Source organism: Bradyrhizobium sp. JYMT SZCCT0428 (assembly GCF_018131075.1).
Lineage (GTDB): Bacteria > Pseudomonadota > Alphaproteobacteria > Rhizobiales > Xanthobacteraceae > Bradyrhizobium.
Map to the genome: position 1 here is coordinate 57498 of NZ_JAFCLS010000028.1, position 56443 is coordinate 113940.

Genomic DNA, 56443 nt, shown 5'->3' on the forward strand with positions numbered 1-56443 from the left:
CGAGCTGGCGCACCGATTTCAAGTCGAGATGTTCGACGATCTGCTTGTCGAACTGGCGGCGGAGCTGCTCGTAGCCCTTGCGGCCGACGCAGAAGAACTTGACCTCTTTGCCCTGGGCGATCAGCGACAGCGCGCGTTCGCGCGCCAGACGCACGATCGACGAGTTGAAGGCGCCCGACAGACCGCGCTCGCCGGTGCAAACCAGCAGCAGGTGAACCTGATCGTTACCAGTACCGGCCAACAGCGCCGGCGCGCCGGGTGAACCCGCGGCTGCGGTTGCGATGTTCGAGATCACAGCGTCCATTTTTTCCGCGTAGGGCCGCGCCGCTTCGGCGGCGGTCTGCGCGCGGCGCAGCTTGGAGGCTGCGACCATCTGCATGGCCTTGGTGATCTTCTGCGTCGCCTTGGTCGAGGCGATGCGGACCCGCATGTCTTTCAGTGAAGCCATTCTTAGTTCACCCTTGCGGCCTGCTTTTCAACCAGGCCGCGAACCCCTCGTTGGTCATGCCCGGCCTTGTGCCGGGCATCCACGTCTTGTTTTTTCTCCACGCCAAAAGACGTGGATGGCCGGGACGAGCCCGGCCATGACGGATTATGCAAGCGTCTTGGAGAAACCTTCGACAACCGCCTTCAGCTTGCCCGCGGTGTCGTCGCTGAGATCGCGGCTTTCGCGGATGCTGTTGAGGATTTCGACGTTCTTGCCGCGCAGCAGCGACAGCAGGCCGTCTTCGAAAGGACGCACCTTGTTGAGCGGAAGCGCATCGAGATAGCCGTTGGTGCCGGCCCAGATCACGCAGACCTGTTCTTCCATCTTCAGCGGCGAGAACTGCGGCTGCTTCAGGAGCTCGGTCAGGCGCGAACCGCGGTTCAAGAGGCGCTGCGTCGAGGCGTCGAGGTCGGAACCGAACTGCGCGAATGCCGCCATTTCGCGGTACTGCGCCAGCTCACCCTTGATCTTGCCGGCGACCTTCTTCATCGCCTTGGTCTGCGCCGACGATCCGACGCGCGACACCGACAGACCGACGTTCACCGCCGGACGGATGCCCTGGAAGAACAGGTCGGTTTCCAGGAAGATCTGACCGTCGGTAATCGAAATCACGTTGGTCGGAATGTAGGCCGACACGTCGTTGGCCTGGGTTTCAATGACCGGCAGCGCGGTCAGCGAACCCGAGCCCTGGTCCTTGTTGAGCTTGGCGGCGCGCTCGAGCAGGCGGGAATGCAGATAGAACACGTCGCCGGGATAGGCTTCGCGGCCCGGCGGACGGCGCAGCAGCAGCGACATCTGACGGTAAGCGACGGCCTGCTTGGACAAATCGTCATAGATGATGACGGCGTGCATGCCGTTGTCGCGGAAATATTCGCCCATCGTGCAGCCGGTGAACGGCGCGATGTACTGCATCGGCGCCGGGTCGGACGCGGTAGCGGCGACCACGATCGAATATTCCAGCGCACCCTGCTCTTCGAGCACCTTCACGAACTGGGCGACGGTGGAGCGCTTCTGGCCGATCGCGACATAGACGCAATACAGCTTGATGTTCTCGTCGGGCTGCGCGTTGAGCGGCTTCTGGTTCAGAATGGTGTCGAGCGCGATCGCGGTCTTGCCGGTCTGACGGTCGCCAATGATCAGCTCGCGCTGGCCACGGCCGACCGGGATCAGCGCATCGATCGCCTTGAGGCCGGTCGCCATCGGCTCGTTGACCGACTTGCGCGGAATGATGCCGGGCGCCTTGACGTCGACGCGCTTGCGTTCGGTGGCCTGGATCGGACCCTTGCCGTCGATCGGATTGCCGAGCGCGTCGACGACGCGGCCGAGCAGGCCCTTACCGACGGGCGTATCGACGATGGCGCGGGTGCGCTTGACGGTCTGGCCTTCCTTGATCTCGCGGTCGGCGCCGAAGATCACGATACCGACGTTGTCGGTTTCGAGGTTGAGCGCCATGCCGCGGGTGCCGTTCTCGAACTCGACCATCTCACCGGCCTGGACGTTGTCGAGGCCGTAGACGCGGGCAATGCCGTCGCCGACGGACAACACCTGTCCAACTTCGGTAACCTCAGCCTCCTGGCCGAAATTCTTGATCTGGTCCTTGAGGATCGCGGAAATTTCCGCGGCGCGGATGTCCATCAGCCTGCCTCTTTCATCGCGTGCTTGATCGAATTGAGTTTGGTGCGAAGCGAACTATCCACCATGCGGCTGCCGAGCTTGACCACCAGGCCGCCGATAATGGAGGGATCGACTTTCACGTTGAGCGCGACGTCCTTGCCCGTCACTGATTTCAGTGCGGTCTTGAGAGCGTCGAGATTCTTGTCGCTGAGCGCTTCGGCGACGGTGACGTCTGCCGTAGCCTCGCCCTTGAACTTTGCCACCAGCGCGCGGAAGGCGCGGATCACGTCGCCGACGGCGAACAGCCGGCGATTGGCGGTCAGGACTTTGAGGAATTTGGCAGAAGTGCCCGAAATTCCGGCCTTGTCGAGAATCGCGGTGAGCGCCTTCGACTGCGCATCTGCCGAGAATACCGGACTGCGGACCAAGCGCTTCAAATCAGCGCTGTCGGCCAGCATGGCCTCGAACCTAGCGAGATCGGCTTTTACCGCGTCGATCGATTTCTCGTCGCGCGCCAACTCGAACAAGGCCGTTGCATAACGGCCTGACACTCCCGAAACGGACGGATCTTCAGCAGCCACAGAGTCGCTCTTTTTTGCTGTCAAACTCGCAAGGGAAAAACCGTCGCCACGAAAGCGGCGCCTAGCGATCCAAGCCCTTGGAATTCAAGCGGGACTTCGATTTTCGACCGGCACGAGAGGTGCCGGGATCGTTAAAATCGCGGCTTTGCTAACATAGCAAGCGCGCAGGTGCAACATGACGGCGCGCGCGGGCGATGCCTTGTCGCACGACTATTTTAGTTGGCCTCTAATCCAATTTTCCAGGGGCAGTTTCCGAGGCCAGTTTTTCCAGCGCCCCTCGCAGCGAAACAGCCGTCACGATTTTGCCGCACGGCCCCGCGCCGGAACGGCGCGTCAGCGACAAGCTCAATCGTTCCGCCCGTATTTGCATGGGCGCCATGTATCTCCGGAACAGTCCGAATCCGGTTCCCCGCCGTTTACTTGGCGTAACGCCACGAACACTAACGAACACTTAACTGATCAGTAATTCCAAGTATTGAAATGGTTAATAATTCGTTAAGGCAGTGTATTAATAACGAACATTCGATTAGTTGATCTGCGTAACAAGATATGTCAGCCGAAGGAAAACGAGGATTACTGCCCAATTCATGCCTCATTGGCTAATCAAACGGCGATCTCACACACGGGAACGGGGGTTCCACTTGTCACATATGTGGCAATACTGTCTGAGGGATTATTTATATGTTGAATACGATGAAGCTGCTGCCCGGATCTATCATCCGGTCGCGTACAGCGTTCGCTTTGATTGCCGCAACTCTCCTGGCCGGTGGCAGCATTACCGAAGCTTCGGCCAAATTCAGGCACCACCGTCACCACCATCATCATTCCCACCACGCCCAAAAGGCCCAGAGCAACTGGCAGGACGCCAACGCCTCGATCGGCTCAAGCTCCGGGCGCAGCTTCTCGGGCATGGCTTCCTTTTACGGCAATGAATCCGGCAGCAAGACCGCGTCCGGCCAGCGCTTCAACCAGAACGCCATGACCGCCGCCCACCGCAGCCTGCCGTTCGGCACCAAGCTCAGGGTGACCCATGGCGGTCGCAGCGTCATCGTCACCATCAACGACCGCGGCCCGTTCATTAAGGGGCGCGTGCTCGACCTTTCGACCGGCGCTGCCAGCGCCGTCGGACTGACCCGCGCCAAGGGCGTCGGCCGCGTCACCGCCGAGGTCGTCTCCTAAAAGCAAGCTGATCGAGCGCCGTTTCCGGTTCAACAGACCAGGTAAGCGTTGCGTAGCGTAACGGTCGCGGAATCTTTCGCGCACCGATAAGGGCCTGCCGTCCCAAATGACGGCAGGCTTTTTATTTGGCGGCGCCCGACTTGCTGCCCAGCCCGCACAGCGCGGAGCCGCTCTGGCCACAACGGTGGCAGGAGGATCGTGCTAGGTTTCTGCGCGCAACAGGCGCACGGCCTTCCGCAGCCCTTGAACCAGCACTGACGAGATCGATCATGAGCCAGATCAAAACCGTGGAACAACTGAGAAGTGTTCTTCCCGAACCACGGGCGACCACCAAGGCCAAGATCGCTCCCTATCTCGACGAACAGGCGATCGACTTCCTGCAAACGTGCCCGTTTGGGCTGATGGCCACGGCCGGTCGCGACGGGCCGATCGAGGTGTCCCCGAAGGGCGACGAGCCCGGCTTTGTCCGCGTCGAAGACGAACGTACGGTTCTGCTCCCGGAACGAGCGGGCAACAACCTCGCCTTCGGCCTGCAGAACATCATCGAGACCGGCCGGATCGGGATGATTTTCCTGCGGCCCCGGACCGGCGAGACGCTGCGGCTCTCGGGCCGGGCCGAGATTTTTGACGATGCCGAACTGCTGGCGACACTTGGCAAGGAAGGCCGCCCGGCGCTGCTGGCGATCCGGATCCACATCGAACGCTGCTATTTCCACTGCGCCCGCTCGGTGCTCCGGTCGAAGCTCTGGCAACCCGAGCATTGGCCGGAACCCAAGCGCATCTCGTTCGGAAAAGTCTTCGCGGCGAGGGCCGGCGCCGACGAGGATCAGGCGGCGAAAATCGATGCCTTTGTCGAGCAGGGCTACACGACCAATCTGTGGTCGAACGGTTGATGTTGATCTACCGCGACAGGCTGTCGCTCATCAATTGCGGCAAGCTTTTTCATCCGTCATTGCGAGCGAAGCGAAGCAATCCATAGCACCGCACAGGGAAAGATGGATTGCTTCGTCGTTTCGCTCCTCGCAATGACGATGAGGCGACACTTCTACGACCTTACAAAAAACTCTGCGGATCGACGTCGACCTCGAGTTTGAGATTGCCTTTTGTCTTCGGACCCGCCGCAAGCCATTCGCGCAAATAGTCCGACAGATCGACATTGCGCAGCGACTTCACCAACAGCCGAAAGCGATAGCGGCCCTTGATCACCGCCAGCGGTGCTTCGGCGGGGCCCAGCACCTGGATGCGCTCGTCGATCGGCGCGATGGCGGCCAGCTTGCGCGCAAAACCTTCGGCGGTCGGCCGGTCACCGGCGGAAATGATCAGGCTGGCGAGCCGGCCGAACGGCGGGTAGCCCGATCGCTCACGCTGATCGATTTCAGTGGCATAGAACGCCTCGCGATCGCTTGCGACCAACGCCTTCATCACGGGATGATCGGGCTGATGGGTCTGCAGGTAACCGATGCCGCGGCCCTGGTCGCGCCCGGCGCGGCCGATCACCTGGTTGAGCAATTGAAACGTCCGCTCGGCCGCGCGCGGATCGCCATTGCTCAGGCCCAAATCAGCATCGACGACACCGACCAGATTGAGCCGCGGGAAATTATGGCCCTTCGCCACCAATTGCGTGCCGATGATGATGTCGACGCGGCCCTCGGCGATTTCGTTCAGCTCGCTGCGCATGGTTTCGATCGAGGTGATCAGGTCGCTCGACAGCACCATGGTGCGCGCGTTTGGGAATAGTTGCGCGGCCTCCTCCTGCAGGCGTTCGACGCCGGGCCCGATGGCGGCGAGCGATTCCTCGGCAGCGCAATGCGGACAGATATTCGGGCGCGGCATCGAGAAGCCGCAATGGTGACAGACCAGCCGCTGGCGAAAGCGATGATCCACCAGCCAGGCGTCACAGATCGTGCAGGAGAAGCGATGCCCGCAGGCGCGGCACAATGTCAGCGGTGCGTAGCCGCGGCGATTGAGGAACAACAGCGCCTGCTCGCGCTTCTCGATCGCCTGCCCGATGTAATCGGCCAGCCGCGGCGAGACGAAGCGGCCGCGCGGCGGCGGCTCGCGGCGCAAATCGATCGCCTCGATATGCGGCATATGCTGGCCGCCGAAACGCGACGGCAATGCTATGCGCTGATAGCGCCCCTTGCGCGCGTTGACCTCGGTCTCGATCGACGGCGTGGCAGAAGCCAGGATGATCGGGATTTTGGCGATATGCGCGCGCACCACCGCCATGTCGCGGGCGTGATAATGCGCGCCGTCATCCTGCTTGTAGGCCTGGTCGTGCTCCTCATCGACGATGATCAGGCCCAAATCCGCATAGGGCAGGAACAATGCCGAGCGCGCGCCGACCACGACCGGCGCTTCGCCGGCTGCGATCGCCGCCCAGTTGCGGGCGCGGGTGCGCGGCGTCAGTTCGGAATGCCACTCCAGGGGACGCCCCCCAAAGCGCTGCGCGAAGCGATCGAGGAATTGTCCTGTCAGCGCGATCTCCGGCATCAGGATCAGGGTCTGCTTGCCGCGGCGGATGATCTCGGCGATCGCCTCGAAATAGACTTCGGTCTTGCCCGAACCTGTGACGCCATCAAGCAGCGCGACGTGAAAGCTGCCGCTAGCTGCCAGCGCCCGCATTGCATCGACGGCGGTGAGCTGCTGCCGGGAGAATTCCGGCTGGGCAAACGACGGATCGGGCGCCGGCGGCGCCAACGGCGGCGGCATCGCCTCGATCTGCAGCGTGCCCTCATCGACCAGCCCGTCGATCACGCCCGAACTGACGCCGGCCTCCCGTGCGGCTTCGGACTTGCCGTGCAGCAAGCCATCCGACAGCACGTCAATCACCCGCCGCCGCGCCGGCGTCAGGCGCCGCGGCGGCTCACCGACCAGCCGCACGCCGAGCCGCATCCGTTCGGGGCCGAGATTTTCGCCCATCCGCAAGCTCATGCGCAGCACCATGCCGCGCGCGGAGAGCGTGTAGTTGGCGACCCAATCGACGAGCGAGCGCAGTTCCTGCTTCAGTGGCGGCACGTCGAGCTTTTCGCCGACATCCTTTAGGCGGTTATGCAGGCGCGGATCGGGATTGGTGTTGTCAGCCCACACCACCGCCACCACCTCGCGCGGCCCCAGCGGCACGCAGACGACGTCGCCGGGCTTCAGCTCCATGCCGCGCGGCACGCGATACGAATAGGCCTGATTGAGCGCAACCGGCACCAGCACATCGACGACGCGTGTCGATGAGGCGGAGGAACTGGTGCTGCGCGTCGAATGGTCCATCGGGAATCAGGCTCGGGGTGGAAACGCCAAGTTAAGGGCGCGCGGCGGCGAGAACCAGAGGCAGCGGCTCATCCGGGGGCAAGTTAGCGAACGGTAAACGAAAGAGGTGCGATATAATCAGGAGAATCAGGGCGCCCATAGTCCATGACCAAGCCTGTTCCGTCACTTCAACCGATCGAGCTTGATTGCGCCGACCCGACGCTGGCGCTGGAGATGACGCGCTGGCTGTCGCATCTGCGCGCCGAACGGCGGCTGTCGCCCAAAACGCTGGAGGCTTACGCCCGCGACCTCCGCCAATGCCTTATTTTTCTTAGCGGGCACTGGGGCCGAAAAGTTACGCTCAAGGGATTTGCAGCACTGGAAGCCAGCGACATCAGGGCCTTCATGGCGATGCGCCGCGCCGACGACATCGGTGGCCGCTCGCTGATGCGGGCGCTGGCGGGGCTGCGCTCGTTCGGTCGTTTCCTGGAGCGCGAAGGCAAGGGCAAGGTCGGCGCGCTCTCGGCGATCCGTGCGCCGAAAATCGGCAAGAGCCTGCCAAAACCGATCCAGATGGCGGCCGCCAAACGTTTTGCCGATGCTGACGAACGCGCCGGCGAGGATCGCGATCCCTGGATCTGGGCGCGCGACGCCGCCGTGATGGCGCTGCTGTACGGTTCGGGCCTGCGCATCTCCGAAGCGCTGGGGTTGAAAAAGCGCGACGTGCCGCGGCCCGGCGAGGGCGACGTCATTATCGTGACCGGCAAGGGCAACAAGACCCGCATGGTGCCGGTGCTGCAGAACGTGCTGGCGCTGATCGCCGATTACACCGCGGTCTGCCCGCATCCGCTAACGCCGGAGGGACCGATTTTCGTCGGCGCGCGCGGCGGGCCGCTCAGCCCGCGAATCATCCAGCTGACCATGGAGCGGCTGCGCGGCGCACTCGGCCTGCCCGACAGCGCGACGCCGCACGCGCTACGGCATTCCTTTGCTACCCACCTGCTGTCGCGCGGCGGCGATCTGCGCGCGATCCAGGAATTGCTCGGCCACGCCTCGCTCTCGACCACGCAGATCTATACCGGCATCGACAGCGAGCGGCTGCTGGAAGTGTACAAGACGGCGCATCCGCGCGCCTAGTGCCCCGCGCCGCGCGCCGACATACTATCGTCACATCGCGGACTTCCCCTGCCCGCCCCTTGCGCTGGCCGAATGGTTCCGGCAATCGTAAGCAGGTCACCTGGCAGGAGGGAAACATGGGCGCACATGAAAGTATGGAGCACGCGGAGCACGCCGAGCACGCTTCCAGCTCCAACAAGAGAATCGCATTGCTGATCGCCGTCATTGCGCTGTTTCTTGCGCTGTCGGAGACCCTCGGCAAGGGCGCGCAGACCGAATCGATCAGCAAGAATGTCGAGGCGTCGAACCTCTGGGCGTTCTTCCAGGCCAAGAGCATCCGCCGCACCACGGTTCAGGCCACCGCGGAGCACGCCAAGCTGAGCCTCGGGGTCACCACCGATCCGGCCGCAAAGGCGGCGCTGCAGAAGCAGATCGATGACTGGACCAAGACTGCGGCGCGCTATCGCTCGGAGCCGGAGACCGGCGAAGGCTCGGAAGAGCTGATGAAGCGCGCCAAGCATGCCGAACATTTGCGCGACGAGGCGATGGCCAAGTACCATCACTACGAAGTCGCCTCGGCCGCGTTCCAGATCGGCATCGTGCTGGCATCGGCGACCATCATCACCGGCATGATCGTGCTGGCCTGGGGTTCCGCCGCACTGGCCCTGATCGGAATTGGCTTCACCTTTATCGGCCTGTTCGCGCCGCATGCCGTTCATTTGATGTAGCTTGTTTCACCTCTCCCATCGGGAGAGGTGAAGCCGATATCTGTGAGGGTGAGTTCGATTACCGCGCTTCGTGCACGCGCTTGCGAAAGCGCTGGATCAGCCTCAGCATCCGGCCCGACCAGCCCTCGCCGTCGCCGCGCAACATCTCGGCGATCCGGTGCTTGACCGGCTCGACCAATGCAGTTGCCCTGGCGCGCAGCATCATGATGAACTCATAAATCTTTTTGAACCACTGCATCTTCAGCAGCTTCGGCCGCGTCACATCGAAGATGAAGGCGGTGACACCGACGCCGACGAATTTTCCGAGAACGATGACGACGATCGCGCTGATCCAATATTCATTCGCCAGCAGCCACAGCCCGACCAGCTTGAGCGGAAACAGCGGGATCACCGGCACCACAAATACGATCAACGTCATCGCCGGCGACAGCGTCGCAACACGCGCGGACAGCCATTGCTTGAACGCGCGGAACGGAATCCACGCGATGATGCGCTCGACGATCGGCTCGAGATGATCCCACAGCCATGCTTCGATCAGGAAGACGACCGCAAGCAGAATCCATAACGGCTTAAGTAGGCGGCGCATCATCGGGTCAACTCGACCCGGCGTGTGCCGGGTATCGATCACATATGGATGGCCCGCTTGCCGACCGCAAGCGCGGCTTCCTTGATGGCCTCGGAGCGGGTCGGATGCGCGTGGCAGGTCCGTGCCAGATCCTCGGCGGAACCGCCAAATTCCATCAGAACGGCGGCTTCATGGATCATTTCGCCGGCCTCACGACCAATGATGTGCACGCCCAGCACGCGATCGGTCTTCGCATCTGCGAGAATCTTCACAAAGCCGTCCGTGGTCTGGTTGACCTTGGAGCGGCCGTTGGCAGTGAAGGGGAATTTGCCTGACGTGTATGCGACGCCGGCCTGCTTCAGCTCTTCCTCGGTCTTGCCGACCGACGAAACTTCCGGCGTGGTATACACAACGCCTGGGATGACGTCGTAATTCACATGCCCGGCTTGCCCTGCGATGATCTCGGCACACGCCACGCCTTCGTCCTCGGCCTTGTGCGCGAGCATCGGACCCGCCACCACGTCGCCGATCGCATAGACGCCCTTCACGCTGGTCGAGAAATGCGCGTCGATCTCGACGCGGCCGCGATTGTCGAGCGCGATACCGGCCTCCTTCAGCCCAAGGCCCTCGGTGTAGGGCACGCGACCGATGCAGACCAGCACCACATCGGCCTCGATGGCCTCTGCCGCACCACCGGCCGCCGGCTCGACCTTGGCCGACAGCGTTTTGCCTGACGTGTCGACGCCGGTGACCTTGGCGCCGAGCTTGAACGCGAAGCCCTGCTTTTCGAGGATGCGCTGGAATTGCTTTGCGACTTCACCGTCCATGCCGGGCAGGATGCGATCGAGGAATTCCACCACGGTGACTTTCGCACCTAACCGGTGCCATACCGAGCCGAGTTCGAGCCCGATCACGCCGGCGCCGACGATCAGCAGGTGTGAGGGCACCTTGTCGAGCGACAGCGCGCCGGTCGACGACACGATGCGCTTCTCGTCGATCTCGATGCCCTTCAGCCGTGCGATGTCGGAGCCGGTGGCGATCACGATGTTCTTGGTCTCGACCGTCTGCGCCTTGCCGTCACTGCCCGTGACTTCGACCTTGCCGGCACCAAGAACCTTGCCCGTGCCGTTGATGACGTCGATCTTGTTTTTCTTCATCAGGAACTCGACGCCCTTGACGTTGCCGTCGATGCCCTGCTGCTTGAAATTCATCATCGAAGGCAGGTCGAGTTTCGGCGCGGAAACGCTGACGCCCATTTTTGCAAAGGAGTGCCCGGCTTCCTCGAACATCTCGGATGCATGCAGCAGCGCCTTCGACGGCATGCAGCCGACGTTGAGGCAGGTGCCGCCCAGCGTCGCATTCTTCTCGACGACGGCGACCTTCATGCCGAGTTGCGCGGCGCGTACCGCGCAGACATATCCGCCCGGACCGGTGCCGATGACGACGAGATCGTAAGAAGCCATGATTGAAGTCCCGTAACTGAATTCTATGACAGGGTATTAGCGGCCGCCCGATACATCGAGGATGGCGCTGGTGACGTACGAAGCGTCGTCCGACATCAGCCAGACGATGGCATTGGCGATTTCTTCGGCGGTACCGACGCGCTTCATCGGCACCATGTGCGCAAGACGATGGGCACGATCGGGCTCGCCGCCAGCCGCATGAATTTCGGTATCGATCAGCCCGGGCCGGATCGCAGCGACGCGTATCCCCTCTCCGGCGACTTCATGGCCGAGACCGACCGTGAATGAATCCACCGCGCCCTTCGACGCCGCGTAATCGACATACGTATTCGGCGCACCGAGTCTCGCCGCCACCGAGGAAAGATTGACGATAACGCCGCCTTTGCCGCCATGCTTGGTCGACATGCGCTTCACGGCCTCGCGCGCGCACAGGATGGACCCGGTAACGTTGACCGCCATCACGCGCTGGATGCGCTCGGCCGACATCTCGTCGACACGCACGCCGCTCTGACCGACAATACCACCGTTGTTGACGAGCGCCCCTAACGTACCGAACTGATCGGCCGCCTTGAACAGCGCGAGGATGTCGCTTTCCTCGGCAACGTCACATTTCACCGCGACGGCCTTGCCGTTCTTGCGCTCGATTTCGGTAACGACTTCGTTCGCCGCCGCCTCGTTACTGGCGTAACCGACGACGACCCGAAAGCCGCGGGCCGCCGCGGCAATCGCGGTGGCGCGGCCGATACCTCGGCTACCACCGGTGATGACAACAACGCGATCCGTCACATCCGCCCCCATTCATCGACGCGCTCAATACACCGCTCAAAATACCCGCCCAAAAGCGGATATCCGAACGCCCTTGGCTCAGAGATCCAGCACCAGGCGCGCCGGATCTTCCAGGCTCTCCTTGACGCGGACCAGGAAGGTCACCGCTTCCTTGCCGTCGATGACGCGGTGATCGTAGGACAGCGCCAGATACATCATCGGGCGGATCTCGATCTTGCCGCCGATCGCCATCGGGCGCTCCTGAATCTTGTGCATGCCGAGGATGGCGGACTGCGGCGCGTTGAGGATCGGCGTCGACATCAGCGACCCGTAGATGCCGCCATTGGTAATGGTGAAGGTGCCGCCCTGCATCTCGTCGATCTTGAGCTGACCGTCGCGGGCGCGGCGGCCGAAATCGGCGATGCTCTTTTCGATGTCGGAGATCGACTTGTGATCGCAGTCGCGCACCACGGGCACGACGAGGCCCTTGTCGGTGCCGACGGCGACTCCGACATGGTAGTAATTCTTGAAGATCAGATCGGTGCCGTCGATCTCGGCGTTGACGGCCGGAATGTCCTTCAGCGCCTGCACGCAGGCCTTGGTGAAGAAGCCCATGAAGCCGAGCTTGGTACCGTGCTTCGTCTCGAACACATCCTTGTACTGCGTCCGCATCGCCATGATGTGGCTCATGTCGACCTCGTTGAAGGTCGTGAGCATCGCCGCGGTGTTCTGCACGTCCTTCAGGCGGCGCGCGATGGTCTGGCGCAGCCGAGTCATCTTCACGCGCTCTTCGCGGGCGGCATCGTCGGCGGGCGAAGGTGCTCGCACCTGCACGGCGGCGGCGGGCTGATTGACCGGCGTCGGCGCCGAAGCGGCCTTCTCGATCGCAGCCAGCATGTCGCCCTTGGTGACTCGGCCATCCTTGCCGGAGCCGGGCACGGTCGCGGCATCAATGCCGCTTTCGACGGAAAGTTTGCGCACCGACGGCGCCAGCGGCGCGTCTGCGGGTGCGGCCTTTGGCGCCGCAGCAGCTGCGGCGGCAGCGGCCGGCGGCGGCGCAGCCGGCGCAGCTGCCTTTGCGGGAGCGGCCGCCGGCTTGGCGCCTGCCGCGCCGTCATTGATCTGTCCGAGCAGCGCGCCGACGGCGACGGTTTCTCCGTCCTTGGCGGCGATCTCACCCAGCACGCCCGCTGAAGGCGCCGGGACTTCGATGGTGACCTTGTCGGTCTCGAGCTCAACCAAAGGCTCGTCCACCGCCACGGCATCGCCCGCCTTCTTGAACCAGCGGCCAATGGTAGCCTCCGTCACGGACTCGCCGAGCGTCGGAACGCGAATGTCAGTCATGTGTGTTTTCCTCTTTGCGTCATGGTCGGGCTCGTCCCGACCATCCACGCCTTAATCAGTCATCAAAAGAAAGACGTGGATGCCCGCGACTTGAGGGTGAAGACGGTGCTTCGCACCTTTCGCCCGGGCATCACCACTTTGGCAAAAGCTAGTTCAGCGCGTCATCCAACAGCGCCTTGAGCTGCGCCAGGTGCTTCGACATCAAACCGGTGGCCGTGGCAGCCGCCGCCGCGCGGCCGGCGTAACGCGGACGCTTGTTCGGCGCGTGGATCTGGTTCAGCACCCATTCGAGATAGGGCTCGATGAAGTGCCAGGCACCCATGTTGCGTGGCTCTTCCTGGCACCAGACGACTTCCGCATTCTTGAAGCGGGCGAGCTCGTGCACCAGCGCCTTCAGCGGCACCGGATAGAGTTGCTCGACGCGCATCAGGTAGATGTCATCGATGCCGCGCTTCTCGCGCTCCTCGTAGAGATCGTAATAGACCTTGCCCGAGCACAGCACGATGCGACGGATCTTGTCGTCGTCCACCAGCTTGATCTTCTCGTCCGGCAGCATCTGGGCGTCATCGTAGAGGATGCGGTGGAACGTGGCGTCCTTACCGAGTTCGTCGAGCCGTGACACCGCCCGCTTGTGGCGCAGCAGCGATTTCGGCGTCATCAGGATCAGCGGTTTACGGATTTCGCGATGCAGCTGACGCCGCAGCACGTGGAAGTAGTTCGCCGGCGTGGTGGGATAGACCACCTGCATGTTGTCTTCGGCGCACATCTGCAGGAAGCGCTCGAGACGGGCCGAGGAATGCTCCGGTCCTTGCCCTTCATAGCCATGCGGCAGCAGGCAGACGAGACCCGACATGCGCAGCCATTTACGTTCGCCCGAGGAGATGAACTGGTCGAACAGCACCTGCGCGCCGTTGGCGAAGTCGCCGAACTGGGCTTCCCACATCGCCAGCGCATTCGGCTCGGCCAGTGAATAGCCGTACTCGAAGCCTAGCACCGCCTCTTCCGAAAGCAGCGAGTTGATCACCTCGTAGTGGCCCTGATCGGGGCTAAGGTGATTGAACGGCGTGTAACGGCTCTCATCCTCCTGGTCGATCAGCACCGAATGGCGCTGCGAGAAGGTGCCGCGCTCGGAGTCCTGCCCCGACAGGCGGACGTGCCGGCCTTCCTGCATCAGCGTGCAGAATGCCAGCGCCTCGCCGGTTGCCCAGTCGATGCCAACGCCATTGTCGATCGCCTTGGCGCGATTTTCCAAAAAGCGCTGGATGGTGCGGTGAACGCGGAAGCCGTCGGGCACCTTGGTGATCTTGCGGCCGATATCCTTCAGGATAGCCGTATCGACGCCGGTAACACCGCGGCGCGCATCCTCTTCCTGATCGGCGGACTTGAAGCCGGCCCATTTGCCGTCGAGCCAGTCGGCCTTGTTGGGCTTGTAGCCCGAGCCGGCCTCGAGTTCGGCATCGAGCCGGGCACGCCAGTCGGCCTTGGCCTTTTCGACCTCGCCCTCGGTCAGCACGCCGTCAGCGATCAGCCGCTTGGAGTAAAGCTCGACCGTGCCGGGATGCGTTGCGATCTTCTTGTACATCACCGGCTGGGTGAACATCGGCTCGTCGCCTTCGTTGTGGCCATGCCTGCGGTAGCAGAACATGTCGATCACGACGGGCTTGTGGAATTTCTGCCGGAATTCGATCGCGACCTTGGCCGCGAACACCACGGCTTCCGGATCGTCGCCGTTCACATGGAAGATCGGCGCGTCGATCATCTTCGCCACGTCGGACGGATAGGGCGAGGAGCGCGAGTAGCGCGGATAGGTAGTGAAGCCGATCTGGTTGTTGACGATGAAGTGCAGCGAACCGCCGGTGCGGTAGCCCTTCAGGTCGGACAGGCCGAAGCATTCGGCGACCACGCCCTGGCCGGCGAAGGCGGCGTCGCCATGCATCAGCACCGGCAGCACCGAAATCCGCATGTCCGGCGGATCGCCATGCTGGTCCTGCTTGGCGCGCACCTTGCCGAGCACGACGGGATCGACGATTTCCAGATGCGACGGGTTGGCGGTCAACGACAGATGGATCTTGTTGTTGTCGAACTCGCGGTCCGACGAGGCGCCGAGGTGATATTTGACGTCGCCGGAGCCTTCGACCGCGTCGGGATTGGCGGAGCCGCCCTTGAATTCATGGAACAGCGCGCGGTGCGGCTTGCCCATCACTTGGGTCAGCACGTTGAGGCGGCCGCGATGCGGCATGCCGAGCACGATCTCTTTTACGCCGAGATTGCCGCCGCGCTTGATGATCTGCTCCAGCGCCGGGATCAGCGATTCGCCGCCGTCGAGGCCGAAGCGCTTGGTGCCGGTGAATTTGATGTCGCAGAACTTCTCAAAGCCCTCGGCTTCGATCAGCTTGTTCAGAATCGCGCGCCGGCCTTCCGGCGTGAAGCTGATTTCCTTGTCCGGGCCTTCGATGCGTTCCTGGATCCAGGCCTTCTGCGCCGCGTTGCTGATGTGCATGAACTCGACGCCGAGCGTCTGGCAGTAGGTGCGCTCGCAGATCGCGACGATTTCGCGAAGCGTGCCGTATTCCAGACCGAGCACGTGATCGAGGAAGATCTTGCGGTCGAAATCGGCCTCGGCAAACCCGTAGCTGCGCGGGTCGAGCTCCTCGCGGTCGCGCTGGGCCTCGATACCGAGCGGATCGAGCTTGGCGTGGAAATGACCGCGCATGCGATAGGCGCGGATCAGCATCAGGGCGCGAACCGAATCGCGCGTCGCCTGGTTGATGTCGGCCGACGCCACTTCGGCGCCCTTGGCAAAGGCCTTGTTCTCGGCCTTGGCCGCCAGCTTGGCGCCAACAGCCTTTTCGACCTGCGCCCAGTTGCCGTCCAGCGCCGAGGTCAGTTCGTCGCGCGGCGTCAACGGCCAGTTGTCGCGGCCCCAGGAGGCGCCCTCGGCGTTCTTCTGGACGTCGGCCGGGGTGTCTTTCAGGCTCTTGAAGAATTCCTGCCAGTCGGGATCGACCGAAGCCGGGTCCTGCTCGTAGCGGGCGTAGAGGTCGTCGATGTAGGTGGCGTTGGTGCCCTGCAAAAAGGAGGAGAGGGCAAATGCGGCATTCGCGTCCTGGCGAGACATGGTGGCGTCCTGGTAATTTTTGGCTTCGCGCGTGGAAAACGGCGCTTTGGCCGGTCCGGAGGCCCGGACCAGCGAGGTAAAGCACCTTTACCCTATTTAGCGCGAAACTTCCCGCCCAAAAGAACCAAGAATTGAATTAGGACTTCAATTTTTCGGCAAGGGTGTGTCCAAGCCGCGCCGGCGACGGAGAGACCGTGATTCCGGCCGATTCCATCGCTGCGGTCTTGGAACCGGCGTCGCCCTTGCCGCCGGAGATGATCGCGCCGGCATGGCCCATGCGGCGGCCGGGAGGGGCGGTGACGCCGGCGATGAAGCCGACCATCGGCTTGCTGCGGCCCCGCTTGGCCTCGTCCTTGATGAACTGGGCGGCGTCTTCCTCGGCGGAACCGCCGATTTCACCGATCATGATGATCGAAGTGGTCTTCGGATCAGCCAGGAACATTTCCAGCACGTCGATGAATTCGGTGCCCTTGACAGGGTCGCCGCCGATGCCCACGGCCGTGGTCTGGCCGAGGCCTTCCTGGGTGGTCTGGAACACGGCTTCATAGGTCAGCGTGCCCGAACGGGAGACGATGCCGACGCTGCCGGGCTTGAAGATGTTGGCCGGCATGATGCCGATCTTGCATTCGCCGGCGGTCATGACACCCGGGCAGTTCGGTCCGATCAGGCGGGACTTCGACCCCGACAGCGAACGCTTGACGCGGACCATGTCGAGCACCGGAATGCCCTCGGTGATGCAGACAATCAGCGGGATTTCCGCATCGATCGCCTCGCAGATCGCATCAGCCGCGCCCGGCGGCGGCACATAGATGACGCTCGCGTCCGCACCAGTTTTCTCGCGCGCTTCGGCGACCGTGTCGAACACCGGCAGACCCAGATGCGTCGCACCGCCTTTGCCCGGCGAGGTGCCGCCGACCATCTTGGTGCCGTACGCGATCGCGGCTTCGGAATGGAACGTGCCGTTCTTACCGGTAAAACCCTGGCAGATGACTTTGGTATTCTTGTCGATCAGAACGGACATGATGGATGTTACTTCCCTGGGTGTTCGGAGACGGGATCAGTGGATTCGCCGATACGTACCGGTGAGCACGTCGGCCCAGCCTTCCGCATCAGGTGAGAACTGGATTTTCATGGTGTAGTTGTTGTCGTCGACGACTTCGTAGACGTGACGCGCATTGCCGCGCAGCGAGCCGCGCACGAGGATCAGCGTCTTGCCGGTCCAGCCGCCGGAGGCCGGCGCCGGCGAGTAGTAGCCGAGCGAATCGTGCCAGAACAATTTGTAGTGCCGGTCCTCGCGGTCGTAGGTGAACACGCCATGGGTGGCGAAGGTTTCCTTGCCGTCGCGCATCTGGACCGCGTCCTGGATCAGGTAGAAACCGTTGAGATCCATGCGCGCCTTGACATGCGCGGTCGCCGGGCCGCCCGCGTTCCAGCGCGAGGGATAGACCATCTCTTCACCGCTCCATTCGCCGGCAAACACGGCGAGCTTGCGGTGTTCCTCCTGGGCAGTCGGTGCGGCGAGACGGTCAGCCATCGCTAGCCTCCCTTGACGGCATTCACGATTTTCTGCGCAGCATCGTCGAGATCATCGGCGGGCAGCACGTTGAGGCCGGATTCGCGGATGATCTTCTTGCCGGCGTCGACATTGGTGCCTTCGAGCCGAACCACCAGCGGCACCTTTAGGCCGACTTCCTTGACGGCCGCGACCACGCCCTCGGCGATGATGTCGCATTTCATGATACCGCCGAAGATGTTGACGAGGATGCCCTTCACGTTCGGATCGGCGGTGATGATCTTGAAGGCGGCCGCAACCTTTTCCTTGCTCGCGCCGCCGCCGACGTCGAGGAAGTTGGCGGGCTCCATGCCGTAGAGCTTGATGATATCCATCGTCGCCATCGCGAGGCCGGCGCCGTTGACCATGCAGCCGATGGTGCCGTCGAGCGTGACGTAGTTGAGATCGTATTTCGACGCCTCGATTTCCTTGGCGTCTTCCTCGGTCTCGTCGCGCAGGGCCGCGACTTCCGGATGGCGGTACATCGCGTTGTCGTCGAACGCGACTTTGGCGTCGAGCACGCGCAAATCGCCCTGCTTGGTGACGACGAGCGGATTGATTTCCAGCATCGCCATGTCCTTGGCGGTGAAGGCTTTGTAGAGCTGCGCGACCAGCTTCTCGGCCTGCTTGGCCAGATCGCCGGTCAGCTTCAGCGCCTTTGCCACCGTGCGGCCGTGATGGGCCATGATGCCGGTGGCCGGATCGACCGAGAAGGTGATGATCTTCTCAGGGGTGTTGTGCGCGACGTCCTCGATGTTGACGCCGCCTTCGGTCGAAACCACGAACGAGACTTCGGAGGTTTCGCGATCGACCAGGATCGAGAGATAAAACTCCTTGTCGATGTCGGAGCCTTCCTCGATGTAAAGCCGGTTGACCTGCTTGCCGTGGGCGCCGGTCTGGATCGTGACGAGGGTCGCGCCCAGCATCTGCTTGGCGAACTCGTTGACCTCGGCGACCGACTTGGCGATGCGCACACCCCCCTTATCGCCCGCGGAAGCTTCCTTGAACTTGCCCTTGCCGCGGCCGCCGGCGTGGATCTGGCTTTTCACCACCCAGATCGGGCCGGGAAGCGCCTTGGCAGCGGCTTCCGAATCCGAGGCCTTCAAGACTGGCACACCGCGCGAAATCGGTACCCCGAATTCATGCAGCAACGCCTTGGCCTGGTATTCATGGATATTCATCTGGACGCTCCCCAAACCTTCTGCGGCAAGCTCTACAGCCCGCCGGTATTGGTAGTTGGCATACCATATACCAAAGGAACTGCAACCCCGAAAATGCTTTCGCCCCGTTTCCAGGGCGAAAGCTCAACAAAATCAACGACCCAACAGATCGGGCGCGATGTTCTTGCAGGCGTCGACCAGGCCCTGCACGGCGCCGACCGACTTGTCGAAGGCTTCCCGGTCCTTGCCGGCCAGCTCGATCTCGACAATGCGCTCGACACCCTTCGAGCCGATCACGACGGGCACGCCGACATACATGTCCTTCACGCCGTATTCGCCGTTGAGATAGGCGGCGCAGGGCAGCACGCGCTTCTTGTCCTTCAGATAGCTCTCGGCCATCGCGATGGCGGAAGCCGCCGGGGCGTAGAAGGCCGAACCGGTCTTCAGCAGGTTGACGATCTCGGCGCCGCCATTACGGGTGCGATCGACGATCTCGTCGATCCGCGCCTGCGAGGTCCAGCCCATCTTGACGAGGTCGGGCAGCGGAATGCCGGCAATGGTGGAGTAGCGCGTCAACGGCACCATGGTGTCGCCATGGCCGCCGAGCACGAAGGCGGTGACGTCCTCGACCGAGACGTTGAACTCATCGGCGAGGAAATAACGGAAGCGCGCGGAATCCAGCACGCCGGCCATGCCGACCACCTTCTTGTGCGGCATGCCGGAAGCCTTCTGCAGCGCCCACACCATCGCGTCCAGCGGGTTGGTGATGCAGATGACAAAGGCGTCGGGGGCGTATTTCTTGATGCCGGCGCCGACCTGCTCCATGACCTTGAGGTTGATGCTGAGCAGATCGTCGCGGCTCATGCCGGGCTTGCGCGGCACGCCGGCGGTGACGATGCAGACCTTGGCGTTGTCGAGCGCCTCATAGGAATTGGCGCCGGTGAGATGCGCATCGAAACCGTCGACCGGCGACGACTGCGCAATGTCGAGCGCCTTGCCCTGCGGCACGCCCTCGGCGATGTCGAACATGACGACGTCGCCGAGCTCCTTCAGGCCAATGAGGTGAGCCAGCGTTCCGCCGATCTGACCGGAGCCAATCAAAGCAATCTTGTCGCGCGCCATGGGAAATTTGTCCTTCTGAGACGTAGAGGAGGATGGAGAGTGAACTGGGAGGCTGGTTATCCCTTTCGAATGATACGTTCAAGTCGCGGCGTGCCCAATTGTAGGCCTTGCCTTCATTTCGATCAGGTATGCCACCGGCCCTCCCCTACCGTCATTGCGAGCGAAGCGAAGCAATCCATATCGCCGCGCGGGGATAGATGGATTGCTTCGTCGCTTCGCTCCTCGCAATGACGGCGGAGAGACCTACGTCTCGACCAGCCCGGTGCTGGAGCCGCTCGCGGCTGAATCCTTCCGCCCGTGCGGGAGCGCCAGGTAGGATTCGGAACTCATTTCGATCAGCCGCGACGAGGTCCGCTTGAACTCGTTGGCCTCGTTGCCGTCGGTGGCCAGATACAGCGACACCGGGTCGGCTTCCGCCGAGGCCATCAGCTTCACGGCATTGTCATAGAGCGTGTCGATCAGCGAGATGAAACGCTTGGCGGGATTGCGCTCGGCGTAGTCCATGACAGGAATGCGGTCGACGAGGATGGTGTGATAGTCGTGCGCCAGCCGAAGATAATCCGACGCAGCCAGCGGCTGCTCGCAGAGTTCGGCGAAGGCAAAGCGGGCGACGCCGTGCGACGAACAGGGCACGCGCAGGATGCGGCCCTTGATCGCGATATCGCGCGCCTTGCAGGGCGCGTTGCCGGTCATCTTGCGCCAGGCCTTGTCGAGCGCGTCACCGGCGGCGTCATCCGCCGGCACCAGCCACATCTTCACGCCCGCGAGTTTTTCCAGCCGGAAGTCGGTGCGCGCATCGAGCCGCAGCACGTCCATGTGGTCGGCGATCTGCGCGATGAAAGGCAGGAACAGCGCGCGGTTCAGGCCGCCCTTGTAGAGGTCGTCGGGCGCCACGTTGGAAGTAGCCACCACCACGGTGCCGAGTTCGAACAGCTTTGTGAACAGCCGGCCCAGGATCATGGCGTCGGCAATATCGGTGACGTGGAATTCGTCGAAGCACAGCAGCCAGGCCTGATCGAAGATCGCATTCGCGGTCAGCGCGATCACATCGCCGTCGGCGATCTCGCCGCGCGCGATGTCCTGCCGGTAGCCGTAGATCCGCTCATGCACCTCGGCCATGAATTCGTGGAAATGCGCGCGGCGCTTGTGCTCGATGGCGCTCTGCTGAAAAAACAGATCCATCAGCATGGTCTTGCCGCGGCCGACCTCGCCATGGACGTAAAGCCCGCGCGGCGGCGGCTCGTCCTTGTCGGCGAACAGCCGGCCGAGCAGGCTTTGCTTGCGCAGCGGCTTGTAGCTCGACAGCCGGTCTTCCAGCGCCGCAAAGGCGTCCGCAGCGCGGGCCTGCGCCGGGTCGGCCTCGATCGCTCCGGAGGTGACCAGGCCCTGATAATGGGCGCGGAACGAGGTGGGTGAGGTCATCGACAGCATGGCCCACCTTACGGCCCCAAGCGTGCGAAAATTGCAAGCCGTGAATTGGTGGTGGGGGTATGCGCTTTCTTCTCCCTCGCCCCGTTCTTACGGGGAGAGGGTTGGGGTGAGGGGCTCTGTCCGCGAGCGTGATCTATCGATGGACCTGTACCCCCTCACCCGGATCGCAAGCGCGATCCGACCTCTCCCCGCAAGCGGGGCGAGGTAAGAGATGCCCTCACGCACTCAGGGCGTAGGAATCCTCGACTACATAGGGGCCGCCGCCGGTGGAGGCGCGCGATGAGAACAGCACGAAGCGCGAGGCCATGAAGGTGCGGCTTGGGAAATAGCCGCGCACCGACAGATAGTCGGCGACATCCTGGCTCGAGGCGTCGTGCAGCCGCGCCAGCGTCACGTGGGGGGTGAATTTACGCCCCTCGGGATCGAGCCCCATGCGTTGCATCATCCGCTCGAGTTCGGCCTGCAATTCGATCAGCGGCCGGCTCGGTTCGACGGAGGCAACCACCGCCCGCGGCTTGCGCCCGCCAAAACTTTGCAGGCCCTGCACCTTGACCTCGAACGGCTTGCGGTTGACCCGAAACAACATCGAGGCGATTTCATTCGCCGACATGCCGTCGATGTCGCCGATGAAACGCAAGGTGACGTGATAATTTTCGGGATCGATCCAGCGTGCGCCCGGAAGGCCGCCACGCAAATTGGAAAGGGTCTGGCCAATCTCGGCCGGAATTTCCAGTCCAGCAAACAAACGCGGCATCGCTCGACTCCCGATGCTGAAACCCGATGACGAATCACCGATCACCAATTTCTACCTGAGTTATATGACCCTGCGAAGCAGCCGGCGCCACTGGACCGGAAAGCTACGGGGAAAACTATCGGGTAGGGTTATTCACTGCTGTATTTTCAGCTGCGTTGCGCAGAGATCGCGCCAAGAAATGCCTCGACACTGGGCAGAATATTTTTCACGATGGTGTCGACGCCCTCAGCGGTCGGATGCAATCCGTCCGGCTGGTTGAGCTTGGCCTCGGCGGCGACGCCTTCCAGGAAAAACGGATAGAGCGGCACGCCGAAGGATTTCGAAAGCTCCGGGTAGATCGCGTTGAAGCGGGCCGCATACTCGCTGCCATAATTCGGCGGCGCCAGCATCCCGCACAGCAGAACGGCGATCTTGCGGGCTTTCAGCCGGGTCAGGATATCGGTGAGCGCGGCGCGGGTGACGGCCGGGTCAGTACCGCGCAGAGCGTCATTGGCGCCGAGCTCGAGGATCACGGCCTCGGTTCCTTCGGGGACCGACCAGTCGAGCCGGTCGCGGCCGCCAGAGGTAGTGTCGCCGGACACCCCGGCATTGATCATGTCGACCTTTATCCCCTTGGCTTCCAACGCCTTTTGCAGGCGGACGGGGAACGCCCCGGTCGCCGCTAGGCCATAGCCGGCACTTAAGGAATCGCCGAGCACGACCATCTTGATAGGCTTTACCGGGGCAGTGACCGGGGTCTGCGCAAAAACCGTCTGTGTCGTCATCAAGGCCATAATCAACACGAGTATGTGCACGAACATACCTATCCGGCCCTCGACCCCGGCGGCGGAATTGCCATATGACCGATCCATGGACAGTCTCATCGAACCCTCTTCACTAACCGGCCTGGAGCCGGACACCATTTCCATTTCCAACGTCAATCTCTCGCTCGGCACGGGCGCGGCACGCGTCCATATCCTGAAAGATATCAGCCTTCGTGTGGCACCGGGCGAAGCGATCGGCCTGATCGGGCCGTCAGGTTCGGGGAAATCCACCTTGCTGATGGTGGTGGCGGGGTTGGAGCGGCCTGACAGCGGAGAGGTGGTAGTCAACGGCACCCCGTTCAATGCCCTCGACGAGGACGCCCTCGCCCGCTTCCGCGGCCGCCAGGTCGGCATCGTATTCCAGTCGTTCCATCTGATCCCGACCATGACGGCGCTGGAAAACGTCGCGGTGCCGCTGGAGCTCGCCGGCAATCCCGATGCGGCCAATCGAGCCGAGCAGGAGCTGACCTCGGTCGGCCTCGGCGATCGCCTGCATCATTATCCGACGCAGCTCTCCGGCGGCGAGCAGCAACGCGTCGCGCTGGCCCGCGCGCTGGCGCCGGATCCTGCGATCCTCGTCGCGGACGAACCGACCGGCAATCTCGACGAGGCGACCGGCAAGCAGATCGTCGACCTGCTCTTCACCAAGCATTCCGAGCGCGGAATGACCCTGGTGCTGGTGACGCACGACACCTCGCTGGCGCAACGCTGCGACCGTGTGGTGCGGCTGCGCTCGGGCCGCATCGACGGACAGTCCACTTCATGACCATGGCGCCGGAAGCCGCCGGCGGCAGCCGCGCGTCATCGCTGGCGCTGCGCTACGCGCTTCGCGAATTGCGCAGCGGCCTGCGCGGCTTTTACGTGTTCATCGCCTGCATCGCGCTCGGCGTGATGGCGATTGCCGGCGTCGGCTCGGTCGCAGCCAGCCTCAGCGACGGCCTGAGCCGCGAAGGCCGCACCTTGCTCGGCGGCGACGTCGCGTTTTCACTGATCCAGCGCGAAGCCACATCAGAAGAAGTCGCCTTCCTGCGCGCCCGCGGCGAGGTTTCGGTCGCGGCCGCCTTGCGCGTCATGGCCCGCAGCGGCGACGGCAAGCTGGCGCTGGTCGAACTCAAGGCGGTGGACGGCAAATACCCGATGCTCGGCGAGTTGACGCTTGATCCCAAGATGCCGGTGGCGGATTTGTTGGCCGAGCGCGACGGCGTATTCGGCACGGCGGTGGATTCCGTGCTGCTGGCGCGGCTCGACCTCAAGATCGGCGACCGCATCAGCATCGGCAACGCCAACTACCAGATCCGCAGCGTGGTCGGCGCCGAACCGGACAAGCTCGCCGGCAATGTCGGGCTCGGCCCGCGCGTCCTGGTCAGCGAGACCAGCCTGCGCGCGACCGGATTGCTGCAGCCCGGCAGCCTCGTGCGCTGGATCTACCGGCTGAAATTGCCGGATAATGCGGCCGACGAGCGCGCCGCGACCCAACTGATCGACAGCGTCCGGGCCGCGTTGCCGGAGGCCGGCTGGTGGATCCGCAGCCGCACCAACGCCTCGCCGCAACTCGAGCGCACCATCAGCCGTTTCACCCAGTTCCTGACGCTGGTCGGCCTCGCCGCGCTCCTGGTCGGCGGCGTCGGCGTCGCCAACGCCGTCAAGAGCCATATCGACCGCCGCCGCGACGTCATCGCCGCGTTCAAGGCGCTCGGCGCCACCGGCCGCGACGTTTTCACGATCTATCTGACCCAGGTGGTCGTGCTCGCCGGGATCGGCTCGATCATCGGGCTCGTCGCCGGGGCGGCCCTGCCGTTCGTCATCGTCGGCCTGTTCGGCAAGCTGCTGCCGCTGCCGGTGATCCCCGCGCTGCATCTCGACGAACTCGCACTGTCCTTCCTCTACGGCCTGCTGACCGCGCTCGCGTTCGGGCTGTGGCCGCTCGGACGCGTGCACGACGTGCCGGTGGCGGCGTTGTTCCGCGAGGAAGTCGCCCGCGAATGGCACCGTCCGCGCTGGCGATACCTCGCCTTGATGGCCGTCGTGATCGCGCTTTTGATCGCGGTCGCGATCGGCCTTGCGTACGACAAGCGCATCGCGGCGGTGTTCGTCGCCTCGTCGGTTGCAGTGTTCGCGCTGCTGCGCGGCGTCGCCGCCGGCCTGATGGCGCTGGCGCGCCGGCTGCCGCGATCCGATATCACCATGCTGCGGCTGGCGATTGCCAACATCTACCGGCCCGGCGCGCTGACGCCCTCGGTCGTGATGTCGCTGGGCCTCGGTCTTGCCGTCCTCGTCACCATCACCCAGATCGACGGCAATCTGCGCCGGCAGTTCCTGGCGGCGTTGCCGGACCGCGCCCCCTCGTTCTACTTCATCGACATTCCGACCTCGGAAGCTGATCGCTTCGGCGCGTTTCTCAAGCAGACTGCGCCGCAATCGACCGTGGAGGATGTCCCGATGCTGCGCGGACGCATCGTCGCGGCAGGCGGCGTCAAGGCCGACGAACTCAAGCCAACGCGGGATACCGAATGGGTGCTGCAGAGCGACCGCGGTCTGACCTATACGGCGGACATCCCCAAGGGCTCGAAAGTCGTCGAGGGCGATTGGTGGGCTCCGGACTATCGCGGGCCGCCGCTGGTCTCGATGGAGAAAAAGATCGCCGACGGAATGAAGCTCAAGATCGGCGACGAGATCGTCGTCAATGTGCTGGGCCGCGACATCCCGGCGAAAATCGCCAATCTGCGCAATGTCGACTGGCAGGGCCTCGGCATCAATTTCGTGCTGGTGTTCTCGCCCAACGCCTTCAAGGGCGCGCCGCACACCCATGTAGCGACTTTGTCCGAGGCCCACCCGGATCCGGCCGGTGACGCCCGGATCATCAAGCAGGTGGCCGACGCGTTCCCGATGGTGACCAGTGTGCGGGTCCGCGAGGCGCTCGACACGATCGGCACCGTTGTCACCAATCTGACGCTCGCGATTCGCGGCGCCAGCGCCGTGACGCTGATTTCGGCCATCCTGGTGCTGGGCGGCGCGCTCGCTGCCGGCCATCGCCACCGGGTCTACGACGCTGTCATCCTGAAGACCCTGGGCGCGACGCGGGTGCGGCTGCTCGGCGCCTACGCGCTGGAATACCTGATGATCGGCCTGGCCACGGCGGTGTTCGGCGTGATCGCAGGCTCGGTCGCGGCCTGGCTGATCGTGACCCGGTTAATGACGCTGAGCTTCATTTGGCAGGCCGGCAGCGCCGCCGGCGTCGTCGCCGCGGCCCTGATCGTCACGGTAGGCCTCGGACTCGCCGGCACGTTGCTGGCCCTGAACCAGAAGCCGGCCAGCGTGTTGCGAAATTTGTGACAATTTGTAGCGGCGGCAAGGCCGCATTAACGCTGCTTTTGCTTGAGAATAGCTATCGAGAGCGACATTCAGCCGCGCGTGGAAGCTTGCAGCGAATGTGTTAGTTTCCCACATACCAGCCTGGGACAGAGGCCGGTTTGATGACACCGAATTAATGTCAGCAAATCGCGGCCTTTGGGCTAGACATTCTAACCGGCGACGCAAACCCCTTGCGATCCGCCGGGCAACCAACGGGAATTCGACCATGTCGGACCTAGACCGTAACTACGCTTCTCCTTTCGGCCGGGCCGCCGGACGCGTCGATGCCGCGGCCGTCGATGCCGGTCTGCGCGCGTATATGCTGCGCATCTACAATTACATGTCGATCGGCCTGGCCATCACCGGTCTGGCGGCGCTCGGCGTCTATATGTTGGCGGTGACCCCGGATCAGTCGGCCGGCGTCGCCAAGTTCGGCAGGGAGTTCCTGACGCCGTTCGGCTACGCGATGTATGTCAGCCCGCTGAAATGGCTGTTTATCCTCGCGCCGCTGGTCATGGTGTTCGCGATCTCGTTTGGCATCAACCGGCTGAGGCCCGCGACGGCGCAACTGCTGTTCTGGGCGTTCGCGGCGCTGATGGGCATCTCGCTGTCGTCGATCTTCCTGGTGTACACGCACACCTCGATCGTGCGCGTGTTCTTCATCACGGCGGCGACCTTCGGCGCGCTGAGCCTCTACGGCTACACCACCAAACGTGACATGAGCGCCATGGGCTCGTTCCTGTTCATGGGCCTGATCGGCATCGTTATCGCGAGCGTGGTCAACATCTTCCTCGGCAGCTCGATGCTGCAGTTCATCATCTCGGTGGTGGGCGTGCTGGTGTTCGCGGGCCTCACCGCCTATGACACCCAGCGGCTGAAGAACGACTACATCTACGGCTATGCCTCGCAGGGCGGTGACATTGCGGAAAAGGCGGCGATTACCGGCGCACTTTCGCTCTACCTGAACTTCATCAACCTGTTCACGCTGCTGCTGCAGCTGCTTGGCCAGCGCGACTAGCGCCCCAGCCCAGCCAAAGAATTGAAGCCCCGGCCTCGCGGCCGGGGCTTTTCTTTTGCGGCCAGCAAAAATAATCTGTCACCATGTCTACGCCCGATATCAGGCCCGCCACCGAGGCCGACCTCCCCTTCGTCACCGAAATCTACGAGCACGCGGTGCGCTACGGCACCGCGACATTCGAGCTGATCCCGCCCGATCTCGCCGAGATGACCCGCCGGTTCCGTGCGCTGATGGATGGGGGTTTCCCGTATTTCGTCGCCGCGGTCGAAGGCCGGGTGATCGGATATGCCTATGCAGGCCCCTACCGGCCTCGGCCGGCCTATCGCTTCACAGTGGAGAACTCGGTCTATCTGCAGCCGGCGACCCACCGCCGCGGCATCGGCCTGTTGCTGCTGCAGCGGCTGATCGCCGAATGCGAAGCGCGGGGCTACCGGCAAATGATCGCCGTCATCGGCGATTCCGCCAACGCCGGCTCGATCGGCGTCCACACCAAGACCGGCTTCCAGATGATCGGGACGCACCCCTGCGTCGGCCTCAAATTCGGACGCTGGCTGGACACGGTGATGATGCAGCGCGCGCTCGGCGAAGGCGCCACGACGGTGCCGGCTTCGTAAGCCGGACTCAAAATCGCGAAAACAACCCCACGCAACGAAAGGATGGGGCTCGGCTCGAGGTATAGTAGCCCGGATGAGCGAAGCGAAATCCGGGAATTATCGACGCACCGGCCCCGGATGTCGCTTCGCTCATCCGGGCTACATGACTCAGGTCGCCCGATTAGACCACCGCCAGCTTGCGATCGATCACCAGCAGCACGCGCTCCAGCTCATGGCCGCGGCGCAGGATCAGCCCGGTCGCTGAGATCACGCTGTACATGCCCTGCTTGCGCGCCAGCCGCGGATCCTTCTCGATGCGATATATCGGGACTTCGGAGGCGCGGCGGAACACCGAGAACACCGCACGGTCCTTCAGGAAGTCGATGGCATAATCGCGCCACTCGCCATCGGCGACCATGCGGCCGTACAGATTGAGGATGCGATTGAGCTCCAGGCGATTGAACGTAACGCTATTCGGCAGCGGACTTGCAGTGGCGGTGCGCGCCACTGCGCGACTCCCGCTTGGATCAGTGTCCTCCGACATCGAACTCATCGAGCGCCTCCTGTCGTCTCCGGCATGATCTTGCTCCGAAAAACCGGTCCCTGGTTTGCGCTGACGCGGCCCTTCGGGTCGGGATCATGACAATGACATGATCGCGCTAACCGCCGGGCACCGCAAGGCCCTTTGAAATTGCGGCGGAAAACCGCGACGGACCGTCCGGTAACACCGGAAATACCGAGTCACGGGAACGTTAGAGGAATCATATTGCTGCCCCACTTCCGCCCATCGCCCGCCCCTCTGGCTTGCGACAAATGAATCCTGCGTTGACCCGGTCCTTTCGGTTCCGGATTCCTCAGCCCCCAGCCCCCCGGGGCCGTCGGGATCGGGTCTGTTCGCAGGGGAGCTTTCTCCCGCACTGGGCCAACGAGAGTTGGTCCTTTTTCTTTTGGGGATACCTTTGTTTTGGGAAATCCCAATTGATCCGCCTCACGGCGGAGCGCTGCCGCTCGCCGCAGCAGCGAACCCGGACTCAAAACGCTTCTGTGAAAATCAGCGCAGCGGCGTGTAGGCCGCGCCCAGCATCGGGCCGGGCTTTTCGCGATTGCCGTCCTGGACATAGACGACCGCGGCATCGACGCCATCGCGGGAGATGTTTTCAAGCGGAACGGTCCAGCTTCCGGAACTGCCGTTCCAGTCTCCGACCTTCAGGATGTTGCGCACCACATTGTAGTAGGTGACCTGGCGGCCGCGGTTTTCGCCGCGCCCGATCGAGATTGGCACCGCCTTCGAGACCGAGCAAATCCAGACTTCGCCCTGCGATGAAGTCGGCGCGTTGCTTGCCGCCACCGACACGTTGATGTGCTTGCCGGACAACGTCATCGTCACCGGCACCGACATCACGCCGGAGGCTTTCTGGGTGTGCTGGATGGCGCTGTCGATGCCTGCACGATCGCTGCCGACCACCTTCGCCGAACCGTTGACGATGGCCTGCGGCGTGTAGACGTCGCGATCGCCACGCATTTGCGAATAGGCTTTCTGGCGCGCGCTGAAGCGCGAGTCCGCCAGCGTATCCTTCCAGCCCAGATAATCCCAATATTCGATCGGCATGCTGAGCGCGATCACGTTGGGGTCCTTGGCCAGCTCGCCGATGATCTCGTCGGCCGGCGGGCACGACGAGCAGCCTTGCGAGGTAAATAGCTCGACGACCGCGCGCGGGTCGGCATGAGCGGGACGGATGATCGCGACGATGGCGCATACACCAAGCGCACTGGACCATCGCGAAATCGAACTATAGGCCATCATCGCTGTCATACTGCGAACCGGTCCTGGCGATTTCTATCCGTATTTGTACGGGGCATGATTTTCTATCCCTAAGCGCGCACCCCAGACGCAAGAAAGCGGCCTTTTCATAGGCCGCCTTCTTCCCGGTCGCTACTCACGTAGCAGTGAGCCACCGATCACAAATCCGCGTTTCAAGGCGTTTTCAAGCGAAGTAGTACCGGTTCGCGTGAAGAAAACGCGTCAAAACAAAACTCAGGCCGCAAGCTTGCGCAGCACATAGTGCAGAATGCCGCCGTTGCGGTAGTAGTCGAGCTCGTCGAGCGTATCGATGCGGCAGAGCAGCGAAACGCGCTGCAGCGACCCGTCGCCGGACACGATTTCCGCGGTCAGCTTCTGACGCGGCTTCAAATCGCCCTGCAGGCCGCGGATCGTCACCTTCTCGTCGCCCTTCAACCCGATCGACGTCCAGGACTGGCCGTCCTCGAAGGTCAGCGGCAGCACGCCCATACCGACCAGGTTGGAGCGATGGATGCGCTCGAAGCTCTGGCAGATCACCGCGCGGACGCCGAGCAGCCTGGTGCCCTTCGCCGCCCAGTCGCGCGACGAGCCGTTGCCGTATTCGGCGCCGGCGAACACCACCAGCGGCACCTGCTCGGCCTGGTACTTCATCGCCGCGTCGTAGATCGACATCTGCTCGCCGTCGGGCCAATGTTTTGTCAATCCGCCTTCCGGAATGTTTCCATCAGCGCCTTTGAGCATGAAGTTCTTGATGCGGATATTCGCAAAGGTGCCGCGCATCATGATCTCATGGTTGCCGCGCCGCGTGCCGTACTGGTTGAAGTCGGCCGGACGCACCTGATGCTCCGACAGATATTTTCCGGCCGGAGAGGTCAGCTTGATCGAGCCGGCCGGCGAGATGTGGTCGGTGGTGATCTTGTCGCCGAACATCGCCAGAATCCGCGCATCGACCACGTCGACGATCGGTTCCGGCTCCTTCTTCATGCCTTCGAAGTAGGGCGGGTTCTGCACATAGGTCGAGCTCATGTTCCAGCGATAGGTCTCGCTCTCGACCGTCTTGATCTTGCGCCAGTTGGTGTCGCCCTTGAACACGTCGGCGTAGCGCTTCTTGAAGATCGTCGCGGTGACGAACTTCTTCATATAGGCGTTGATTTCCTTGGTGGTCGGCCAGATGTCCTTCAGGAACACCGGCTTGCCGTCCTTGCCTTCGCCGATCGGCTCGACCGAAAGATCCTTGGTCACGGTGCCGGCCAGCGCATAGGCGACGACCAGCGGCGGCGAGGCGAGATAATTCGCCTGCACGTCCGGCGACACCCGGCCTTCGAAATTTCGGTTACCCGACAGCACGGCGGCGGCGACGATGCCATTGTCGTTGATCGACTTCGAAATATCCTCCGGCAGCGGGCCGGAATTGCCGATGCAGGTGGTGCAGCCGAAGCCGACCAGATTGAACCCGACCTTGTCGAGATCGAGCTGCAGTCCGGAGTTGGACAGATATTCCGCGACCACCTGGCTGCCCGGCGCCAGCGAGGTCTTGACCCATGGCTTGGCCTTCAGGCCCTTGGCGGCCGCGTTGCGGGCCAAGAGGCCCGCGCCGATCAGCACACTCGGGTTTGACGTGTTGGTGCAGGAGGTGATCGCGGCGATCACGACGTCGCCATGGCCGAGATCGAAATTGCGGTTCTCGACGGCGTAGCGATGCGAGGCATCCGCCGCCTTCTTGTATTCGCTGGTCATCGCCGCGGAGAAGCCCGAGGCGACCGCCGGAAGTGCGACGCGGCCTTCGGGGCGCTTCGGTCCGGCCATCGAGGGCACCACGTCGGCAAGATCGAGCGTCAGCGTTTCCGTGAACACGGGATCGGCGGATTTGGCGGTGCGGAACAGGCCCTGCGCCTTGGCGTAGGCCGCGACCAGTTTCACACGGTCCGCCTTGCGGCCCGAGGTTTTCAGATAATCGATGGTCGCGGCATCGACCGGGAAGAAGCCGCAGGTCGCGCCATATTCCGGCGCCATGTTGCCGATCGTCGCCTTGTCGGCGACCGACAGGTAATCGAGGCCGGGGCCGTAGAATTCGACGAACTTTCCGACCACGCCTTGCTTGCGCAGCATCTGCGTCACGGTCAGCACCAGGTCGGTGGCGGTGACGCCTTCCTTCATCTGGCCCTTGAGTTTGAAGCCGATCACTTCGGGCAGCAGCATCGACTGCGGCTGGCCGAGCATCGCAGCTTCCGCCTCGATGCCGCCAACGCCCCAGCCCAGCACGGCCAGACCGTTGACCATCGTGGTGTGCGAATCGGTGCCGACCAGCGTGTCGGGATAGGCGACTTCGAACGTGCCGGTCTTCTTGCCGACCGTCATCTTCTCCTTGCGGGTCCACACCGTCTGGGCGAGGTATTCGAGATTGACCTGGTGGCAGATGCCGGTGCCGGGCGGCACCACCGAGAAATTCGTGAACGCCTTCTGGCCCCATTTGAGGAACTCGTAGCGTTCCTGATTCTGCTTGTATTCCTCGACCACGTTCTTGCCGAACGCCTTGTTGTCACCGAAGAAGTTGACGATCACGCTGTGGTCGATGACGAGGTCGACCGGCACCAGCGGATTGATCTTCTCGGCGTCGCCGCCGAGCGCCTGCATTGCGTTACGCATCGCGGCGAGATCGACCACCGCCGGCACGCCGGTGAAATCCTGCATCAGCACGCGCGCGGGGCGAAACGAGATTTCATGCTCGAGCTTGCGCGTCTTCAGCCATTTCGACACCGCGATGATGTCGGCCTTCTTGACCGTGCGATCGTCTTCAAAGCGCAGCAGGTTTTCCAGCAGCACCTTCATAGAATAGGGGAGCTTGGAAATTCCCTTCAGACCGTTCTTCTCGGCGGCGGGCAGGCTGTAATACACGTAGGTCTTGCCACCGACCTTGAGGGTCTTGCGGCATTTGAAGCTGTCGAGCGAGGTCATGTCAGGAAATCCCAATTCTCAGTTATACCCGGCAAAGGGTATTTAAACACCGTCAGCGCGGTTGGCTTACCGGCTTGCGGCCGCCGGTTGTGTGCTGCATCAAGTTCCGGGCTTATAGAATCTTTCTAGATGCGCCGCCACAACCACGATCGTGCTGCAGCATTGCGCGACCCAAAAATTCTGATGCGGTACCCCAAGGTTTTCTGAAGGGCCGTCACGAGGCAAGATGCGGCTCAGAGGACGCCAGATCGATTGTGTACGGGGTGGGCGCGCGGTGTTTTCCGGGCTCGACTTCGAGGCCTCATCCAGCCACGCGCTCGCCGTCATCGGCCCCAACGGCTCCGGCAAGACGTCGCTGTTGCGGCTGATCGCGGGCTTGCTGGTGCCGGCTGGCGGATCGGTCGCGCTGGAAGGCGGCGCGGACGAACTGACGCTGCCCGAACAGGCCCATTATCTCGGCCATCGCGACGCACTAAAACCTGCGCTCAGCGTGCTGGAAAACCTGTCGTTCTGGCGGGATTTTCTGGGTGGGGACGCCAGCGATCCCAATGAAAGCCTCGCCAAAGTGGGGCTCGCGCACGCCACGCATTTACCGGCGGCGTATCTGTCGGCCGGCCAACGGCGGCGGCTGTCGATCGCCCGGCTGCTCGCGGTGCGGCGGCCGGTTTGGCTGCTGGACGAGCCGACCTCGGCGCTCGATGCCGCCGGGCAGGATCTGTTCGCCGGCCTGATGCAGGGCCACCTCGCGCGCGGCGGCATCATCGTTGCGGCCACCCACGCGCCGCTCGGGATCGAGGCGGACGAATTGCGGATGGGAGGCGGGAAGTGAGTGCGCTTGGCTTCTTCACTCAGACCACTGCTCCCTCCGTTCCCTCCCCCCTTGCGGGGGAGGGTCAGGGAGAGGGGTATCCCACGACGCGCTCTCTCGGCTGGACATCCAGCAACGACTCTCGAACACCATTTCCGGAGCCACCCCTCTCCCCCGCCCTCCCCCGCAAGGGGGGAGGGAGCGATTGGCGCTCGTTGCGGCATCGTCACTCTACATCCGGCAAGATGCAGAGGGATTTCCCATGACCGCCCTTGCCGCGCTGATTCGACGCGATATCAGGATCGCGCTGCGCGTCGGCGGCGGCGCGCTGATCGGCGTGCTGTTCTTCCTCACCGTCACCGTGCTGATGCCGTTTGCGCTCGGGCCCGACCTGGCGCTGCTGACGCGGCTCGGGCCCTCCATTCTCTGGCTCGGCGCGCTGCTGGCCAGTCTGCTCACGCTCGACCGCCTGTTCACGTCAGACCACGAGGACGGCTCGCTCGATCTGATCGTGATGGGCCGGACGCCGCTGGAACTGGCCTGTGCTGCGAAAGCGCTGGCGCACTGGCTCGCCGCCGGGCTGCCGCTGATCTTAGCTACGCCCGTGCTTGGGCTGATGCTCAATCTCGACGCCACCGCGACCTCGGCCGTGGCGCTGACGCTGCTGGTGGGAACGCCGGCGCTGACTTTTATCGGCATGATCGGCGCCGCGCTGGCGGTGACGCTGCATCGCGGCGGGTTGTTGCTCGCAGTGCTGGTGCTGCCGCTGTCGATCCCGGTGCTGATTTTCGGCGTCGCGGCGTCGCAGGCCGCGATATCGGGACCGCTGCCGTTTGGAACACCGTTTTCGATCCTGTGCGCGATCTCGCTGGTGAGTTTCGTGATCGGACCGTTTGCCGCAGCCGCCAGCCTGCGGCACGGGCTGGACTAGATAATTTGATGCCGATCAACACTTGATGGAACAGAACAAGCCGCATTGCCTGCTCCGCCGCCGCCGACTATCAGGATGCCCATGACGCTGATCGACCTCGCCAACCCCACCAAATTTCTGTCGCTGACGGGGCGCATATTGCCGTGGCTGGCGGGCGTGACCGCAATCCTTCTGACCATCGGCTTGTACCAGGCAGCAATGGCGCCCGACGACTATCAGCAGGGCGCCACCGTCAAGATCATGTTTATCCACGTGCCCAACGCGTGGCTGTCGATGTTCGTGTGGGGCGTCATGAGCCTTGCGGCGCTGGGCACGCTGGTGTGGCGGCATCCACTCGCCGACGTCGCTGCGAAAGCGGCCGCCCCGATCGGCGCCGCCTTCACGTTTCTCGCGCTGGTCACGGGCTCGCTATGGGGCCGGCCGATGTGGGGCACCTATTGGCAATGGGATGCGCGGCTCACCTCGGTGCTGATCCTGTTCCTGATGTATCTCGGCCTGATCGCGCTGTGGCGCGCGGTGGACGATCCCTCGCGCGCGGCGCGGGCGGCGGCGATCCTCACACTGGTCGGCGCGCTCAATCTGCCGATCATCAAATTCTCGGTCGACTGGTGGAACACGCTGCATCAGCCGGCCTCGGTGCTGCGGATGGGAGGCTCCACGCTCGACCGCGCCTTCCTGATTCCGTTACTGGTGATGGCGGTTGGATTTTCGCTGCTGTTCGTCACGCTGCATCTGGCGGCGATGCGCAACGAGATCCTGCGCCGCCGCGTGCGCAGCTTGCAGATCATGCAAGCCAGCCAACAGGCCGCGTGACGCAATGGCGCTCGGTCCCTATGCCTCCTTCATCGTGACGTCCTACGCGCTGGTCGCCGCTGTTGTCGCGATCCTGATTGCCTGGATCGCCATCGATTTTCGCCGCCAGAAGGCGCGCCTGCGCGAGCTCGAGGCCAGCGGCATCACCAGGCGCTCCGGCCGCAGTGCGGCAGATATACGATGAGCGGGCCGGCGGCATCTGACGCACCGCGGCAAAGCCGGCGCTGGCTGGTGGCGCTGCCACTGATCGGTTTCATGGCGGTGGCCGGGTTGTTCCTGCTGCGGCTGTACAGCGGTGATCCTTCCAAAATTCCATCCGCGCTGATCGGCCGCCCGGCGCCGCAGACCGCCCTGCCGGCGCTGGCAGGCCTGGTCGACAACGGCATCGCTATTCCCGGGCTGGACCCTTCGGCCTTCAAGGGCAAGGTCAGCGTCGTCAACGTCTGGGCGTCCTGGTGCGTGCCATGCCATGACGAGATGCCGCTACTCACTGCGCTGGCCAAGGACAAGCGGCTGCAGATCGTCGGCATCAACTACAAGGATTCGCCCGACAACGCCCGCCGCTTCCTCGGCCGCTACGGCAACCCGTTCAGCATGGTCGGCGCCGACGGCAACGGCCGCGCCTCGATCGAATGGGGCGTCTATGGCGTGCCCGAGACCTTTGTGGTCGGCCGCGAAGGCACCATCGTCTACAAACTGGTCGGGCCGATCACGCCGGCCAATGTCGATACCGTGCTGAAGGCGGAGATCGAGAAGGCGTTGAAGGCGGGTTCGTAACGGCCGCCGTCATTCCGGGGCTCGCGAAGCGAGAGCCCGGAATCCATCTAGCAGCACGATCAGCTTCACGATGAATTCCGGGCTCGTGCTTCGCACGCCCTCAGATGCGCAATTGCGCATCGGGGAATGACGAGTTCAAATAATTTCCAGCTTTTATCTGCCGTTCATTTGCCGGCCATGGCGCCGCCACGAATTCGAAGCTAGCTTGATTGCGTTACTTAAACCGTCCTTGGAGGGACACTTCTATGCGTCATTTCACGCTCGCTTCTCTTCTCGCAACTGCGCTCACGGTCGGCCTGATGGCGGCAACCCCGTCGATGGCCCAGACCGCGCAGCCGGCGACCAAATCCGACAGCAAGATGGCTCCCGCGCCGAAGGCCCAGGAGTCGAAGATGGCGCCGGCTCCGAAGGCCGATCTGCTCGACATCAATTCGGCGACGGTCGACCAGCTCGAGGCGCTGCCGGGGATCGGCAAGGCCTATTCCGCCAAGATCGTCGCCGGCCGTCCCTACAAGGGCAAGGACGATCTGGTGCACAAGAACATCGTCCCGCAGGCGACCTACGACAAGATCAAGGACCACGTGATCGCCAAGCAGAAGAGCTGATTTGCTCTCTTACCTCTCCCCGCTTGCGGGGAGAGGTCGGATCGCCCTTGCGATCCGGGTGAGGGGGTACAGGTCCCTCGGCAATCTTTGCTCGGAGAGAGGCCCCTCACCCCAACCCTCTCCCCGCAAGCGCGGGGCGAGGGAGCAGAGCGGCGCCAGACCCTAACCCTTCCTCACATCTCCCGCGTCCGCTTCGCTGGCTTCCAGCGAGGCCGGCTCCAGATGGTAGCGCTTGGTCAGCGGCATCTGGGCGATCGCAAAGATCATCGTCAGCGGAATCACGCCGAACGCCTTGAAGCCGACCCAGAAATCGGTCGACTGGGTACGCCAGATGAATTCGTTCAGAAGCGCCATCCCGAGGAAGAACAGCGCCCAGCGCAGGGTGAGGATGCGCCAGCCCTGCGGCGTCAGATTGAACATCTGATCGAACATGATGGCGATAAAGGAGCGGCCGAACAGCAGGCCGCCGCCGAGGATCGCGGCGAACAGGCCGTAGATGATGGTCGGCTTGACCTTGATGAAAGTCTCGTCGTGCAGCACCAGCGTCAGCGTGCCGAACACGATGACGATGACGCCGGTGACGATCGCCATCATGGGCACATGCTTCGTCACCATATAGGACGCGATCATCGCCGCGATGATCGCCACCATGAACGCACCGGTGGCGACGAACAGACCGAATTTGGCGTTGGCGCCAAAGAACACGAGCAGCGGACCGAGTTCGGTCGCGAGCTTGAACAGCGGATGCGGCTGGGTCTTGTCCATCTTAACTTTCGATCCCTGCAATCGCCTGCGCAAAATCCCGCGCGGTAAACGGCGCCAGATCGTCGACGCCTTCGCCGACGCCGATGAAGTGCACCGGCAGTTTGAATTTCTCCGACAGCGCCACCAGGATGCCGCCCCGCGCGGTGCCGTCGAGCTTGGTCATCACAAGGCCGGTGACGCCTGCGGTACGATGAAAAGCCTCGACCTGCGACAGCGCATTTTGTCCCACCGTGGCGTCGAGCACCAGCAGCACCGCATGCGGGGCCGAGGCGTCGACCTTCTTGATGACGCGGACGACTTTTTCGAGCTCTTTCATCAGCTCGGCCTTGTTCTGCAATCGCCCGGCGGTGTCGATCAGCAGCACGTCGATCTTCTGCTCCTGCGCCGCCGTCAGCGCATTGAAGGCCAGGCTCGCCGAATCCGATCCCTGCGCGCCCGCGATCACAGGCGATTTGGTGCGCTCGCCCCAGACCTTCAACTGTTCGATCGCCGCGGCGCGGAACGTGTCGCCGGCCGCCAGCATCACCTTGCGGCCCTCGGCGCTGAGCTTCGCCGCCAGCTTGCCGATGGTGGTGGTCTTGCCGGAACCGTTGACGCCGATCACCAGGATGACGAACGGCTTTTGATTGGCATCGATCACCAGCGGCCTGGCCACCGGCGCCAGCACCTTCTCGACCTCGGTCGCGACCACCGCCTTGACCTCATCCGCCGAGATCGCCTTGTCGTAGCGGCCGGCGCCGACGGCGTCCGCGATCCGCACCGCCACTTCGGTGCCGAGATCGGCGCGCAGCAGCACATCCTCGATATCATCGAGCATGGCGCGGTCGAGCTTTCGCTTGGTGACGAGGTCGGCAACGGCTGACCCGATCGAACTCGAGGTTCGCTTCAGGCCGCTCGAAAGCCGCCGCCACCAGCTCAGTTTTGGAGTTCCGGGAGTGGTATCGCTCATGTCGGACGTGTGTTAGCGGTTTCGCGCCATGAACGAAAGCCACAACCAACCCATTGAAATTGCGGACCTGACCGCGGAAGAAATTCAGGCCCGGGTGCTCCACCGCGACGGGCTGATGCTGGTCATCGACAAGCCCTGCGGCCTGCCGGTGCATCGCGGCCCCAAGGGTGGCGCCAATTTGGAAACCTCGTTCGATGGCCTGCGATTCGGCCTGCCGCGGCCGCCGGTGCTGGCGCACCGCCTCGACAAGGACACGTCCGGCTGTCTCGTGCTGGGACGCCATCGCAAGGCCACGGCCTCGCTCGGCCTGCTGTTCAAGCACGGCAAGATCGGCAAGACCTATTGGGCCGTCGTCGAAGGCGGACCTGCCGAAGATGAAGGCACCATCGACATGGCGCTCGGCCGGCTCAACGTCGAGCGCGGTTGGTGGCAGAAGCCGGATCCGGATGGTCAAAAAGCCGTCACAAACTGGAAAGTGCGCGGCCGTGGCAATCGCCTCGCCTGGTTAGAGCTGGAACCGGTCACCGGCCGCACCCATCAATTGCGCGTGCACTCATCGGCCACGGGCTGGCCGATCGTCGGCGACAACATCTACGGCAACGGCCCCCGCTTCGGCGAGCCGCGCCTGCATCTGCATTCCCGCGAGATCGTGATTCCGATTTCAAGGAACAAGGAACCGGTCCGCGTGGTCGCGCCGGCGCCGGAGCATATGCGCGAACGGCTCAGGGTGTGCGGCTGGAATGGGGAGTAGCCCCAACTCGTCATGGCCGCGCTTGACCCGGCCATCCACGTCTTTGCTGCTCATTTGCTGCTCAAGAGAAAGTAAGTCGTGGATGCCCGGGACAAGCCCGGGCATGACGGAGAGCTAAACCGTCAGCCGCGCGCCGTCATGTCCGATCATCGTCAGCGCCTGCACCGCGCCCGGCGCTTCCCCTGCAATCGCCACCGGCAGAAAATGCTCCGTCCGGCCCTGCCTTCCGCTCTCGATCAACACCTGTCGCGTCGCACCGATTTCGGCCGCCAGCCGTTTCCGCAGCGCCGCCTCACCCGTCGCGCGCAAGCGCTTCGCACGTTCCTTGATAGCCTCGCCCGCGACCTGCGGCATCCGCGACGCCGGCGTGCCCGGACGTTTGGAATAGGGAAACACATGCAGGAAGGTGAGATCGCATTCTTCGACCAGATCCTGCGAACGCGTGAACATCTCTTCGGTCTCGGTCGGAAAGCCCGTGATGATATCCGCGCCGAGCGCGATGTCCGGCCGCAGCCGCCGCACCTGCGCGCAGAAGTCGATCGCATGGCCGCGCGAATGCCGGCGCTTCATACGTTTCAGAATCAGGTCGTCGCCGGACTGCAGCGACAGATGCAGATGCGGCATCAGGCGTTCATCGTCGCCGATGACGTCGAGCAGGTCGCGATCGGCTTCGATGGAATCGATCGATGAAATCCGCAAACGCTTCAGTTCCGGCACATGCCGCAAAATCTGTTTTGTCAGCTGGCCGAGTTTTGGCGTGCCCGGCAGATCGGCGCCGTAGCTGGTGAGATCGACGCCGGTCAGCACGATTTCGGCATGACCACGCTCGACCAGCGTACGCACCTGATCGACCACTGCGCCCATCGGCACCGAGCGTGAATTGCCGCGGCCGTAGGGGATGATGCAGAAAGTGCAGCGATGGTCGCAGCCGTTCTGCACCTGCACGAACACCCGCGGCAGGCCGCTCTGAAACCCTTCCAGCAGATGCGGCCCCATCTCGGTGACCGCCATGATGTCGGCGACCGCGATCTTCTCGCTGGCCGCGATGCCGAAGCCGGAATCGAATGCCGCACGCGCGCTGCGCCAGGCCTCAAAGCGCATCTTCTCGTCATTGCCGACGACGCGATCGACTTCGATCATGCCGGCAAACATTTCAGGCTGGGTCTGCGCCGCGCAGCCGGTGACGACGATGCGCGCATGGGGCCGCTCGCGCTTCAACCGCCGGATCGATTGCCGCGCCTGCGCCACCGCCTCGTTGGTGACCGCGCAGCTGTTGATGACGATGGTATCGGAAAGGCCCGCGCTCTCGGCCTCGTGCCGGATCACTTCGGATTCAAAGGCGTTGAGGCGGCAGCCGAAGGTGAGGACGTCGACGCTCATCGAATTGTTTTTCGTTTGAGCATGATCTCCGAGCAAACGCGTTCCGCGTTTGTCGAGGGAAAACCGCTTCACACTTTTCCGGATCATGCTCAGGCGACGCTGGCGAACAGCGCCGGATCAAAGCGGCCTTCATATTCGAACGTTGCCGTGCCGGTCATCAGCACATGGTCGTCGCGCTCGCGCCATTCGATCGAGAGCTTGCCGCCCGGCAGCGACAATTCGACGATGCGATTGGTGCGCTTCAGCCGTGCCGCCGCAACCGCGGTGGCGCAGGCGGCCGAACCGCAGGCCCTGGTCAGGCCGGCGCCGCGCTCCCAGGTGCGCATCGTGATGTGGTCGCGATCGACGATATGGGCGAGCGTGATGTTGGCGCGATCGGGGAAAATCGGGTGATTTTCCAACAGCGGCCCGAAACGCTCGAGGTCGTAGGCGTCGACGTCGTCGACCCAGAAGATCGCGTGCGGATTGCCCATGTTGACGACCGACGGCGAATGCAGGATCGGTGCGTCGATCGGCCCGACTTGCAGTTCGATGTAACGCGTGTCGCGAAACTCTTCGGCGAGCGGAATTTCCTGCCAGCCGAATTTTGGCGCGCCCATGTCGACCGTGTAGAGATCGGGCTGCGGCCCCTGCCAGCAATTGAGCAGACCCGAGCGGGTCTCGAAGGTCACCGCCGTCTGGCCGGTTTTCTCGAACAGCCGCCGCACCACGCAGCGCATGCCGTTGCCGCAGGCGCCGGCTTCCGAGCCGTCATTGTTGTAGATGCGGATAAAGGCCTCGGTGCCGTCCAGCCGCGGCGGCTGCAATACCATCAACTGGTCATAGGGCACGCCGGCGGGCGAGGCGACGGCGCGCGCTTCTTCCGCCGTCACCTTGGCCGGCTTGTCGCGCAGATCGACCACGACGATCTCGTTGCCGATACCGTTCATCTTGGCGAATGCGTGATTGGCCAGCGCGCTCATGGAATTTCCCAATTTCTGCCTGCTTATATGGCGAATGGTGGCCGATTGCCTAGTGTGCAGGGGTGCATGACGCATCTGTCATGGGACGAAGGCGGACCTTGCATGTTAGGGATGGCGGCGCTTTGTGGTCGTGAGCGGGAACATGCCGCGACCGCCTGGGGATGGATGGAGAATGCCTGAAATGAACCGTATCAGCCGTTTCCGCTCGGCCATGGCCGCGCTGGTCCCGATGGTAGCAATCGCATTGGGCGGCCCTGCGTTGGCGCAATCGCCGGCACCAGCCGCCTCGCCAACTGCCAGCCCCTCCGCGGCACCGGCGCCCGCCGCTTCCCCTGCCCCGGCGGAGACGCCTTCACCCGCGGCATCCGCGATCCCGGCACCGGGAACCTCCCCCGCGCCGGTGGCAAGCCCGTCGGTTGTCCCCTCACCGCCACCCGCGGCCGCCCAGACGCCGGCCACGCCCCCTGCCGCGACCGTTCAGACCGCCGATCCCTTTGGCGAGCAGTTCACGCTGGAGCCCAGGAAGGTGGTGGTCATGAAGGGTACCGCCAATTGGGACTCGGCATTCGACACGCTTATCGATTCGTTCAAGGCGCTGAATGCGCTGCTCGACAAGCAGGGCATCAAGGCCGCCGGCAATTCGATGATCGTCTACACCTCGACCGACGACAGCGGCTTTACGTTCCTGGCCGAAATTCCAGTCGACCAGGAGCCGAAGAACCTGACCAAGGACATGAGCATCGGCAAATCGCCCGAGGGCAAAGCCCTGAAGTTTGTCCATCGCGGCTCCTACGACAACATGGACAACACCTATGAGGCGATCACCAATCACCTCGACGACAAGAAACTTGAAGCAAAAGACACCTTCGTCGAGGAGTACATCACCGATCCCTTGAAGACCGCAGAGGACAAGCTGGTGATCAACGTCTATGTGCCACTGAAGTGAGAGACATGAAGCATCCGCTCGCGTTTGTTATCGCCACAGCCGTGCTGGTGGCCACGCCCGCATTGGCCCAGACGGTGCCGCCGCCAGCCATCTCCGTGACCGGCGAAGCCAATGTGTCGGTGCCGCCGGATCTGGCGCAGATCGATGGCGGTGTTGCCACCGACGCCAAGACCGCGCGGGAGGCGTCCGACGCCAACAACGCGGCGATGGGCAAGGTGCTGCTGGCGCTGAAAGGTGCCGGGATCGACGAAAAGGATTACCAGACCTCGCGGCTGTCGCTGCAACCGCAATATGCGACCTCGTCCAAAACCGCGGAGCGGCCAGGCGTCGTTGGGTTCCGCGCCAGCAACCGCGTCACGATCAAGATCCGCGATGTGACCAAGGTCGCAAGCGTGATCGACGTGCTGGTCGGCGCCGGCGCCAACGAGATCGGCGGCATCAATTTCATCGTAACGCAGCCGTCCAAGCACCTGGACGAGGCCCGCGAGAAGGCGATCGCGGACGCGCGCCGCAAGGCCGATATCTATGCGAAGGCCGCCGGCGTCACGCTCGGCGAGCCGATCAGCATTTCCGAGGAGGGCGCGGCCGTCCCGGTGTTCCGCAGCAAGGTGGCAGCGCCGATGGCCGTCGGCGCGCCGGTGGCGCAAGGCGAAGAGACGCTATCGGTTTCGGTGAGCGTGTCCTGGGCGATCAAGCCCGCGCAGTAAAATGCGATGTCGTCCCTGCGAACGCAGGGACCCATAGCCACCGATGCCAATTACTGAAAATGGCTGGAGCCACAGCTCGGCATAATCTCGTCTTGCTGTGGTTATGGGTCCCTGCGTTCGCAGGGACGACAAGACGTTAAACCTCGAAAACCTGCCCGGGCTTCAGGGCCGCAAACCGCTCGCGCGGAATCTTCGCTTCGTCCAGCGCTTCGCCCAATGCAGTCACCGGCGCGTCGATCGCCTCGTCGGTGAGCTGGAACGTGCCGTGATGATGCGCCAGTGCCGTTTGCGCGCCGCAATCGGCCAGCGCCTTCACGGCGTCCGACGGGTTCATGTGCTGGTCGCGCATGAACCAGCGTGGTTCATAGGCGCCGATGGGCAGGATCGCCAGCCGCAGCGGGCCATGTGCTTCGGCGACCCGGCGAAAATGCTTGCCGTCGCCGTAGCCGGAATCGCAGACGATGTAGAGTTTGCCAGCCGGAGTCTCCAGCACAAAGCTCGCCCACAGCGCCTTGTTACGGTCGAACAGCCCGCGCGCCGACCAATGCCGCGTCGGCACCAGGGTCACGGCGATGCCGTTGCCGAGTTCGACGCGATCCTTCCAGTCGAACGCTTCGACTTTGATCGCTTCATCCGCGTCGCGCATGGTGACGTCATTGCCGAGCGGCGTGATCACGCGCGGCGAAAACACTTTCGCGAGCCTCGACAGCGTCGCCAGATCGAGATGGTCGTAATGGCCGTGCGACACCAGCACGACATCGATCTTCGGCAGCGCGTCGAACGCGATACCGGGATCGTTGTGCCGCTTCGGCCCGGCCCAGGAAAACGGCGAAGCCCGCATCGACCACACCGGATCGACGAGAATGTTGAGGCCGCCGGTCTGGATCAGCCAGCTCGCATGGCCGACGAACGACAGCCGCACCTTGTTGCCGTCAACGCGCGGCGGCGGCGTATCGGCATGCGGGCTCGGCACCCAATCCGGCCAGCTCGCGCGCTGCCGGCCGCCGCCGAACTGCCAGCGCAGTACCTCGGCCAATGATTTCGGCGGCGAACCATCCGGATCGAAGAAGGTCAGGCCGTCGAAATGGTCGGAGACGGGGCCGTCATAGGTTTTCATGCGGGACATCCAGACAGACGGCGCACCGGCGGCCAGGCCGAGACCGGCGAGGACTGCAAAAACACGGCGGCGGGTAATGGGCACGGGCGCGATCACATAGAGCGGGAGAAGGGTACGGGGCGTTATATGGCGTGCGCGGACCAAGTTGGAACCCGCGGCGGAGAGAACGCTCACCGATCCGCTATTTCGACATAAAATATAGTTACTTCAATGCTTTAAGTCAGAAACACTCGGGCATTTACCCCTAGTTTCTCCTTGACTTTGATGGCTTCCGGGCGTTTAACCCCGGCACTTCTCGGAAAGACGTTCTTTTCGACCCGCCGCCCGGCCCTTGAGACCGGAGGCCAACGCCCGACAGCGCGATGCGCCCTCGGGCGTAAACGTGTTTGGAAATTCGTCCTGAGGCAGGACAGAGGATAACGGCATTGTTCGACAATCTGTCGGAAAAGCTTGGTGGGATACTCGATCGGCTGACGGGGCGCGGGGCGCTGTCCGAAAAGGACGTCGATGCCGCGATGCGCGAGGTGCGCCGCGCGCTGCTCGAGGCCGACGTCTCGCTCGACGTCGTCCGAAGCTTCATCGACCGCGTGCGCGAGCAGGCGATCGGCGCCACCGTCGTCAAGTCGGTCACCCCCGGCCAGATGGTGGTCAAGATCGTCCATGACGAGCTGGTCGCCACGCTCGGCGCCGACGGCCAGACCATCGACCTCAATGCGGTGCCGCCGGTCGCGATCATGATGGTCGGTCTGCAGGGCTCCGGCAAAACCACGACCACCGCAAAACTCGCCCGCCGCATGACCCAGCGCGACAAGCGCAAGGTGCTGATGGCCTCGCTCGACATCTATCGCCCCGCGGCGATGGAGCAGCTCGCCGTGCTCGGGCGCGATCTCGACATTCCGACGCTGCCGATCGTGGCCGGCCAGAAGCCGGCGCACATTGCCAAGCGTGCGCTGGAAGCCGCCAAGCTCGGCGGCTACGACGTGGTGCTGCTCGACACCGCCGGCCGCACCACGCTCGATGAAGAGATGATGTCGGAGGCCGCGGAAATCAAAACCGTCGCCAGCCCGCATGAAGTGCTGCTGGTCGCGGATTCTCTGACCGGCCAGGACGCAGTCAATCTTGCGCGCTCGTTCGACCAGCGCGTCGGCCTCACCGGCATCGTGCTGACAAGGGTTGATGGCGACGGCCGCGGCGGCGCCGCGCTGTCGATGCGCGCGGTCACGGGAAAGCCGATCAAGCTGATCGGTACCGGTGAAAAGACTGATGCGCTGGAGGATTTCCACCCCAGCCGTATCGCCGGCCGCATCCTCGGCATGGGCGACGTGGTGTCGCTGGTCGAGAAGGCGGCGGCGAATATCGACGCCGAAAAGGCCGCGCGCGTCGCCGAGAAGATGCGCAAGGGCCAGTTCGATCTGGCCGACATGCGCGAGCAATTGCTGCAGATGGCGAACATGGGCGGCATCAGCGGCCTGATGGGCATGATGCCCGGCATCGCCAAGATGAAGAACCAGATCGCCAACGCCGGGATCGACGACAAGATCATCAAGCGCCAGGTCGCGGTGATCGATTCGATGACGCGGCAGGAGCGCAAGAGCCCCGACCTTTTGAAAGCCAGCCGCAAGAAGCGCATCGCGGCCGGCGCCGGCGTCAAGGTCGAGGAAGTCAACAAGCTCCTGAAGATGCACCGGAACATGGCCGACATGATGAAGGCGATGGGTTCGGGCAAGCGCGGCCCGATGGCCGGCATCGCGCAGGCGATGGGATTTGGCGGCGGCGGCATGCCGTCGGCCGAACAGATGAAGGCGCTGGCGGAGAAAATGCCGGGTGGCGCAGGCCCGGGCGGCATGCCCGCGCTGCCGAAGGATATTCCGGTGGGCTTGCGTCAGGGCCTGCCGAATTTGCCGGGCCTCACGGGCCTCAGCGGCAAGCCGACGCTGCCGGGCCTCGGCGGCTTCCCCGGCAAGAAGAAATAATCGCGATCAATTCACCCTCATTCACATCAAACCAAACTTACGGAGACTAAAATGTCAGTCGTTATCCGCCTCGCTCGCGCAGGCACCAAGAAGCGCCCGGTCTATCACGTCGTCGTCGCCGACTCGCGCTTTCCCCGCGACGGCCGCTTCATCGAGCGTCTCGGCCATTTCAATCCGCTGCTGCCGAAGGACAACGAAGCCCGCCTCAAGCTCGACATGGACAAGGTCAAGTCCTGGCTCGCCAAGGGCGCGCAGCCGTCCGACCGCGTCACCCGTTTCCTCGATGCCGCCGGTGTCGTGAAGCGTGCCGCGCGCAACAACCCGGAAAAGGCCGTGCCGCGCAAGGAGCGCAAGGCCGCCGCCGAAGCCGCCGCGAAGTCATAAGCGTTAGCGGCGCGGGGCGGTGGCAGCACCGATTTGTGTCGCCCGGATCGGCGCCGCGCATGGCGTGCGCGGCGCGGTAAAACTGTGGACGTTTACCGAAGACCCGCTGGCCGTGAGGGATTACGGTCCGCTGACGACCAAGGACGGCGCGCGCCAGTTCGAGCTGGCGCATGCCCGTGAGGCGAAAGATCATCTGGTCGCGACGTTCAAAGGCGTCGCCACCCGCGAGGACGCCGAACGACTCAACGGCATCGAGCTCTACATCGCGCGCGACAAGCTGCCTGAGACCGACGACGACGAATATTACCATGCCGATCTGATCGGGCTCGCCGCGGTGAATGCCGCCAACGAACCGCTCGGCCGCGTCGCCGCGATCCACAATTTCGGCGCCGGCGATATCATCGAGATCGCACCATCGCAGGGCCCGACGATGCTGCTGCCGTTCACCAATGCCGTGGTGCCGACGGTCGACCTTGCGGGCGGCCGCGTCGTGATAGAACTGCCCAAGGAAATTGAGGGCGACGACGTTCCGACACTTACGTGATCGGTTATTGTATGACCTATTTGAAATGACCTATTTCAAATGACCTGTTTCAAATGACCTGGCGCGCCACCATCCTCACGCTATTCCCGGACATGTTTCCGGGCCCGCTCGGCGTCAGCCTGGCGGGCAAGGCACTGGCCTCCGGGCTGTGGGCGCTGGAAGCCCGCGACATCAGGGCATCGGCCACCGACCGCCACCGCAGCGTTGACGATACTCCGGCCGGCGGCGGGCCCGGCATGGTGCTGCGCGCCGACGTCCTGGCTGCGGCGATCGACGCCGCCGATACCGGCCAGTCCCCTCCAAAGGATCGACCAAGGCTCCTGATGAGCCCCCGAGGTCGGCCATTGACCCAGTCCCGGGTGATTGAGCTCGCGGCAGGTCCCGGGCCGCTGATCGTCTGCGGCCGGTTCGAGGGCATCGACGAGCGGGTGATTGCGGCCCGCGGGCTCGAGGAGGTCTCGATCGGCGATTACGTGCTGTCGGGCGGTGAAGTCGCCGCCATGGTGCTGGTCGACGCCTGTGTCCGGCTCTTGCCGGGGGTCATGGGAAGGCTGGCCTCGGGGACCGAAGAGAGCTTTTCCGAGGGACTACTGGAATACCCTCAATATACCCGCCCGCAGGAGTTCGAGGGCCGGACAATCCCGGAAATCCTCACTTCCGGCGACCATGCCAAGGTCGCCGCCTGGCGCCAGGCCGAGGCTGAAGCCCTGACAAGGGCGCGGCGACCGGATTTGTGGGCGATTAAGGCGCGCCAAAAACGCCCAAAAAGCACGACAGACGGGTGACAAGCGCGCTTTGATGCCTTATACGGGCGCCAAATCCGCAGCATACAGCAGGATAGATGGACGTTCGCGCAGCCCGCGCTGGACTGGCTGGGCGCGCCGCCGATGGAGATTTCAATGAACATCATTCAACAGCTCGAAAAAGAGCAATTCGACAAATTGGCCTCGACCAAGTCGATCCCCGAATTCGGCCCCGGCGACACCGTGATCGTCAACGTCAAGGTGGTCGAAGGCGAGCGCACCCGCGTGCAGGCCTATGAAGGCGTCTGCATCGGCCGTTCCGGCGGCGGGCTCAATGAGAGCTTCACCGTTCGCAAGATTTCCTACGGCGAAGGCGTGGAGCGCGTCTTCCCGGTAATGTCGCCGATGATCGACTCGATCAAGGTGGTGCGCCGCGGCAAGGTGCGTCGCGCCAAGCTGTATTACCTGCGCCAACTGCGCGGCAAGTCGGCCCGCATCGTCGAGAAGACCGAGCGTGCGGCCGCCGTCGGCGAGTAATTCGTCTCCTGCAGGGGGATGTGACCAAAAGCGCGGGGTTTTGCCCCGCGCTTTTTTGTTGGCCTTGTCGTTGCGAGCGGAGCGAAGCAATCCATACGTCCCCAGCCGCGCTATGGATTGCTTCGCTGGGCTCGCAATGACGGTGGATATAAACGCATATCGCGCTTAGATACCTCATGTGCTATGAGGCTAGAATGGTTCCAGATCAAACCAGCTTTGCAGGCCGGCGCGTTGATCCCTTCGTGATCGACGACCGCTCGCGCCTGCCCGGCCGTTTCTTCGGACGCTTTGCGACCTCGGCGACGTCAGAGCTTAGCTGCGGCCTTTGATGCCGCGCTGACTGCCCGTTGCTTGCGCTGATAACCGCGCTGACCGCTCACACAGAATCATTTTTGGAGCTTACGCTCATGTCCAACCCCACCACGCTGTACGACAAAATCTGGAACGACCATCTGGTGCACGAAGCCGATGACGGCACCTGCCTGCTCTATATCGACCGCCATCTGGTGCACGAGGTGACCTCGCCGCAGGCATTCGAAGGCCTGCGCATGACCGGTCGCAAGGTTCGCGCACCGGAGAAGACGCTGGCCGTCGTCGACCACAACATCCCGACCACCGACCGCTCGAAGCCGAATCCAGATCCGGAGAGCATCGAACAGATGAAGGTGATGGCCGACAACGCCAAGGAATTCGGCATCACGTATTTCAACGAGCACGACAAGCGCCAGGGCATCGTGCACGTGATCGGCCCCGAGCAGGGATTTACGCTGCCCGGCACCACCATCGTCTGCGGTGACAGCCACACCTCGACGCATGGCGCGTTCGGCGCGCTGGCGCACGGCATCGGCACGTCCGAGGTCGAGCACGTGCTGGCGACGCAGACGCTGATCCAGAAAAAAGCAAAAAACATGCGTGCGGTGGTCGACGGCAAATTGCCCGACGGCGTCACCGGCAAGGACATCATCCTGGCGATCATCGGCGAGATCGGCACCGCGGGTGGTACCGGCTACGTGCTGGAATATGCCGGCGATGCGATCCGCGCGCTGACGATGGAAGGCCGCATGACGGTCTGCAACATGTCGATCGAAGGCGGCGCCCGCGCCGGCCTGATCGCGCCGGATGAAAAAGCGTTCGAATTCCTCAAGGGCCGCCCGATGTCGCCGAAGGGCGAGGCGTGGGACGCCGCGATGCGCTACTGGGAAACCCTGCGCTCGGACGAAGGCGCGCATTTCGACCACGAGATCCGGCTGGATGCGGCCAAGCTGCCGCCGATCGTGACCTGGGGCACCTCGCCCGAGGACGTGGTGTCGATCACCGGCATGGTGCCGGATCCCGACCAGATCGCCGATGAAGCCAAGCGGCTCTCAAAGCATCGCGCGCTGAAATACATGGGCCTGACCGCGGGAACGAAGATCACCGACATCAAGCTCGACCGCGTGTTCATCGGCTCCTGCACCAACGGCCGCATCGAGGATTTGCGCGCGGCGGCGAAAGTCGCCGAAGGCAAGACCGTCAGCGGCCACGTCAGCGCGATGATCGTGCCGGGCTCGGGCATCGTGAAGGAACAGGCGGAAGCCGAAGGCCTCGACAAGATCTTCATCAAGGCCGGCTTCGAATGGCGCGAGCCGGGTTGCTCGATGTGTCTGGCCATGAATCCCGACAAGCTGTCGCCGGAAGAGCGCTGCGCCTCGACCTCGAACCGCAATTTCGAGGGCCGGCAAGGCTTCAAGGGCCGCACGCATCTGGTGTCGCCGGCAATGGCGGCCGCGGCAGCGATCGCCGGGCATTTTGTTGATATCAGGGAGTGGCGTTAACGCGCGTTGCCTCAACATCGAGGCGTTCTGGCAAGGCCTCGTTAAGGCGCGGGGCGCAGACTGGCTGCTTGCGGGAATGATCATCGCGAGGAGCCTGAAGTGGCCGATAAACCAGAATATGTCGATATGATCAGCGAGGCGACGCGCCAGAGCCGGCGCAACGTCTCGCGCATCGTCGATCTCGTCCCCGCCACACCCAAGGACACAAGGCGCCTCAGCAACTGGCCGCCAGAGCACTGGCGGGAATGGCGGCTGGAAGCGCTGACGCCGTGGAAGATCAAGCCCTGGAAGGGCAAGGACTGGGACTGAGCCTGCGCGCTCGTCACGCTATTCAGAAAACAGGCGCCCCAGCGGGCGCCTGCTTTGTTTCAACTCACCCTGGCCAAGGGGTTTGATGAGGCTCAGCCGCGCCTCGTCGGGAACTCGATCCGGCAGCGTCAACACTTTGCTAACGGCCGGCTGGTAAACTGACCCTTAACCAATCAGAAAATCGATAGCTGGCTTCGGATCCCCTCATGTCGGGGGCTTGATCCGGCGTGGCGCCGTGCCGGCACGGGCGCGGTTCTCAGGCCGGTCGCAGCGGTTCGGCAGCAGCAAATTTCACTCCAGAGAGATCCAGAAATGATCGCCAGATTTCAGAACCTGCCCATTATTGCCAAGATCGCGGTGCCTGCCGCGATCGTCGCCCTTGTGGCAGTCGGGATCGTCGTCCAGGCCTCGATGGCGCTGAGCAACCTTTCCGCGACGGCGGCGAGCCTCGTCGACGGCAACGCGATGCGGGTGCAATACAGCCTGCAGGCCGAGAGCCATTTCAACAGCGCCGCGGTGAGCGAGAAGAACGTCATCCTCTCCGGCACCGACGCCAAGGCGATCAGCCAGAACGTCGAGTCCTATGGCAAGGCCACCGATGCCACGCTGGAAGCAATCGATCGGCTGGCGACCGTCACCACCGCTCCCGAGCAGCGCCAGTTGATCGACACCATGCGAACCGCGGTCAAGGACCGCCGGGTCGCCAGCGCCAAGGTGTTCGAACTAGCGGCCGCGGGCAAGATGGAAGAAGCCTTCGCCTATTCGCGCAATGTCGTGGCCAAGCATCGCCAGACCGCGATCGCGGCAGTGGGGCAACTCATCACCATCAATACGGACGCCATGCGCGCCGCGCGCGACGCGAGCGTCGCCAGCGCCGATTACACCCGTCTTTTACTCCTGGTCGGGGCGATTGTCGGCCTGCTGCTGGCCTTTGCCATCCTCGGCTGGATCGCGTTCGGCCAGATCGCCCAGCCATTGCGGCGCATGACGCTTGAAATGACCAAGCTTGCCGGAGGCGATCTCGATATTTCGATCGTTGGCGCCAACCGGACCGACGAGGTCGGTGGTCTCGCCAAGTCGCTCACCGTCTTCAAGGAGAACGCGATGACGGCGCGACGCCTCGAAGCCGAACAGCGCGAGGAGCAGATCCGCAAGGAAGCCCGGCAGCGCGCGATCGAAGGTTACATCGCGACTTTCGACGTCCAGGTCTCCGAAGCCCTGCAAACGCTGACCGCGGCGTCGGCCGAGATGCACGCCACCGCCGGCAGCATGACGGCAACGGCGGAGGAAACCAGCCGGCAGGCCACCGCTGTCGCCAACGCCTCCGACGTCGCCTCCGCGAACGTGCAGACGGTTGCCGTGGCGACCGAGGAACTGCATGCCTCGATCAGCGAAATCTCGCGCCAGGTCGCGCAGGCGTCCCAGACCGCCAACCTTGCGGTCGCCGAGACCGACCGCACCAACAAGACCGTCGAGGGCCTGGCCGAAGCGGCACAGAAGATCGGCGAAGTCATTTCGCTGATCCAGAACATCGCGTCGCAGACCAACCTGCTGGCGCTCAACGCCACGATCGAAGCGGCGCGCGCCGGCGAGTCCGGCAAGGGCTTTGCCGTCGTCGCCACCGAAGTGAAGGCGCTTGCCACCCAGACCGCCAAGGCGACGGAGGATATTTCAGCCCAGATCGCCGCCATCCAGCAGGAGACCGGCAACGCCGTGACGGCCATCAAGACGATCGGAACGACGATCGCCCAGATGAACGAAATCGCCACGGCGATCGCTGCCGCGGTCGAGCAGCAGAGCGCTGCCACCCGCGACATTGCGCAGAACATCCAGGAAGTTTCGAAGGGAACGACCGAGGTATCTTCGAACGTCGGCAGCGTCAACGACGCCGCCAACGAGACCGGCGCCGCGGCGTCGGAAGTGCTGACGGCGGCCGACGACCTCAGCCATCAGTCGGAGAAGCTGCGCGCCGACGTCAACACTTTCCTCGATCTTATTCGCGCTGCCTGATCCGCTTCCCATTGCGCGAGAACGGAATCAACGCCATCACGCTCATCTCCTGAGCGCGATGGCCGCGCCCGTCACCAATACGGCCCGAACCCGAAGCCGAAGGTGAACGGCGCCGGTGCGTAATAGGGATATGGCCGGTAGTAAGAGGGCCGCGCGTAATAGCGGGGTCCGTAATACGGCCGGTAGTATGGGTACGGTCGATAATATCCGTAACCATAACGGCGCCCGTAATAGCGTTGCGCGCTGAAGTCGGTCGCACCTGACGTGCCGGCGGTTTGTTGCTTCGTTTGCGACGATGCCGCGGCGGCCGAGTTGACCGCCGCCGGGCCGGCAAACACCAGAGCGCCCGCGACAGCAGCCGCTCCGATCAAGGTCTTCATGACAATCTTCCTCTCTCTCCTGATCAAGATCATCAAATAACAGGCAGCAATCGCGCCCGTTTCGTGGCAGTCACCTTGATGTGAAAACAGGCCCGCGATGAACGGGCCTGTTCACTTCAAAAACGCAAATTCGCGATCACCAGCGGCGATGATGGTGACGATGATGATGATGCCGACGATGGTGGTGATGACGATGCCAGCGATGATGACGATGTCGCCATCCCGCCTCCGTCGTCTCAGGTCTGACATCCTCATGAACGGCGGCAGCAGCGCCAGGGTTGCTCAGCGACAACGCGTTAGCGCGCTCGGCTGGCGCGGCTATAACGAGCATGGCGCCAACGGCGGCAAGCCCCAGAACTTTTATCACCTGCATTATGTAGTCTCCTTGGTCCTTCAGCGATGAGCTTACGCTCACGCGGGATGTCACGTTCGTGACGAGCGGTGCTCGACAAGCAGCCGCTACGCCGCGACGCAGTTCACAGCTTGAAGCTGAGGACGTGAATGCGAACTGAATGACTGCGCCACGAAGATGAACAGGGAGCGTGTTCATCAGTTCCGATTAATTTCAGCGACGCGTCAAACCGGCGCAGACTGCCGCCGCATCCTCTGCAGACACTCCGCATTCATGAGACCGTCAGGATTTCAAATCATGAACGCTTCGACATCGCGCGTAGTGACGGCCATTCTCGTTATGGCTCGCCGACGCAGATACGTTTGGAACGCTGATCGATTTGGAAGCTAGCGAAGTGTCGTGCGCGGGCGCTAGCCGGGCCGCCAGTAGCAGTTCATGCGTGGCGTAATGACGGTGCCGCTCGGCCGGTATTCCTGCACATAGGTCGCTGTGCAGCTGCGCACCGCATTCGGCCCCGGATTATAGCGCGGATAGACATCGGGCTCCCACTGGTCCTGCCGATAAATCGGCACGCGGCGAAGCGGCCGCCGGCGTTGTGCGGAGGCGTCGGTGGCGACCGGCTTCGGCGCCTGTGCAGTGCGTATCCCGGACGGTGCCGTCTGAGCCTGTGCGCCACCATCCGGCAACACGAACCCGGTCAAAATCGCCACTGCCGCCGCCGTCACAATCCGCTTCATTCCGCCCACCCAAAGCCTGTTATCGGGCGGTACGGTCTCCGATTGCCGCGCCAAGGTCAACCTTGCGATGATCTTCAAAATCAGTAGGCGCGCAAAATGAGTAGGCGCGCCGGTGGAACACGCGCTAAACAGGCGCGATGTGGAAGGAAGCAAAAGCACCGTCGCTCGCCGAAATGGAAGCCATGGCGCATGAGGTTTTCGAGCGCCTGCCAAAGGGCTTTCGAACCCTGTGCGAGGGCGTGATCATCCGCGTCGATGATTTCCCCACTGACGATGTCCTCGACGAAATGCAGGCGCAAACCGAGTTCGACCTGCTCGGCCTGTTCCAGGGCGTCGGCCTGCCGCAGCAAAGCAACAACGACGTCGCCCGCCTGCCCAATATGGTCTGGCTCTACCGGCGGCCGATCCTGGACTACTGGGCCGAGCATGAGGAAACGCTGGGCCACATCGTCCGCCACGTCCTGATCCACGAAATCGGCCACCATTTCGGCCTGTCGGATGCCGATATGGAGGCGATCGAGGCCCAAGAGGGGTAGAGCGGGGTAAGGGCGGGGCCAGGAGCGGGGTAGGATTGCGCAAATTGGCCTTTTGCCGGGGGCGTTTTCGCGATAAATCAACGGCCCTATCCCTCATTTCAGCCGGGAAGTACGATCGATGGACAAGTTCACCACACTGGAAGGCGTCGCTGCGCCCCTGAAGATCATCAATGTCGACACCGACATGATCATTCCGAAGCAGTACCTGAAGACCATCAAGCGTACCGGCCTTGGCAAGGGTCTTTTTTCGGAACAGCGCTACAAGGATGACGGCAGCGAGAATCCGGATTTCATCCTCAACAAACCCGCCTACCGCAATTCCAAGGTGCTGGTCGCAGGCGACAATTTCGGCTGCGGCTCGAGCCGCGAGCACGCGCCGTGGGCGCTGCTGGATTTCGGCATCCGCTGCGTGATCTCGACCTCGTTCGGCGACATCTTCTACAACAACTGCTTCAAGAACGGCATTTTGCCGATCCGCGTCACCCAGGACGACCTCGACAAACTGTTCGACGACGCCGAGCGCGGCGCCAACGCGACGCTGACCATCGATCTCGCAGCCCAGGAAATCCGCGGCCCCGACGGCGGCACCGTGAAGTTCGAGATCGACCCGTTCCGCAAACATTGCCTGCTCAACGGTCTCGACGACATTGGCCTGACGATGGAGAAAAAGGCTTCCATCGACACCTACGAGTCCAAGGCCAAAAAAGAGCGCGCCTGGGCCTGATCGCGGTCGCGCGCTTCGCTCGACAATAGAGACGACGCCGATGCGGCCTGACGTCGTCACCTTCTGGCATGGCCCGCTCGATGCGCTGCGGCAGACATGCCTGCGATCGCAGGTCGCAGCGGGCCACAAGGTTACCGTCTACAGTTTCGACCCGCTTACCGGCCTGCCCGACGGCGTCGGCAACGCCGAGGCCGAAGCGATCCTGCCGCATTCCTTTTCCGAGCGGCTTCGCCCGCCGCAGCCGGACGGCAGCTGGCGCGACTGGACCATCCTGCAGTTCAGCGATTTCTTCCGCATGCGGCTGATGGCGGAAAAGGCCGGCCTATGGCTCGACGCCGATGTCCTGCTGCTGAAGCCGGTCGAGATCGATCCTGCAAAACCCTATTTCGCCTGGGAGCGGCCGCGCCAGCTCGGCAATTCGGTTTTGTATCTGCCCCCTAGCGATCCGATCGTGACGGCGTTCGAAAATCTGATGATGCAGGACGAGCTGACGCCGGACTGGCTGGCGCTGCGCCATCGGATCACCTTCGCGCTCCGTCAACTCAGCGGCAAATCGAACCGCCTCTCCGATATCCGCGTCGCGATCTTTGGTCCGGCCGCGCTCACCGCACTCGCGCGCCGCGGAGGCGAATTGCAGTACGCATTGCCGAAGCAATCGTTCTATGCGGTCCACGCCGAGCCGAAACTGTTTTTCGAGCCGAGCGATTTTTCGGCGATGCTCGCCGATCCCCAGATCATCGGGCTGCACATCTCGCCGAAAGGCCGCGGCAGCCAGCAGCCGATTCCCGGCAGCCTGTATGCCTGGGCGGCGGAGAAGTTTGGGGCTCACTAACTTACCCTCCCCTGGAGGGGGAGGGTCGACGCGAAGCGGCGGGGTGGGGTGACAGTCTCTCCCCTTGAACAGTGCCCGAGTGGAGAGATCACCCCACCCCGTCTCACATTTCGCTGCGCTCCATGTGAGCCGACCCTCCCCCTCCAGGGGAGGGTAAAAAAATCAGTGCCCCATCGTGGCGATCGCGTCCGCAATGGCAATGGTGCGCTTGGCCATCTCAGCATGCAGCCGTTCCACCATCCGGCCGTCGAGCTGGATCGCGCCGCGCGAGGCGTTTTCGGGCTGCTGGAACGCCGCGATGATCTTGCGCGCTT

The 56443-nt window shown here is 63.3% G+C and carries 57 protein-coding genes (2 of these 57 only partly in view); 29 read left to right on the top strand and 28 right to left on the bottom strand.

The window, feature by feature from the left end:
* The 3 genes from JQ575_RS26275 to JQ575_RS26285 form a co-directional block, all read right to left on the bottom strand.
* Positions 1–448, bottom strand: the 5' portion of a protein-coding gene (locus JQ575_RS26275) for a F0F1 ATP synthase subunit gamma (protein ID WP_212036034.1). The gene continues 431 nt to the left of window position 1, outside the view; the window shows 448 of its 879 coding nt (coding positions 1–448); the start codon lies at positions 446–448; the stop codon falls past the left edge of the window.
* A gap of 144 nt (positions 449–592) precedes the next feature.
* Positions 593–2122, bottom strand: a complete 1530-nt coding sequence (gene atpA / locus JQ575_RS26280; protein WP_212036035.1) for a F0F1 ATP synthase subunit alpha — start codon at positions 2120–2122, stop codon at positions 593–595.
* Positions 2122–2682 (bottom strand): F0F1 ATP synthase subunit delta, encoded by a 561-nt coding sequence (locus tag JQ575_RS26285; RefSeq protein ID WP_212036036.1) that lies wholly within the window; start codon positions 2680–2682, stop codon positions 2122–2124. The genes atpA and JQ575_RS26285 overlap by 1 nt, the downstream gene beginning before the upstream one ends.
* Positions 2683–3363: 681 nt before the next feature.
* Here JQ575_RS26285 and JQ575_RS26290 point away from each other — a divergent pair.
* Entirely contained in the window at positions 3364–3861 is a 498-nt protein-coding gene (locus tag JQ575_RS26290) for a septal ring lytic transglycosylase RlpA family protein (RefSeq protein ID WP_212036037.1), read from the top strand.
* A gap of 269 nt (positions 3862–4130) precedes the next feature.
* Positions 4131–4754, top strand: coding sequence for an MSMEG_1061 family FMN-dependent PPOX-type flavoprotein (locus tag JQ575_RS26295; protein WP_212036038.1), 624 nt, complete (start codon positions 4131–4133; stop codon positions 4752–4754).
* A gap of 160 nt (positions 4755–4914) precedes the next feature.
* Here the strand turns inward: JQ575_RS26295 and JQ575_RS26300 are convergent, their stop codons facing one another.
* Positions 4915–7125: a primosomal protein N' gene (locus JQ575_RS26300; protein WP_212036039.1), complete on the bottom strand. Its 2211-nt coding sequence runs from the start codon at positions 7123–7125 to the stop codon at positions 4915–4917.
* Between the two features lie 144 nt (positions 7126–7269).
* Between JQ575_RS26300 and JQ575_RS26305 the strand changes: the two genes are divergently transcribed.
* Together JQ575_RS26305 and JQ575_RS26310 are read left to right on the top strand one after the other, a co-directional pair.
* Positions 7270–8241, top strand: coding sequence for a tyrosine recombinase XerC (locus JQ575_RS26305; RefSeq protein ID WP_212036040.1), 972 nt, complete (start codon positions 7270–7272; stop codon positions 8239–8241).
* Between the two features lie 116 nt (positions 8242–8357).
* Positions 8358–8948, top strand: a complete 591-nt coding sequence (locus JQ575_RS26310; RefSeq protein ID WP_212036041.1) for a DUF4337 domain-containing protein — start codon at positions 8358–8360, stop codon at positions 8946–8948.
* 58 nt (positions 8949–9006) lie between these two features.
* Here the strand turns inward: JQ575_RS26310 and JQ575_RS26315 are convergent, their stop codons facing one another.
* The 12 genes from JQ575_RS26315 to JQ575_RS26370 form a co-directional block, all read right to left on the bottom strand.
* Positions 9007–9537 carry a hypothetical protein gene (locus JQ575_RS26315; RefSeq protein ID WP_212036042.1) on the bottom strand — a complete coding sequence of 177 codons (531 nt, stop codon included), beginning with the start codon at positions 9535–9537 and terminating at the stop codon, positions 9007–9009.
* 35 nt (positions 9538–9572) lie between these two features.
* Positions 9573–10976: a dihydrolipoyl dehydrogenase gene (gene lpdA / locus JQ575_RS26320; protein WP_212036043.1), complete on the bottom strand. Its 1404-nt coding sequence runs from the start codon at positions 10974–10976 to the stop codon at positions 9573–9575.
* 36 nt (positions 10977–11012) lie between these two features.
* Positions 11013–11762, bottom strand: a complete 750-nt coding sequence (locus tag JQ575_RS26325) for an SDR family oxidoreductase (protein WP_212036044.1) — start codon at positions 11760–11762, stop codon at positions 11013–11015.
* A gap of 78 nt (positions 11763–11840) precedes the next feature.
* Positions 11841–13085: a 2-oxoglutarate dehydrogenase complex dihydrolipoyllysine-residue succinyltransferase gene (gene odhB / locus JQ575_RS26330; protein ID WP_212036045.1), complete on the bottom strand. Its 1245-nt coding sequence runs from the start codon at positions 13083–13085 to the stop codon at positions 11841–11843.
* A 148-nt stretch (positions 13086–13233) separates the two neighbouring features.
* Positions 13234–16203: a 2-oxoglutarate dehydrogenase E1 component gene (locus JQ575_RS26335; protein WP_212036046.1), complete on the bottom strand. Its 2970-nt coding sequence runs from the start codon at positions 16201–16203 to the stop codon at positions 13234–13236.
* A gap of 136 nt (positions 16204–16339) precedes the next feature.
* The gene (gene sucD / locus JQ575_RS26340; RefSeq protein ID WP_212036047.1) at positions 16340–17224 is read right to left on the bottom strand and encodes a succinate--CoA ligase subunit alpha; all 885 of its coding nucleotides are present in this window, start codon (positions 17222–17224) and stop codon (positions 16340–16342) included.
* Between the two features lie 36 nt (positions 17225–17260).
* Positions 17261–17737, bottom strand: coding sequence for a DUF1579 family protein (locus JQ575_RS26345; RefSeq protein WP_212036048.1), 477 nt, complete (start codon positions 17735–17737; stop codon positions 17261–17263).
* A 2-nt stretch (positions 17738–17739) separates the two neighbouring features.
* A complete protein-coding gene (gene sucC / locus JQ575_RS26350; protein ID WP_212036049.1) occupies positions 17740–18936 on the bottom strand; it encodes an ADP-forming succinate--CoA ligase subunit beta in 1197 nt (398 codons plus the stop codon).
* A gap of 132 nt (positions 18937–19068) precedes the next feature.
* Entirely contained in the window at positions 19069–20037 is a 969-nt protein-coding gene (gene mdh / locus JQ575_RS26355) for a malate dehydrogenase (RefSeq protein WP_212036050.1), read from the bottom strand.
* Positions 20038–20280: 243 nt separating this feature from the next.
* Positions 20281–21468: a cell division protein ZapE gene (zapE, locus tag JQ575_RS26360; RefSeq protein ID WP_212036051.1), complete on the bottom strand. Its 1188-nt coding sequence runs from the start codon at positions 21466–21468 to the stop codon at positions 20281–20283.
* Between the two features lie 217 nt (positions 21469–21685).
* Positions 21686–22222 carry an RNA 2',3'-cyclic phosphodiesterase gene (gene thpR, locus JQ575_RS26365; RefSeq protein WP_192739017.1) on the bottom strand — a complete coding sequence of 179 codons (537 nt, stop codon included), beginning with the start codon at positions 22220–22222 and terminating at the stop codon, positions 21686–21688.
* 146 nt (positions 22223–22368) lie between these two features.
* Positions 22369–23016, bottom strand: a complete 648-nt coding sequence (locus JQ575_RS26370) for an arylesterase (RefSeq protein WP_409364824.1) — start codon at positions 23014–23016, stop codon at positions 22369–22371.
* Between the two features lie 55 nt (positions 23017–23071).
* Here JQ575_RS26370 and JQ575_RS26375 point away from each other — a divergent pair, with 55 nt between their 5' ends.
* The 4 genes from JQ575_RS26375 to JQ575_RS26390 all read left to right on the top strand — a co-directional run bounded on the left by JQ575_RS26375 (position 23072) and on the right by JQ575_RS26390 (position 28008).
* The gene (locus JQ575_RS26375; protein ID WP_212036053.1) at positions 23072–23791 is read left to right on the top strand and encodes an ABC transporter ATP-binding protein; all 720 of its coding nucleotides are present in this window, start codon (positions 23072–23074) and stop codon (positions 23789–23791) included.
* Positions 23788–26358, top strand: a complete 2571-nt coding sequence (locus JQ575_RS26380) for an ABC transporter permease (protein WP_212036054.1) — start codon at positions 23788–23790, stop codon at positions 26356–26358. Before JQ575_RS26375 ends, JQ575_RS26380 begins: the two co-directional genes overlap by 4 nt.
* 244 nt (positions 26359–26602) lie before the next feature.
* Positions 26603–27394, top strand: coding sequence for a Bax inhibitor-1/YccA family protein (locus JQ575_RS26385; RefSeq protein ID WP_212036055.1), 792 nt, complete (start codon positions 26603–26605; stop codon positions 27392–27394).
* An 83-nt stretch (positions 27395–27477) separates the two neighbouring features.
* On the top strand, positions 27478–28008 hold the full coding sequence (locus tag JQ575_RS26390) for a GNAT family N-acetyltransferase (RefSeq protein ID WP_212036056.1): 531 nt from the start codon (positions 27478–27480) through the stop codon (positions 28006–28008).
* Between the two features lie 160 nt (positions 28009–28168).
* On the opposite strand, the gene JQ575_RS26395 is transcribed toward JQ575_RS26390, so the two are convergent.
* The 3 genes from JQ575_RS26395 to acnA all read right to left on the bottom strand — a co-directional run bounded on the left by JQ575_RS26395 (position 28169) and on the right by acnA (position 32743).
* A complete protein-coding gene (locus JQ575_RS26395; protein WP_211999183.1) occupies positions 28169–28540 on the bottom strand; it encodes a DUF2794 domain-containing protein in 372 nt (123 codons plus the stop codon).
* A gap of 498 nt (positions 28541–29038) precedes the next feature.
* Complete coding sequence (locus tag JQ575_RS26400) at positions 29039–29800, bottom strand: thioredoxin family protein (protein WP_212036057.1); 762 nt, start codon at positions 29798–29800, stop codon at positions 29039–29041.
* A 222-nt stretch (positions 29801–30022) separates the two neighbouring features.
* Positions 30023–32743 carry an aconitate hydratase AcnA gene (gene acnA / locus JQ575_RS26405; protein WP_212036058.1) on the bottom strand — a complete coding sequence of 907 codons (2721 nt, stop codon included), beginning with the start codon at positions 32741–32743 and terminating at the stop codon, positions 30023–30025.
* A 226-nt stretch (positions 32744–32969) separates the two neighbouring features.
* Here acnA and ccmA point away from each other — a divergent pair, with 226 nt between their 5' ends.
* The 6 genes from ccmA to JQ575_RS26435 all read left to right on the top strand — a co-directional run bounded on the left by ccmA (position 32970) and on the right by JQ575_RS26435 (position 36677).
* A complete protein-coding gene (ccmA, locus tag JQ575_RS26410; RefSeq protein ID WP_212036059.1) occupies positions 32970–33572 on the top strand; it encodes a heme ABC exporter ATP-binding protein CcmA in 603 nt (200 codons plus the stop codon).
* 241 nt (positions 33573–33813) lie between these two features.
* Complete coding sequence (gene ccmB, locus JQ575_RS26415) at positions 33814–34482, top strand: heme exporter protein CcmB (RefSeq protein WP_192739313.1); 669 nt, start codon at positions 33814–33816, stop codon at positions 34480–34482.
* Positions 34483–34563: 81 nt separating this feature from the next.
* A complete protein-coding gene (locus tag JQ575_RS26420) occupies positions 34564–35295 on the top strand; it encodes a heme ABC transporter permease (RefSeq protein WP_283842650.1) in 732 nt (243 codons plus the stop codon).
* 4 nt (positions 35296–35299) lie between these two features.
* Positions 35300–35479 (top strand): heme exporter protein CcmD, encoded by a 180-nt coding sequence (gene ccmD / locus JQ575_RS26425; RefSeq protein ID WP_192739315.1) that lies wholly within the window; start codon positions 35300–35302, stop codon positions 35477–35479.
* A complete protein-coding gene (locus JQ575_RS26430; RefSeq protein WP_212036061.1) occupies positions 35476–36072 on the top strand; it encodes a DsbE family thiol:disulfide interchange protein in 597 nt (198 codons plus the stop codon). Before ccmD ends, JQ575_RS26430 begins: the two co-directional genes overlap by 4 nt.
* Positions 36073–36317: 245 nt before the next feature.
* Positions 36318–36677: a helix-hairpin-helix domain-containing protein gene (locus JQ575_RS26435; protein ID WP_212036062.1), complete on the top strand. Its 360-nt coding sequence runs from the start codon at positions 36318–36320 to the stop codon at positions 36675–36677.
* Positions 36678–36839: 162 nt separating this feature from the next.
* Here JQ575_RS26435 and JQ575_RS26440 read toward each other — a convergent pair whose 3' ends face one another.
* Entirely contained in the window at positions 36840–37442 is a 603-nt protein-coding gene (locus tag JQ575_RS26440; protein WP_212036063.1) for a septation protein A, read from the bottom strand.
* Position 37443: 1 nt separating this feature from the next.
* Positions 37444–38391 (bottom strand): signal recognition particle-docking protein FtsY, encoded by a 948-nt coding sequence (ftsY, locus tag JQ575_RS26445; RefSeq protein WP_212036064.1) that lies wholly within the window; start codon positions 38389–38391, stop codon positions 37444–37446.
* A gap of 28 nt (positions 38392–38419) precedes the next feature.
* Between ftsY and JQ575_RS26450 the strand changes: the two genes are divergently transcribed.
* Positions 38420–39142, top strand: coding sequence for an RluA family pseudouridine synthase (locus tag JQ575_RS26450; RefSeq protein ID WP_212036065.1), 723 nt, complete (start codon positions 38420–38422; stop codon positions 39140–39142).
* Between the two features lie 114 nt (positions 39143–39256).
* Here JQ575_RS26450 and mtaB read toward each other — a convergent pair whose 3' ends face one another.
* A complete protein-coding gene (gene mtaB, locus JQ575_RS26455) occupies positions 39257–40522 on the bottom strand; it encodes a tRNA (N(6)-L-threonylcarbamoyladenosine(37)-C(2))-methylthiotransferase MtaB (RefSeq protein WP_212036066.1) in 1266 nt (421 codons plus the stop codon).
* Between the two features lie 89 nt (positions 40523–40611).
* Positions 40612–41484, bottom strand: coding sequence for a diaminopimelate epimerase (gene dapF / locus JQ575_RS26460; RefSeq protein WP_212036067.1), 873 nt, complete (start codon positions 41482–41484; stop codon positions 40612–40614).
* Positions 41485–41665: 181 nt separating this feature from the next.
* Here dapF and JQ575_RS26465 point away from each other — a divergent pair, with 181 nt between their 5' ends.
* Positions 41666–42430 (top strand): GyrI-like domain-containing protein, encoded by a 765-nt coding sequence (locus tag JQ575_RS26465; protein ID WP_212036068.1) that lies wholly within the window; start codon positions 41666–41668, stop codon positions 42428–42430.
* Between the two features lie 5 nt (positions 42431–42435).
* Positions 42436–43137 (top strand): SIMPL domain-containing protein, encoded by a 702-nt coding sequence (locus tag JQ575_RS26470; RefSeq protein ID WP_212036069.1) that lies wholly within the window; start codon positions 42436–42438, stop codon positions 43135–43137.
* Positions 43138–43273: 136 nt separating this feature from the next.
* Here JQ575_RS26470 and JQ575_RS26475 read toward each other — a convergent pair whose 3' ends face one another.
* Positions 43274–44338 (bottom strand): MBL fold metallo-hydrolase, encoded by a 1065-nt coding sequence (locus JQ575_RS26475; RefSeq protein WP_212036070.1) that lies wholly within the window; start codon positions 44336–44338, stop codon positions 43274–43276.
* A 341-nt stretch (positions 44339–44679) separates the two neighbouring features.
* Here JQ575_RS26475 and ffh point away from each other — a divergent pair, with 341 nt between their 5' ends.
* The 9 genes from ffh (at position 44680) to JQ575_RS26515 (ending at position 52568) form a co-directional block, all read left to right on the top strand.
* The gene (ffh, locus tag JQ575_RS26480; protein WP_212036071.1) at positions 44680–46227 is read left to right on the top strand and encodes a signal recognition particle protein; all 1548 of its coding nucleotides are present in this window, start codon (positions 44680–44682) and stop codon (positions 46225–46227) included.
* Between the two features lie 51 nt (positions 46228–46278).
* A complete protein-coding gene (rpsP, locus tag JQ575_RS26485; protein ID WP_192739327.1) occupies positions 46279–46611 on the top strand; it encodes a 30S ribosomal protein S16 in 333 nt (110 codons plus the stop codon).
* A 19-nt stretch (positions 46612–46630) separates the two neighbouring features.
* On the top strand, positions 46631–47155 hold the full coding sequence (rimM, locus tag JQ575_RS26490) for a ribosome maturation factor RimM (RefSeq protein ID WP_212036072.1): 525 nt from the start codon (positions 46631–46633) through the stop codon (positions 47153–47155).
* Positions 47156–47208: 53 nt separating this feature from the next.
* Positions 47209–47940, top strand: a complete 732-nt coding sequence (gene trmD, locus JQ575_RS26495) for a tRNA (guanosine(37)-N1)-methyltransferase TrmD (RefSeq protein WP_212036073.1) — start codon at positions 47209–47211, stop codon at positions 47938–47940.
* 114 nt (positions 47941–48054) lie between these two features.
* Entirely contained in the window at positions 48055–48435 is a 381-nt protein-coding gene (gene rplS, locus JQ575_RS26500; protein WP_212036074.1) for a 50S ribosomal protein L19, read from the top strand.
* Positions 48436–48629: 194 nt separating this feature from the next.
* Entirely contained in the window at positions 48630–48764 is a 135-nt protein-coding gene (locus JQ575_RS45790) for a hypothetical protein (RefSeq protein ID WP_283815156.1), read from the top strand.
* 78 nt (positions 48765–48842) lie between these two features.
* Positions 48843–50249, top strand: coding sequence for a 3-isopropylmalate dehydratase large subunit (leuC, locus tag JQ575_RS26505; RefSeq protein ID WP_212036075.1), 1407 nt, complete (start codon positions 48843–48845; stop codon positions 50247–50249).
* 99 nt (positions 50250–50348) lie between these two features.
* Positions 50349–50558, top strand: coding sequence for a hypothetical protein (locus tag JQ575_RS26510; protein ID WP_192739332.1), 210 nt, complete (start codon positions 50349–50351; stop codon positions 50556–50558).
* Positions 50559–50870: 312 nt separating this feature from the next.
* Entirely contained in the window at positions 50871–52568 is a 1698-nt protein-coding gene (locus tag JQ575_RS26515; protein WP_212036076.1) for a methyl-accepting chemotaxis protein, read from the top strand.
* Positions 52569–52639: 71 nt separating this feature from the next.
* On the opposite strand, the gene JQ575_RS26520 is transcribed toward JQ575_RS26515, so the two are convergent.
* From JQ575_RS26520 to JQ575_RS26530, 3 genes are all read right to left on the bottom strand, one after another.
* Positions 52640–52948 carry a hypothetical protein gene (locus JQ575_RS26520; protein ID WP_212036077.1) on the bottom strand — a complete coding sequence of 103 codons (309 nt, stop codon included), beginning with the start codon at positions 52946–52948 and terminating at the stop codon, positions 52640–52642.
* A 111-nt stretch (positions 52949–53059) separates the two neighbouring features.
* Entirely contained in the window at positions 53060–53203 is a 144-nt protein-coding gene (locus JQ575_RS46165) for a hypothetical protein (protein WP_212036078.1), read from the bottom strand.
* 507 nt (positions 53204–53710) lie between these two features.
* Positions 53711–54037, bottom strand: a complete 327-nt coding sequence (locus JQ575_RS26530) for a hypothetical protein (RefSeq protein WP_212036079.1) — start codon at positions 54035–54037, stop codon at positions 53711–53713.
* 137 nt (positions 54038–54174) lie between these two features.
* Here JQ575_RS26530 and JQ575_RS26535 point away from each other — a divergent pair, with 137 nt between their 5' ends.
* The 3 genes from JQ575_RS26535 to JQ575_RS26545 all read left to right on the top strand — a co-directional run bounded on the left by JQ575_RS26535 (position 54175) and on the right by JQ575_RS26545 (position 56129).
* A complete protein-coding gene (locus JQ575_RS26535) occupies positions 54175–54573 on the top strand; it encodes a metallopeptidase family protein (RefSeq protein WP_212036080.1) in 399 nt (132 codons plus the stop codon).
* Between the two features lie 118 nt (positions 54574–54691).
* Positions 54692–55297 carry a 3-isopropylmalate dehydratase small subunit gene (gene leuD / locus JQ575_RS26540; RefSeq protein ID WP_212036081.1) on the top strand — a complete coding sequence of 202 codons (606 nt, stop codon included), beginning with the start codon at positions 54692–54694 and terminating at the stop codon, positions 55295–55297.
* A gap of 40 nt (positions 55298–55337) precedes the next feature.
* Positions 55338–56129, top strand: a complete 792-nt coding sequence (locus JQ575_RS26545; protein ID WP_212036082.1) for a hypothetical protein — start codon at positions 55338–55340, stop codon at positions 56127–56129.
* A 162-nt stretch (positions 56130–56291) separates the two neighbouring features.
* On the opposite strand, the gene JQ575_RS26550 is transcribed toward JQ575_RS26545, so the two are convergent.
* Positions 56292–56443, bottom strand: the 3' end of a protein-coding gene (locus JQ575_RS26550) for a CoA ester lyase (protein ID WP_212036083.1). It continues 727 nt past the right edge of the window; only the last 152 of its 879 coding nucleotides appear in the window; the start codon falls outside the window, past its right edge; it ends in the stop codon at positions 56292–56294.

Bases quoted from the DNA above. Each gene is read 5' to 3' on its own strand.
- atpA (WP_212036035.1), bottom strand. From the start codon at position 2,122: ATGGACATCCGCGCCGCGGAAATTTCCGCGATCCTCAAGGACCAGATC.
- JQ575_RS26290 (WP_212036037.1), top strand. From the start codon at position 3,364: ATGTTGAATACGATGAAGCTGCTGCCCGGATCTATCATCCGGTCGCGT.
- JQ575_RS26295 (WP_212036038.1), top strand. From the start codon at position 4,131: ATGAGCCAGATCAAAACCGTGGAACAACTGAGAAGTGTTCTTCCCGAA.
- JQ575_RS26300 (WP_212036039.1), bottom strand. From the start codon at position 7,125: ATGGACCATTCGACGCGCAGCACCAGTTCCTCCGCCTCATCGACACGC.
- JQ575_RS26305 (WP_212036040.1), top strand. From the start codon at position 7,270: ATGACCAAGCCTGTTCCGTCACTTCAACCGATCGAGCTTGATTGCGCC.
- JQ575_RS26310 (WP_212036041.1), top strand. From the start codon at position 8,358: ATGGGCGCACATGAAAGTATGGAGCACGCGGAGCACGCCGAGCACGCT.
- JQ575_RS26315 (WP_212036042.1), bottom strand. From the start codon at position 9,537: ATGATGCGCCGCCTACTTAAGCCGTTATGGATTCTGCTTGCGGTCGTC.
- lpdA (WP_212036043.1), bottom strand. From the start codon at position 10,976: ATGGCTTCTTACGATCTCGTCGTCATCGGCACCGGTCCGGGCGGATAT.
- odhB (WP_212036045.1), bottom strand. From the start codon at position 13,085: ATGACTGACATTCGCGTTCCGACGCTCGGCGAGTCCGTGACGGAGGCT.
- JQ575_RS26335 (WP_212036046.1), bottom strand. From the start codon at position 16,203: ATGTCTCGCCAGGACGCGAATGCCGCATTTGCCCTCTCCTCCTTTTTG.
- sucD (WP_212036047.1), bottom strand. From the start codon at position 17,224: ATGTCCGTTCTGATCGACAAGAATACCAAAGTCATCTGCCAGGGTTTT.
- JQ575_RS26345 (WP_212036048.1), bottom strand. From the start codon at position 17,737: ATGGCTGACCGTCTCGCCGCACCGACTGCCCAGGAGGAACACCGCAAG.
- sucC (WP_212036049.1), bottom strand. From the start codon at position 18,936: ATGAATATCCATGAATACCAGGCCAAGGCGTTGCTGCATGAATTCGGG.
- mdh (WP_212036050.1), bottom strand. From the start codon at position 20,037: ATGGCGCGCGACAAGATTGCTTTGATTGGCTCCGGTCAGATCGGCGGA.
- zapE (WP_212036051.1), bottom strand. From the start codon at position 21,468: ATGCTGTCGATGACCTCACCCACCTCGTTCCGCGCCCATTATCAGGGC.
- thpR (WP_192739017.1), bottom strand. From the start codon at position 22,222: ATGCCGCGTTTGTTTGCTGGACTGGAAATTCCGGCCGAGATTGGCCAG.
- JQ575_RS26375 (WP_212036053.1), top strand. From the start codon at position 23,072: ATGGACAGTCTCATCGAACCCTCTTCACTAACCGGCCTGGAGCCGGAC.
- JQ575_RS26380 (WP_212036054.1), top strand. From the start codon at position 23,788: ATGACCATGGCGCCGGAAGCCGCCGGCGGCAGCCGCGCGTCATCGCTG.
- JQ575_RS26385 (WP_212036055.1), top strand. From the start codon at position 26,603: ATGTCGGACCTAGACCGTAACTACGCTTCTCCTTTCGGCCGGGCCGCC.
- JQ575_RS26390 (WP_212036056.1), top strand. From the start codon at position 27,478: ATGTCTACGCCCGATATCAGGCCCGCCACCGAGGCCGACCTCCCCTTC.
- JQ575_RS26395 (WP_211999183.1), bottom strand. From the start codon at position 28,540: ATGAGTTCGATGTCGGAGGACACTGATCCAAGCGGGAGTCGCGCAGTG.
- JQ575_RS26400 (WP_212036057.1), bottom strand. From the start codon at position 29,800: ATGACAGCGATGATGGCCTATAGTTCGATTTCGCGATGGTCCAGTGCG.
- acnA (WP_212036058.1), bottom strand. From the start codon at position 32,743: ATGACCTCGCTCGACAGCTTCAAATGCCGCAAGACCCTCAAGGTCGGT.
- ccmA (WP_212036059.1), top strand. From the start codon at position 32,970: ATGCGGCTCAGAGGACGCCAGATCGATTGTGTACGGGGTGGGCGCGCG.
- ccmB (WP_192739313.1), top strand. From the start codon at position 33,814: ATGACCGCCCTTGCCGCGCTGATTCGACGCGATATCAGGATCGCGCTG.
- JQ575_RS26420 (WP_283842650.1), top strand. From the start codon at position 34,564: ATGACGCTGATCGACCTCGCCAACCCCACCAAATTTCTGTCGCTGACG.
- ccmD (WP_192739315.1), top strand. From the start codon at position 35,300: ATGGCGCTCGGTCCCTATGCCTCCTTCATCGTGACGTCCTACGCGCTG.
- JQ575_RS26430 (WP_212036061.1), top strand. From the start codon at position 35,476: ATGAGCGGGCCGGCGGCATCTGACGCACCGCGGCAAAGCCGGCGCTGG.
- JQ575_RS26435 (WP_212036062.1), top strand. From the start codon at position 36,318: ATGCGTCATTTCACGCTCGCTTCTCTTCTCGCAACTGCGCTCACGGTC.
- JQ575_RS26440 (WP_212036063.1), bottom strand. From the start codon at position 37,442: ATGGACAAGACCCAGCCGCATCCGCTGTTCAAGCTCGCGACCGAACTC.
- ftsY (WP_212036064.1), bottom strand. From the start codon at position 38,391: ATGAGCGATACCACTCCCGGAACTCCAAAACTGAGCTGGTGGCGGCGG.
- JQ575_RS26450 (WP_212036065.1), top strand. From the start codon at position 38,420: ATGAACGAAAGCCACAACCAACCCATTGAAATTGCGGACCTGACCGCG.
- mtaB (WP_212036066.1), bottom strand. From the start codon at position 40,522: ATGAGCGTCGACGTCCTCACCTTCGGCTGCCGCCTCAACGCCTTTGAA.
- dapF (WP_212036067.1), bottom strand. From the start codon at position 41,484: ATGAGCGCGCTGGCCAATCACGCATTCGCCAAGATGAACGGTATCGGC.
- JQ575_RS26465 (WP_212036068.1), top strand. From the start codon at position 41,666: ATGAACCGTATCAGCCGTTTCCGCTCGGCCATGGCCGCGCTGGTCCCG.
- JQ575_RS26470 (WP_212036069.1), top strand. From the start codon at position 42,436: ATGAAGCATCCGCTCGCGTTTGTTATCGCCACAGCCGTGCTGGTGGCC.
- rpsP (WP_192739327.1), top strand. From the start codon at position 46,279: ATGTCAGTCGTTATCCGCCTCGCTCGCGCAGGCACCAAGAAGCGCCCG.
- trmD (WP_212036073.1), top strand. From the start codon at position 47,209: ATGACCTGGCGCGCCACCATCCTCACGCTATTCCCGGACATGTTTCCG.
- rplS (WP_212036074.1), top strand. From the start codon at position 48,055: ATGAACATCATTCAACAGCTCGAAAAAGAGCAATTCGACAAATTGGCC.
- JQ575_RS45790 (WP_283815156.1), top strand. From the start codon at position 48,630: ATGGTTCCAGATCAAACCAGCTTTGCAGGCCGGCGCGTTGATCCCTTC.
- leuC (WP_212036075.1), top strand. From the start codon at position 48,843: ATGTCCAACCCCACCACGCTGTACGACAAAATCTGGAACGACCATCTG.
- JQ575_RS26515 (WP_212036076.1), top strand. From the start codon at position 50,871: ATGATCGCCAGATTTCAGAACCTGCCCATTATTGCCAAGATCGCGGTG.
- JQ575_RS26520 (WP_212036077.1), bottom strand. From the start codon at position 52,948: ATGAAGACCTTGATCGGAGCGGCTGCTGTCGCGGGCGCTCTGGTGTTT.
- JQ575_RS46165 (WP_212036078.1), bottom strand. From the start codon at position 53,203: ATGAGGATGTCAGACCTGAGACGACGGAGGCGGGATGGCGACATCGTC.
- JQ575_RS26530 (WP_212036079.1), bottom strand. From the start codon at position 54,037: ATGAAGCGGATTGTGACGGCGGCGGCAGTGGCGATTTTGACCGGGTTC.
- JQ575_RS26535 (WP_212036080.1), top strand. From the start codon at position 54,175: ATGTGGAAGGAAGCAAAAGCACCGTCGCTCGCCGAAATGGAAGCCATG.
- leuD (WP_212036081.1), top strand. From the start codon at position 54,692: ATGGACAAGTTCACCACACTGGAAGGCGTCGCTGCGCCCCTGAAGATC.
- JQ575_RS26545 (WP_212036082.1), top strand. From the start codon at position 55,338: ATGCGGCCTGACGTCGTCACCTTCTGGCATGGCCCGCTCGATGCGCTG.